45 protein-coding genes and 2 other RNA genes (1 of these 47 only partly in view) are annotated in these 57,671 nt (G+C 37.8%); 31 read left to right on the top strand and 16 right to left on the bottom strand.

All coding sequences use genetic code 11. From position 1 onward, the window contains the following. Positions 1–1,038 precede the first annotated feature (1,038 nt). A complete protein-coding gene (locus AYT27_RS09280) occupies positions 1,039–1,221 on the top strand; it encodes a hypothetical protein (protein ID WP_075320623.1) in 183 nt (60 codons plus the stop codon). Here AYT27_RS09280 and AYT27_RS05840 read toward each other — a convergent pair. Further along, entirely contained in the window at positions 1,145–1,459 is a 315-nt protein-coding gene (locus tag AYT27_RS05840) for a helix-turn-helix domain-containing protein (protein WP_011180992.1), read from the bottom strand. The two genes, AYT27_RS09280 and AYT27_RS05840, sit on opposite strands and share 77 nt — an antisense overlap. A gap of 675 nt (positions 1,460–2,134) precedes the next feature. Between AYT27_RS05840 and AYT27_RS09275 the strand changes: the two genes are divergently transcribed. Then, on the top strand, positions 2,135–2,590 hold the full coding sequence (locus AYT27_RS09275; RefSeq protein WP_223396386.1) for a hypothetical protein: 456 nt from the start codon (positions 2,135–2,137) through the stop codon (positions 2,588–2,590). A 225-nt stretch (positions 2,591–2,815) separates the two neighbouring features. Continuing rightward, positions 2,816–3,130: a hypothetical protein gene (locus AYT27_RS05830; RefSeq protein WP_011180990.1), complete on the top strand. Its 315-nt coding sequence runs from the start codon at positions 2,816–2,818 to the stop codon at positions 3,128–3,130. A 2,729-nt stretch (positions 3,131–5,859) separates the two neighbouring features. Here AYT27_RS05830 and AYT27_RS05825 read toward each other — a convergent pair. Beyond that, positions 5,860–6,039: a YegP family protein gene (locus AYT27_RS05825; protein WP_011180989.1), complete on the bottom strand. Its 180-nt coding sequence runs from the start codon at positions 6,037–6,039 to the stop codon at positions 5,860–5,862. A gap of 416 nt (positions 6,040–6,455) precedes the next feature. Beyond that, a complete protein-coding gene (locus tag AYT27_RS05820) occupies positions 6,456–6,995 on the bottom strand; it encodes a helix-turn-helix domain-containing protein (RefSeq protein WP_011180988.1) in 540 nt (179 codons plus the stop codon). Positions 6,996–7,356: 361 nt separating this feature from the next. On the opposite strand from AYT27_RS05820, the gene AYT27_RS05815 reads away from it, so the two are divergent. Next, positions 7,357–8,415 (top strand): DUF475 domain-containing protein, encoded by a 1,059-nt coding sequence (locus tag AYT27_RS05815; RefSeq protein WP_011180987.1) that lies wholly within the window; start codon positions 7,357–7,359, stop codon positions 8,413–8,415. Between the two features lie 47 nt (positions 8,416–8,462). On the opposite strand, the gene pncA is transcribed toward AYT27_RS05815, so the two are convergent. Both pncA and AYT27_RS05805 read right to left on the bottom strand, forming a co-directional pair. Beyond that, the gene (gene pncA / locus AYT27_RS05810) at positions 8,463–9,071 is read right to left on the bottom strand and encodes a bifunctional nicotinamidase/pyrazinamidase (protein WP_011180986.1); all 609 of its coding nucleotides are present in this window, start codon (positions 9,069–9,071) and stop codon (positions 8,463–8,465) included. Between the two features lie 48 nt (positions 9,072–9,119). Then, positions 9,120–9,650, bottom strand: a complete 531-nt coding sequence (locus tag AYT27_RS05805) for a hypothetical protein (RefSeq protein ID WP_011180985.1) — start codon at positions 9,648–9,650, stop codon at positions 9,120–9,122. 155 nt (positions 9,651–9,805) lie between these two features. Here AYT27_RS05805 and ettA point away from each other — a divergent pair, with 155 nt between their 5' ends. The 24 genes from ettA to ligA all read left to right on the top strand — a co-directional run bounded on the left by ettA (position 9,806) and on the right by ligA (position 41,330). Then, on the top strand, positions 9,806–11,455 hold the full coding sequence (gene ettA / locus AYT27_RS05800) for an energy-dependent translational throttle protein EttA (RefSeq protein ID WP_011180984.1): 1,650 nt from the start codon (positions 9,806–9,808) through the stop codon (positions 11,453–11,455). A 443-nt stretch (positions 11,456–11,898) separates the two neighbouring features. Beyond that, positions 11,899–12,837 (top strand): ArsR/SmtB family transcription factor, encoded by a 939-nt coding sequence (locus AYT27_RS05795; protein WP_011180983.1) that lies wholly within the window; start codon positions 11,899–11,901, stop codon positions 12,835–12,837. Positions 12,838–14,183: 1,346 nt separating this feature from the next. After that, the gene (locus AYT27_RS05785; RefSeq protein ID WP_011180982.1) at positions 14,184–14,558 is read left to right on the top strand and encodes a hypothetical protein; all 375 of its coding nucleotides are present in this window, start codon (positions 14,184–14,186) and stop codon (positions 14,556–14,558) included. Positions 14,559–15,488: 930 nt separating this feature from the next. Continuing rightward, positions 15,489–15,998 carry a lytic transglycosylase domain-containing protein gene (locus tag AYT27_RS05780; protein WP_011180981.1) on the top strand — a complete coding sequence of 170 codons (510 nt, stop codon included), beginning with the start codon at positions 15,489–15,491 and terminating at the stop codon, positions 15,996–15,998. Positions 15,999–16,092: 94 nt separating this feature from the next. Then, an RNA gene (gene rnpB, locus AYT27_RS05775) (RNase P RNA component class A) lies at positions 16,093–16,482 on the top strand. A gap of 281 nt (positions 16,483–16,763) precedes the next feature. Beyond that, positions 16,764–17,762, top strand: a complete 999-nt coding sequence (gene rsmH, locus AYT27_RS05770; RefSeq protein ID WP_034448158.1) for a 16S rRNA (cytosine(1402)-N(4))-methyltransferase RsmH — start codon at positions 16,764–16,766, stop codon at positions 17,760–17,762. Then, positions 17,759–18,163 (top strand): cell division protein FtsL, encoded by a 405-nt coding sequence (gene ftsL, locus AYT27_RS05765; protein WP_011180979.1) that lies wholly within the window; start codon positions 17,759–17,761, stop codon positions 18,161–18,163. Before rsmH ends, ftsL begins: the two co-directional genes overlap by 4 nt. Then, on the top strand, positions 18,163–19,905 hold the full coding sequence (locus AYT27_RS05760) for a peptidoglycan D,D-transpeptidase FtsI family protein (RefSeq protein WP_011180978.1): 1,743 nt from the start codon (positions 18,163–18,165) through the stop codon (positions 19,903–19,905). Before ftsL ends, AYT27_RS05760 begins: the two co-directional genes overlap by 1 nt. A gap of 23 nt (positions 19,906–19,928) precedes the next feature. Further along, positions 19,929–21,380: a UDP-N-acetylmuramoyl-L-alanyl-D-glutamate--2,6-diaminopimelate ligase gene (locus AYT27_RS05755; protein WP_011180977.1), complete on the top strand. Its 1,452-nt coding sequence runs from the start codon at positions 19,929–19,931 to the stop codon at positions 21,378–21,380. Further along, complete coding sequence (locus tag AYT27_RS05750; RefSeq protein WP_011180976.1) at positions 21,377–22,798, top strand: UDP-N-acetylmuramoylalanyl-D-glutamyl-2,6-diaminopimelate--D-alanyl-D-alanine ligase; 1,422 nt, start codon at positions 21,377–21,379, stop codon at positions 22,796–22,798. Before AYT27_RS05755 ends, AYT27_RS05750 begins: the two co-directional genes overlap by 4 nt. Positions 22,799–22,818: 20 nt before the next feature. Continuing rightward, positions 22,819–23,889 carry a phospho-N-acetylmuramoyl-pentapeptide-transferase gene (mraY, locus tag AYT27_RS05745; protein WP_011180975.1) on the top strand — a complete coding sequence of 357 codons (1,071 nt, stop codon included), beginning with the start codon at positions 22,819–22,821 and terminating at the stop codon, positions 23,887–23,889. A 4-nt stretch (positions 23,890–23,893) separates the two neighbouring features. Continuing rightward, positions 23,894–25,294 carry a UDP-N-acetylmuramoyl-L-alanine--D-glutamate ligase gene (murD, locus tag AYT27_RS05740; protein WP_011180974.1) on the top strand — a complete coding sequence of 467 codons (1,401 nt, stop codon included), beginning with the start codon at positions 23,894–23,896 and terminating at the stop codon, positions 25,292–25,294. Between the two features lie 131 nt (positions 25,295–25,425). After that, entirely contained in the window at positions 25,426–26,580 is a 1,155-nt protein-coding gene (locus AYT27_RS05735) for an FtsW/RodA/SpoVE family cell cycle protein (protein WP_011180973.1), read from the top strand. After that, complete coding sequence (gene murG, locus AYT27_RS05730) at positions 26,573–27,709, top strand: undecaprenyldiphospho-muramoylpentapeptide beta-N-acetylglucosaminyltransferase (RefSeq protein ID WP_011180972.1); 1,137 nt, start codon at positions 26,573–26,575, stop codon at positions 27,707–27,709. The genes AYT27_RS05735 and murG overlap by 8 nt, the downstream gene beginning before the upstream one ends. After that, positions 27,693–29,120 carry a UDP-N-acetylmuramate--L-alanine ligase gene (gene murC, locus AYT27_RS05725; RefSeq protein ID WP_011180971.1) on the top strand — a complete coding sequence of 476 codons (1,428 nt, stop codon included), beginning with the start codon at positions 27,693–27,695 and terminating at the stop codon, positions 29,118–29,120. The genes murG and murC overlap by 17 nt, the downstream gene beginning before the upstream one ends. Next, entirely contained in the window at positions 29,098–30,075 is a 978-nt protein-coding gene (gene murB / locus AYT27_RS05720) for a UDP-N-acetylmuramate dehydrogenase (RefSeq protein WP_038525224.1), read from the top strand. The genes murC and murB overlap by 23 nt, the downstream gene beginning before the upstream one ends. A gap of 226 nt (positions 30,076–30,301) precedes the next feature. Next, positions 30,302–31,222: a D-alanine--D-alanine ligase gene (locus tag AYT27_RS05715; protein ID WP_011180969.1), complete on the top strand. Its 921-nt coding sequence runs from the start codon at positions 30,302–30,304 to the stop codon at positions 31,220–31,222. Then, the gene (locus tag AYT27_RS05710; protein ID WP_038525222.1) at positions 31,210–32,121 is read left to right on the top strand and encodes a cell division protein FtsQ/DivIB; all 912 of its coding nucleotides are present in this window, start codon (positions 31,210–31,212) and stop codon (positions 32,119–32,121) included. The genes AYT27_RS05715 and AYT27_RS05710 overlap by 13 nt, the downstream gene beginning before the upstream one ends. Continuing rightward, positions 32,118–33,419 carry a cell division protein FtsA gene (gene ftsA / locus AYT27_RS05705; protein ID WP_034447933.1) on the top strand — a complete coding sequence of 434 codons (1,302 nt, stop codon included), beginning with the start codon at positions 32,118–32,120 and terminating at the stop codon, positions 33,417–33,419. Before AYT27_RS05710 ends, ftsA begins: the two co-directional genes overlap by 4 nt. Positions 33,420–33,488: 69 nt before the next feature. Further along, a complete protein-coding gene (gene ftsZ, locus AYT27_RS05700) occupies positions 33,489–35,234 on the top strand; it encodes a cell division protein FtsZ (protein WP_011180966.1) in 1,746 nt (581 codons plus the stop codon). Between the two features lie 205 nt (positions 35,235–35,439). Next, positions 35,440–36,315, top strand: a complete 876-nt coding sequence (gene lpxC / locus AYT27_RS05695) for a UDP-3-O-acyl-N-acetylglucosamine deacetylase (protein ID WP_011180965.1) — start codon at positions 35,440–35,442, stop codon at positions 36,313–36,315. Between the two features lie 171 nt (positions 36,316–36,486). Continuing rightward, complete coding sequence (locus AYT27_RS05690; protein WP_011180964.1) at positions 36,487–37,380, top strand: outer membrane protein assembly factor BamD; 894 nt, start codon at positions 36,487–36,489, stop codon at positions 37,378–37,380. 6 nt (positions 37,381–37,386) lie between these two features. Then, complete coding sequence (gene recN, locus AYT27_RS05685; protein WP_011180963.1) at positions 37,387–39,048, top strand: DNA repair protein RecN; 1,662 nt, start codon at positions 37,387–37,389, stop codon at positions 39,046–39,048. Between the two features lie 131 nt (positions 39,049–39,179). Next, positions 39,180–41,330, top strand: a complete 2,151-nt coding sequence (gene ligA / locus AYT27_RS05680; protein WP_011180962.1) for an NAD-dependent DNA ligase LigA — start codon at positions 39,180–39,182, stop codon at positions 41,328–41,330. A 1,932-nt stretch (positions 41,331–43,262) separates the two neighbouring features. On the opposite strand, the gene AYT27_RS05670 is transcribed toward ligA, so the two are convergent. From AYT27_RS05670 to AYT27_RS05660, 3 genes are read right to left on the bottom strand one after another with little or no spacing between them, the layout of a single operon-like run. Then, complete coding sequence (locus AYT27_RS05670; protein ID WP_011180961.1) at positions 43,263–45,089, bottom strand: aminopeptidase P family protein; 1,827 nt, start codon at positions 45,087–45,089, stop codon at positions 43,263–43,265. A 17-nt stretch (positions 45,090–45,106) separates the two neighbouring features. Continuing rightward, complete coding sequence (locus AYT27_RS05665; protein WP_011180960.1) at positions 45,107–45,976, bottom strand: 50S ribosomal protein L11 methyltransferase; 870 nt, start codon at positions 45,974–45,976, stop codon at positions 45,107–45,109. A 32-nt stretch (positions 45,977–46,008) separates the two neighbouring features. After that, the gene (locus AYT27_RS05660; protein ID WP_011180959.1) at positions 46,009–46,590 is read right to left on the bottom strand and encodes an SCO family protein; all 582 of its coding nucleotides are present in this window, start codon (positions 46,588–46,590) and stop codon (positions 46,009–46,011) included. 137 nt (positions 46,591–46,727) lie between these two features. Here AYT27_RS05660 and AYT27_RS05655 point away from each other — a divergent pair, with 137 nt between their 5' ends. Beyond that, positions 46,728–47,357, top strand: a complete 630-nt coding sequence (locus AYT27_RS05655) for a DapH/DapD/GlmU-related protein (RefSeq protein WP_011180958.1) — start codon at positions 46,728–46,730, stop codon at positions 47,355–47,357. 61 nt (positions 47,358–47,418) lie between these two features. On the opposite strand, the gene AYT27_RS05650 is transcribed toward AYT27_RS05655, so the two are convergent. The 5 genes from AYT27_RS05650 to ssrA all read right to left on the bottom strand — a co-directional run bounded on the left by AYT27_RS05650 (position 47,419) and on the right by ssrA (position 51,407). Next, a complete protein-coding gene (locus tag AYT27_RS05650) occupies positions 47,419–49,755 on the bottom strand; it encodes an ATP-dependent helicase (protein WP_011180957.1) in 2,337 nt (778 codons plus the stop codon). 120 nt (positions 49,756–49,875) lie between these two features. After that, a complete protein-coding gene (locus AYT27_RS05645; protein WP_011180956.1) occupies positions 49,876–50,127 on the bottom strand; it encodes a ribbon-helix-helix domain-containing protein in 252 nt (83 codons plus the stop codon). Positions 50,128–50,133: 6 nt separating this feature from the next. After that, positions 50,134–50,322, bottom strand: a complete 189-nt coding sequence (locus AYT27_RS05640; RefSeq protein WP_011180955.1) for a DUF4169 family protein — start codon at positions 50,320–50,322, stop codon at positions 50,134–50,136. Positions 50,323–50,334: 12 nt separating this feature from the next. Beyond that, positions 50,335–50,880 (bottom strand): SspB family protein, encoded by a 546-nt coding sequence (locus AYT27_RS05635; RefSeq protein ID WP_011180954.1) that lies wholly within the window; start codon positions 50,878–50,880, stop codon positions 50,335–50,337. 171 nt (positions 50,881–51,051) lie between these two features. Continuing rightward, positions 51,052–51,407: a transfer-messenger RNA gene (gene ssrA, locus AYT27_RS05630) on the bottom strand. A 94-nt stretch (positions 51,408–51,501) separates the two neighbouring features. On the opposite strand from ssrA, the gene AYT27_RS05625 reads away from it, so the two are divergent. Further along, on the top strand, positions 51,502–51,807 hold the full coding sequence (locus tag AYT27_RS05625) for a DUF2853 family protein (RefSeq protein ID WP_011180953.1): 306 nt from the start codon (positions 51,502–51,504) through the stop codon (positions 51,805–51,807). 77 nt (positions 51,808–51,884) lie between these two features. On the opposite strand, the gene AYT27_RS05620 is transcribed toward AYT27_RS05625, so the two are convergent. From AYT27_RS05620 to AYT27_RS05610, 3 genes are all read right to left on the bottom strand, one after another. Then, on the bottom strand, positions 51,885–53,192 hold the full coding sequence (locus AYT27_RS05620) for an MFS family transporter (RefSeq protein ID WP_011180952.1): 1,308 nt from the start codon (positions 53,190–53,192) through the stop codon (positions 51,885–51,887). 544 nt (positions 53,193–53,736) lie between these two features. Beyond that, complete coding sequence (locus tag AYT27_RS05615; RefSeq protein ID WP_011180951.1) at positions 53,737–55,044, bottom strand: MFS family transporter; 1,308 nt, start codon at positions 55,042–55,044, stop codon at positions 53,737–53,739. Positions 55,045–56,033: 989 nt separating this feature from the next. Further along, the gene (locus AYT27_RS05610; RefSeq protein WP_011180950.1) at positions 56,034–57,341 is read right to left on the bottom strand and encodes an MFS family transporter; all 1,308 of its coding nucleotides are present in this window, start codon (positions 57,339–57,341) and stop codon (positions 56,034–56,036) included. Between the two features lie 225 nt (positions 57,342–57,566). On the opposite strand from AYT27_RS05610, the gene AYT27_RS05605 reads away from it, so the two are divergent. After that, positions 57,567–57,671, top strand: partial view of a thymidylate synthase gene (locus AYT27_RS05605; protein WP_011180949.1) — the beginning only. 690 nt of this gene lie beyond the right edge of the window; the window shows 105 of its 795 coding nt (coding positions 1–105); it begins with the start codon at positions 57,567–57,569; the stop codon falls past the right edge of the window.

The following is a 57,671-nucleotide window of genomic DNA, read 5'->3' as shown; positions in this document are numbered from 1 at the left end:
GAATATTGATTGTTTTATTAGTAAATTAGTATTTTTATTCCATTATAGTGCCTTTTAAATGCATTGTTTTATCTTTGGAATTCTTGTGAAAGGAAGAAGGATGCTTTTTATTATGATTTTTGTTGGAAGAATGACTTTTTCTATTTCATTAGTGGTTTGAGTTGTCATAAAAAGGCAATCTATGAGTTTTTTTTATTTTATTCTTATAAGGTAATAAGTGCCTTTTTGAATATGCCGCTAACCAAAATTTTTTCCCTATGTTGATTGTAAAGAGCTCTTTATCTTTGTCATAAGCTTCCTCTTTATACAAATCTGTTTGTCAGTTTTTTTATTTTTTCGAAAGTAAAATTCACATCTTCTTTTAGTTTATATCTTTCAAGATAACAATTGATTTATGCTAAAAGATCTTCTTTTGATAAAGGTTTGTGTAATTTATATTGCAGATATCGTTAGCACTTGATCCGTTGTCTCTTTTTTAAGTATTGTCGTTTCTGTTTATGACAGATCTCTATGTCAGTACTTTAAGGGCACTTGCAGGGGAGAGAGAGGTTCTTTTGAAAAGCAGGGTCACAAAGTTGTTGTAGGCAGCATTGCTGTTTATAAGAACCATCCATATCGCATCGTTATATTTTTGCTTCGCAATGTTGTTTAAAAAACATAAGTAGTATTGTGTAGAATAGAATCGTGATATATTACTTTTTTTAAGTAAGCCTGTTCTCATTCTCTCACGTAGAATTCAGTAAAATATTCACAGATATTTTTACATCGGTTAATTATTGGTTCGACTCACAAGATCTGAACAGCATTATCAACGTTGTTGATAAGAGTGATGATGTCAATTGTTTTATAAAGAAGTCTGGACCGTGTGATGTTTTTTGTCTCACCATGGTACATAACCAATAAAATTCCATCTGATTTTATAAAAACCAGTTTGTTTACACAGCTGATTCCATACTGCCTATTGCAATTAGTTTTTTCTCAGGTATGGGGGTATGTGTGAACGCTTTAGCGTTATTTAATTCTATATTGGAGACAAATATGAAGAATGAAGAAAACTTTGAGAAAGTTTTACCGCGTATTATTGTGAAATGGGAGGCTTTGTCTAAAACTCAAAAGCAAGAGATATTGGAAAGAGTAGAAAATGTTACTGCTTCTTCTCAGTCAACAGAAGACTTAAAGCTTCAATCTTCTTTTTATCTCCAGACGAAATCAAAGCTATGAGTTTTAAATCTTCATCGGAGATGTTAAAACCTGTGATTACATATATGGCGCTAGCATTTCCGAGTGTATTAAGAAGAGCCATGAGTTTATCTACGGAGGGTCTTTTTCCTCCTTTTATCATTTGTTGTACGTAGTTTTGTCCACAGCCTGCTGCTTTGCTTATTTCAATCATCGTTCGTCCATCACTTTTTATTAGTTTAATTAAACGTTGGAACCAATCTTTTTCAGTCTTTGTCATTTTTAGACCTTTACACATTGACGCTATAGCGTTATTATCCGTGTTGCAAATTTAGAATATATGATAAAGGAGCGTGAAAATATCCATGCGGAACTCTTCGCTTATGAAGGATACAGAGTTTTTTTTTAATTAGTAACAAAATGCCCCCATACACTTTCGGATTTGAATCAATAAAAATGGTTGCTTAATTCTACGATTGTTATAGGGTGGACACGTATGACCAGAAATGGAAATACGCATTCGTGCGTTCATAAAGTACTATCCTGATAGTATACGCAGTGGCATTATAAATCAAGATATACTCCAACATTGATATTTGTAAGAAGTTTGCGCGTTAAGGTGGTGTGCGAACACAGCTAAGTTTTGCAGTCTTAAGGAAAAGAATTATGGCTGTAGAAACACAAATTCATAGGTAAAAAATGCTGTTTTTCCTTTTGTTTTAATAAATGGGTTCATCGTTAGATGGTGTATCGCATGCGTGTGTTAAGAGATTTCGTAAGCTTCAAGAAAAGTGATTTTGATGATTTTAGAGATCAAGGTAATTGTTGGTTAGAATGTGATATAAGGAGTAGATATTTTATCGAAGATCGATGTGTTTTTAGGGATCCCAAATTCTATAATGATTCTTATATTTGCGATAGAATCTATATTTATGATAATGGGCAAATATATTGTATGTCGTTTGTTTCTAGTGTCACTGTTGGTTATGGTAAGGCACAAGCATATGGACCTATAGAGATTTGCAGAAGTGCGTATGTTTCCAATAAGATAAAGATTATCCTTCATTCCAAAGGGAGTGGTAATGCATATATTTATGGTGATGCAAAAGTTTATGACTATGTCTGTATCACAAATTCTTTTGAAGTTTATTGTAAGGCGCGTATTTACAATATTCAAGTTTATGATTCTGCTCAATTTTTCGCAAACTCTCAGATTTATAACAACGCTTTAGTTTGCGGTTATGTAAAGATTCGTAAAAAGACAAAAATTTATTGTAATGCCGAGGTTGGTAATTGTGAAGATTTGCGTAATGACGAAGAGACTTACATATTTTTCTGTATTCTCCATGGTGCAAAAGAGGCAAATACGAACAATGGGAGTAAGGCATGTGTTGAGTATCTTCCACCGTGAGTGTTGTTTAAAATCAATTATGTTCTTGCGTTTGGTGTGAATAAATCCAAAGGGCGTGAGGGTATGGAGTAGAGCTGCTTTACGTCATTTATTAGCGTGTTTTGGTAGAGGAAATAAGGATGTCAAGAGTGATTTATCACACTTGGCAGATATGCCTTTTTGCATTCTTTTTTTGATAGAGAGCGAAACAAAACACATCTTTTGCTGTAATTTAAGGAGATCAAAATGAATATAAACGAAATTGTATGGGTAGTAGTGGTTGTTGTTTTGCTTTTCAGTGGTATCATATTGCGGTTTGCTTTGTATTATCGGGATCAGGCTAAAGCTTTTCAAGAGGAAGCAAGAAAGATAAAGCATGAGTTCTTAAGGGATTCTATGAAGATAACTGAAGAACGAGATAGGGCGATTAGAGAGCAAAATATGGTGATTAAAAGACGCGATCAAGTGATTGCAAAGCTAAAACAACAACTTAAACAGTACGAAGAAGCTATGCAGCAACATCAGGAAGAGATTAAATCTCAGGATGAAGCGAAAAATTGATTATATCCGTATTATATATTCTAAAAGACCTTGGAAATGTTGAGAAGAGCTGATTTAGGAGGCTTGATAACGAGAGAGGTAAGTCTTATTTATGAAGGCGGCTTTTGAGTTGTTGGTGAAGTTGCAGTTTTTGCTAATGCTCACATCTATGGAAAAGTAGTCATTGATGACAATACCAATCTTTGTGGTGATGCGTATATTACTCAAACAATTTTGGAGAGGGCGTCAATTGGAAATGAGGTCTCTAGATGAAATATCTTCAAAGAATAAGCATCTAAATGGTCTGGTGTTAGAAAGAAAGTTTTATGAGATGAGGAAAATCAATTGGTCATAATGGTCCGACAGAAAAGTAGGGACAATAAGATGATTGCAGAGAACATTTATTCTTTAGCAGAGCAATCATATTCATAATTGGTCATTTATATCATTTTATCATGTTTCTTATTTTTATGAAAAGATATAAGATTTGCGAAATGAGATAGAGAAAAGTAATATTGGATCTAAAAAATTCATGATGCACTTGTTAGGAATGTGATCGGGCCGTGAAGTTTTAAAAAATAGGAGGAGAATTTTTCTATGAATGCAATTTAGTAGGGATGATAAAAAGGATAGAAATATACAATTGTCATTCTTTAATTTGGAGTATTTTGCACGTTGTTTTGGATAGGAAGATTTGGAGTGATAAATATTGTGGCTTTAAGGCTTAAATGCAAAAAGACAACTCTAACACTTCATTAAAACTAAATGAATGATCTTTTTGGGGCAAAACAAAGTTAAGGTATTGCTCTATTGAAAGTGATTGCTGGTTTCTTTTGCATTTTTCTTAAGATATTTTTTTGGTAAAAGTCAAATAGCCTTTCTTCGAGTATGTTGGTGCTTTGTATTTAAATTGCTTTTTCGATAGTATTTTTCATAAATCATAATACTTCAATTGTTGGAAGGTTGGGTTGATCACTGAATACGCGTGCATTTGTATTTAAAATAATAATTTCCAGTTTTGTCCTAAAGTCCGACTTTTGTTTTTCTGCGGATTCCACTTGCTTTTCTAATATTTCCTTCTGACTTTTTGAGACTTCTTCATTATTTTTCTAAATTTTTTATATTTTTTTCTTGAGTTTTTTAGTTTTGTTTGGATTTTTTTTAGTCAAAAAACTTAACGATCACTGAAACTCCTTTATAATTAGTATAGCTTAAGCTCATTTTTATGATGCCAACTATTGCTCTAGCATATTTCACATGTCTTTTTCCTCTTCTTCTTTTGGAGGAAAATGGGAGTTAAAGAACACGAAAATATCTTTCATGGGATTACGAAATGGTTTCATATGATTCTCTATTTGATCTAGATATGAGAATAAGTGGAGTGATTTGTGGTGTGGATGGCTTGATAATCAATAAAATAGTCAATGTTCAAATATGCTTCTGTGAAGGTGCTATGATTCACTTTGTGCATTTATAGCCTACAGAAGAAATCATGATAATAATGAAGTGAATGGATGCTGTCGTTTTGAAGCGGAGCGTTGTTACGTTTTTACAGATATTGTTCATGCTTATGGTGCTTATAAACTCTCTTAACAGTGTGGTGTGCACATTATCAGATACCTTAAGGTATCTTTGTTAGGATGGATAAAAAGCGTGGCAGGTGAATGCGTCAAAAGAAGAGAAGAGGAAGGCAGTATATTCTATAACGATTTTGTATTGAATTAAAGAGTAGAAGATCAGGCGTATCATTCCAGTTGACTTGGATTAGGTTTTTTGCAGAAATGTGACTTCTTGATTTTGTTTGTTACCGTGTACGCAAAAATTATGTAAATTTTATCCTTTTTCATTAAGCTTCTCTATTGATTTCTTTCTTTTTTGAACTCTGTTTCAGCAAATTTGATAAGAGTTGAGTCAGACTCTTAATCTCTTAAGGTTGAGGGAGCAGAATGCACTGTTTATTGTTTTAAAGTGAGAACAGTATTTCTGTTGTAGTTGTAATATAAGCCGCAATGAGACACATATCCTTCAAAACGAAGTGCACTATTTTTAGCTTTATATCCACACTGATAAAAGTTTTGTTTTTGGCATCTTAATGTTCGGTAATAACAAATTTCGACTGTACAGTGCAGTGTTGTATTTTCATTATCGTTGAAGTTCAAAAAACTTCGATTTTTAAAAGTACGTGGTAAATGACGATTTTTTAACGTTTTTTTCTATAAAGCTTTCAAGATAACTTGTCTTGAAACATTGGAACAGCTGTGTTGTAAGTTTGGCAAAAAATCTTCTCTGATATTGTTTATTGTATATGTCATCTTTGCATGTTTATACTTTGTCTTATTGAGAAATATTAGCAATCTTTTTGTTTATAACTGAAATGCCATAGGATACGTGGCAAATGTTTTACCGAAATCTAACACAAACTCAGCTTTTATATACTTTTGTGATTTGATAGATAATTTATAGCTTTTCTGGTTTTTTTAGAATATTGCCGAGAATTGTACCTCAAGAAAAGCCTATATCACTTGCCCGAAAAGCAAAAACATTGCTTCTTGATATATTCAAGATTCATTTAATTTTTAGTTTGGAAGACAGGTACAGCACCTACGAAAAGCTTTATTGAGAGTTACTTGCTAGTATGAGAAACAATATAAAAAACTACCTTTCTTTCCCCTTATTGGAAAATCAGTTTTTTGTTCATTACCAAAGTGTAAAATATACAGAGTAAAATTTTATTTCAATGGTAAGGAACGTTAGGGTTGGAGCTCTCTAATAAGGGCTTTATGTGTAATTTCTTTTATCTGCTCAATATTTATGAGAATATCTTGTTTTGTTGGATAGCCCTTACTCGAAAAAGCAATTTTTTGTTCATCTCCTGAGATTAGACGCCAGTACCATTGCTTGTGAACCCCTTGAAACACCTCAAAATACATGCTTCCTACCTCATAAAATAGTCGATAATTTACAGAATAAATATCTAACCCCTCTGACTATAAAAATTAAAGTATGTCTCTGCAGTAAGGAGTCAATATATTTTCTTTAATTTTTTTCTCAAACAAATAATTTCTATGAGAACTCTATTTTGTAACAAGAAAATATTTATTGTCAATAATGTTTAAATAGGTATTTGATACTAAAAAACATATTTATTTAAATTTAATAGCGCTTTATTCCTCTTTAGATTAGTAAAAAAATCTATTCACTGTTTCTATATTTAAATATTCAATTATTTTTACAACAAAAAAATAAATAAAATATCAAAATTAATCAGCATGGGAAAAACTATTCTTATTTTTTCTCATGCTGATAAAGTTTTTCTTTGTTTTGTTGTCTCTTTTATTATGAACGTTTATTGATTAGCGACAACTTCTTTTTGCGATATGCTTCGAATGAGTAAATCAATGAATAAGCTAAGGGCATAGGAATTAGCCATTTTTGCTTTCATATCGATCAGAGAGGTTGCAGCTTTGGGGGTGTATCTATTAGTTGAACCTTGTCTTGACAAATATTGTTGCAACTTCTCATAAGAGCTTTCGATTTTTTCTTGATTTAGTTTTTCACTACGATCGCTATTGGAAAGGATCTCTTCAAGTCCCTCAATTTTTTTTATAAAATAGTTCCAGTCAAAGTCACCTTTAGTATATTCAGTATCAAACATTTTCCCTTGTCCAGTTAAAAGCCAATTAATATTGACACCGTACAATGTGCGATATGTTTGTAAGACACTAAGATTGGGTTCCCTTTCTCCGCGCTCATAAAAAGCAATAGAGTTTTTTGTCATGCTAAAACTTTTAGCCAATGCTTCACGTGATGGATCCCCCAAAGCAAGACGTACATAACGTAAGCGTTTTCCAAATATAGTTTTTGATTCAGTTTCAGGACGTGCCACGAATTATCTCCCTCAGTAAATCATCATGGTACAATTTTTGCCCAATAAAGGCACAATATGTATTAATACATCATGATGTAATGTCAATATTTATAGCTTTCATTTTTTATATTTTTTAATTTTAATATATAAAAAGTTATTTTGATAGTGCATAAAAAATGATTTTTGACTTTTTATATTATTTAACATTTCTTTTCAGTTCCAATAAAAGATGTTTTTACTGATTTTTCTCTTGTTTTTTTGGAGGAAAATTCCACATAAATTCCCCATGGTATTTTATCTCTTTTTGCATTAAAAGATACAATCCTTCGATTTGCCTAGCAGATGAATTTAAAAAAATGAACTTTTAAGGAAATAGATCATGGTTCTAGTAGGCTATTTGGGATGGCCTTTTTTTTTCACAATTATTGGCGTTTTTTTAGGGGGGGCTATTGGTTGGTTTGAAACGGGAAGTGTTATTGGTTTTCTTAAATATTTTTTTATTTGCTGTGTTTTAGGCGTTTTAGAAATTTCTTTATCTTTTGATAATTCTATTATCAATGCACGTGTTCTTGAAAGAATGGATCCGCTTTGGCGCCGTCGTTTCCTGGTATGGGGCATTTTAATAGCGGTGTTTGGAATGCGGCTTGTTTTTCCGTTGTTGGTAGTTGCTATTGCTGTTGGCATTAATCCAATTGCTGCAGTAAAATTAGCAATATGGGAACCACATCACTATGCCGCAGTCTTAACAGATGTTCATCTGGCAATTGCGGCTTTTGGAGGTACTTTCCTCATGATGGTTGGTTTGAAATATTTTTTTGATCCTGAAAAAGAAGTACATTGGCTCGTTTTTATAGAGAGGCCAGCTCAAAAGCTTGGGGCGCTTGTTGGAATTGATATTGCAATCGTTTTGGTTTTGATATTATTCTTTTCAGGACAGGTCGTAACAGAAGATAAAATGGTTTTTTTACTTGCTTCTCTTTATGGACTTTTGATATTTATAGCTGTCGAAGCGGTCAGTTCACTCTTGGATGCTCCAAAAACAGCTTTAACTACGGTTGCCAAGGGGGGGGCAGGCGCGTTTTTTTATCTAGAAATTTTAGATGCTAGTTTTTCTTTTGATGGTGTGGTTGGTGCTTTTGCCTTTTCCCATAACCTTTTTATTATCGCAATTGGTCTCAGTATAGGTGCATTTTACGTTCGTTCTATGACGATTATGTTGGTTGAATCGGGGATATTGTTGCATTATCGTTATTTGGAACATGGGGCTTTTTATGCAATTTTAGTTCTCGCAGTGATTATGTATCTGCAAACTCTTCTATCGATTCCTGAAGTCTTAACAGGGCTGGTAGGGGTTTGTATTATTGGAATGGCATTTTATTCTTCTCTTCGCTTTAAGCGCCATCATCTCAATAAACAGGGTGTGTCTAAATCTGAGTAAATTGAAAATTTTTCATACGTTGCAAGAACAGGACGAAATAAGGTACTTTAGGAGGCCATTAGGAGTTCTATGCCAGCTTCGTTCATGGTTTTTAGCATTGTGTTCAGTGATCCATTTACATCAATACCAGCACAGGCATTTAATGAAACACTCACTTTAAAACCGCATTGTATGGCGTGAAGTGCAGAGAAACTAACACAAAAATCCGTTGCTAAGCCGCACATAGCGAGCTTTGTAAAACCATGTTCTTTCAGATAAACTTGTAAGCCTGTTGGTGTTTTTTGATCATTTTCAAAAAAGGCGGAATAACTATCAATTTTTTGATTATAGCCTTTTCTGAGGATGAGTTGTGCTTTATCAACTTTAAGAGAGGTATGAAAGTCTGCTCCTTTTGTTCCTTGTACGCAATGATCTGGCCACAGTATTTGCGGACCATAGTCAAGATTAACGCTATCATAAGGCTTTTTATCAGGGTAGGAAGAGGCGAAGCTGCAATGGTTTTTAGGGTGCCAGTCTTGGGTTAAAATAACATGATCAAAATGCTCTATGAGATTATTGACAGCCGGTAAAATGATATCACTTTGTGGTACTGCCAATGCTCCACCTGGTAAAAAGTCATTTTGAATATCAATAACAATTAAAGCTTTTTTTTCCATAAACACATTCCTGTAGGAGGTTTACTTTTGTGATACCCTTTACAAAGACTATATTTCGTCTTGAAGTTTTGAGATAATTTGGTGGATGTTGGTATTATAATTATCAAGATAAAAAAAGGGAGTAGATAAGTTTTTACAATTCTTTTTATAGTTTTTTACCAATTGCAACCACCTACCAATGGGCAGAGCACTGTATTCACTCATCGCTACATATTGGTGGAGAGCTTTCATGATTATCAGGCTTGGGACGTCAGATCCTAGAAAACGGCGTTCATTTTGTAAACGTAATTTGAGCCACATCAAAGCAAAGGGTGAAGTCCATTGTCTTCCGTGACATAAAATTGATGAAAAAAGAGTAGGATTTTTTACTGCGAAATGTAAAGCCCATAAAGCGAAAAAAGAGGGGGCATAGAGAATAGGTTTTCTCTGTAGTATCCTATTGCATTGATAGGTTGGCTTAATACGATAAAAACACACTGTTGTATTCGCTATGGAAAAGAGAGGTGATGTTTGATAACAGGTTTCGGGTACAGCTAAAAAGAGCTGTTTTTTGCTTTTATAAGGGCTGTTTTTTTGCATTTAAAACCTTAGGAGGGCTTGTGAGATTAGAAAAAATATATCAATATAAAGTAGAAAGCTTTTAATGCAACGCAAGCTTTATCTTTTGCAGAGTTTAAGAAAAGCAATTTTTTCAAAATCCTAACCTCTCAACACGCAATATTAAAGAGAAATTTATGGCACGTCAATTTATCTATCATATGGCTGGGCTTAGTAAGACTTACGGCAATAAGAAAATTTTGGAAAATATTCATCTCTCTTTTTATCCAGATGCAAAAATCGGTATTTTGGGACCGAATGGTGCAGGTAAATCAACCATTTTACGTATTATGGCTGGGATAGATAAGGAGTATACCGGAGAAGCATGGCTTTCTGAAGGGGTGCGTTGTGGCTACCTTCCGCAAGAGCCATTTCTTGATGCAAGTAAAGATGTGCGTGATAATGTGATGGAAGGTGTGGCCGATAAGCAGGCAATTGTCGAGCGTTATAATGAATTAATGATGAATTACAGTGAAGAAACGGCTGATGAAAGTGCCAGGCTGCAAGATATCATCGACGGTCAAAATCTTTGGGATTTAGAAAGTCAAGTAGAAATGGCTATGGCTGCTCTTGGTTGTCCACCAGCAAATGGGGATGTGACAAAGCTTTCAGGAGGTGAGAGGCGGCGTGTTGCACTTTGTAAATTACTTTTGTCAAAACCGGATTTATTACTTTTGGATGAACCAACAAATCATTTAGATGCTGAAACTACAGCTTGGCTTGAAAGGTATCTGCGTGAATATTCCGGCGCGGTACTTTTGGTGACGCATGACCGTTATTTTCTCGACAATGTAACGGGTTGGATTTTAGAATTAGATCGCGGTAAAGGTATCCCTTATGAGGGGAATTATTCTGCTTATTTGGCGGCTAAAGCCAAACGTTTAGCGCAGGAAGGACGTGAAGAGGCTGCTCGTCAACGTGCGTTATCACGCGAACAAGAATGGATAGCTTCTAGCCCAAAGGGACGGCAAGCAAAGTCCAAAGCACGAATTAAAGCCTATGATGAGTTGGTTCAAGCTTCACGTGAACGCCGTCCTGGGGAAGCACAAATTATTATTCCTATTGGCGAAAGATTGGGGCAGGTTGTCATTGAAGTTGATAATCTCTCTAAAGCATATGGAGAACGTGTCTTGATTGATGATCTTTCTTTTAAGCTTCCTGCTGGCGGAATTGTTGGAGTCATTGGTGCCAATGGTATGGGAAAATCTACCTTGTTTAAAATGTTGACGGGGCAGGAACAGCCAGATTCAGGTCAAATCCGTATCGGGGAAACAGCTCACATGAGTTATGTCGATCAGAGTCGCGATTCATTGGTTGGTGATAAAACCGTTTGGGAGGAAATTTCTGGCGGTAATGACGTCATTAAATTAGGTAAATATGAGATGAACAGTCGCGCTTATTGCGGGGCGTTTAATTTTAAGGGTGCAGATCAGCAGCAGAAAGTAGCAAATTTATCAGGAGGTCAGCGTAATCGCGTGCATTTGGCTAAGCTTTTAAAAGAGGGAGGAAATGTTCTTCTTCTTGATGAACCGACAAATGATCTTGATACTGAAACGTTGGGTGCATTAGAAGATGCACTGGAGAATTTCGCTGGTTGCGCAGTTATCATATCGCATGATCGTATGTTTCTTGATCGGTTGGCAACCCATATTTTAGCGTTTGAAGGCGATGGTCATGTGGAATGGTTTGAAGGTAATTTTGCCGAATATGAGGCTGATAAAGTTCGTCGTTTCGGTGCAGATTCTCTTAATCTTAAGCGTGTGAATTATAAGCCGCTGACACGCTAACATTGCTTGTTTTATTTGATTTTGATTGAAAAAATGCTGATGGTGGCTGATATTTCTTTGTTTTTCGAAAGAGAGTGTGAGTTGCCATAGCGTGAGGTTTTCTTTCGTCGCATCTAAAAGAGAGATGCAGTGTAAAATTCTGATTATATCCTTACAGAATATGTTATCGTGTTTGATATGCTGATAACGTAGAAGGATGTTTATTCCTCATCAAGTTATAATGGAGACTTGTAAGTTTTCATATATAATTTTTCCGATTACAATACCAGTTTATTCATTTCCATCGGCGGGAATAGCGAGGAGGGGGATTGCTAGTTTTTTTAGCAATTGTTTGTTTTTCATTATTGTCAAAAAAATATGAACATAAATGATGCAACTCTATGCCTTCTGCTTAATTTTCTATTCATAGGAATAAATGCTTATCTGAGCAGTAAGGAATATTCATGAAAGAGATAATAAACTTAGATGAAATGATTATGTTGTTGAAAACGATAGCAGAATCAAGTCGTTTGCGCCTTCTTGCACTTTTGTACCATGAAGATTTAACGGTATCAGACTTTACACTTGTCCTTGGGCAATCGCAATCGCATGTATTACAGCATTTACATTTATTGTATGAAGCACAATTGGTTGAGCGTTATCAAAAAGGCAGATCGATTTATTTTAAGCTTTATTATGGTCGTTTGGGTAAAGATATTGTGATGGCTGTCGTTTCAGCTTTGTTAGAGCATAATAGGGTGATCGCCCACGATTTAGCACGTTTGAAGGATATAAAAAAACAGTACCGAAAACAAGAGAAAAAGTATTTTTTACAAAATGTGGTGCAGTGGGATACGTTACGGTTGTTCTCTATTGCAGACCTTGGTGTAGAAAACGCTTTACGCGAAATTGTTGGCGATAAACCATTTGAGACAATGCTGGATATTAGTAGAGATACAGGTTCTGTTTTAAAATTGTTTTCAGGTCTTTATACGTATGCCGTTGAAGTTGTCCTCGATAGTGATATTTTACATTTATCTGTTGAGAATACAACTTTTGATTTAGTCATTCTTCATTGGGTTTTATATTTTCTTGAGAGTCCCGAAGTGGCTCTTCATGAGATTGCAGGTGTTTTGCGTCCTCATGGGCGTTTGCTGATTGTGGATTTTGTTCGTCATGAAGTTGAGTCTTCACATTCTTATCTCTCTCATATGCCTTTTGGATTTTCAGATTTACAAATAGAACAATGGCTTAAAAATGTTGGGCTTATTCTAGAGAAAATAATTTGCTTTCCTCCTTTGCAAAATGAAAACAATGAGAGGCTAATGGTTAAGATTTGGCTTGCTCGTGACCCACGTTTACTGGTTGATGATATAAAAGATAAAAAAGTGGAGTTTGCATAATCATGTTGGTTAATGTGCTTTATTTTTTGATTTTTAAAAGTACAAAGAGAGAATTTTAATAAATCGTTGCAGTGTTGTTGTTTTTTATCTTGCATTTTATTTTTGTGCATGAGAGGTGCGTTGGTACCTTAATATTGAGGTCTATATAACAAGGGATTCTTATAAAAGCAAAGACGGTTAAAGACTGCTATTTACTGCTTTTTGAAACAGCATGTGTTAAATTGGTCGAGATATTGATTTATAATGGGTAGTTCATTGTTTTGTATTTTTAAAGCAAGTACGTGAATAGGCAGTATAATAATATGTTGTTCTTCATGAAGGGATAATTTCATTAAAGAATGCGAAAAGTAAAAAATAGATACTGTGTAATTTCTCTAAAGATAATATGGTAGAGTAATTGGGAATACAAAAGTTTGCACTTTTATCATTTTGCAGCATATTCTAAGCAAGAGAGACGGCGAGGAAATGTCTGTAATGATCATTATTGATCATTATCTGTTATGGTAATGCGTTGGAATTTGTAGTTGGTAATAAAAGAGTTTGTCGTCAACTTGAGTGATGATTATGAATGATTTGAAATAAATATGTTCTAAGCTTTGAATTGTTTGTGAAAATTTATTTATTCAAGTTCACAATTGATCTTGTTAGCACAGGGACAATTTTACAATATTTTTTTATGATGATTCTTAAAAAAATGGCATGAAAATAAGGAAGATTTTCTCTTTATTATCTTATTTACACTGTGCTCGTTTATCATTTTGAGTGGAATAATTTATATTCCCGTTACGCCTATGTTTTTAATTTTTTGTACAATTTTAAGGGGTTAAAAGATCTACGCCTTGAGTTTTGTGATAATAGTTGTTGAATAGCTGATACTTGGTTTTATGTGTTTTGTTCTCCATAGTAGGGAAGTTTATACAACTTAAATTTTTTACGGACACAGGATTTTGAGGAAAAATTATTATTAAAATGATGATGGTCATAGATTCTATTAATAACCTTTGATATAAAATTGCTCCAAATTGGATCATTTTGAGTGTTTTTTGCCTAAAATTTTCCATTTTTAGACGGTTTATAATTTTTTTATATTTTTTTGTATGAAAGATAAGAAGAATTTCTTGTTGTTTAGAGCATTTTGTTCCATAGCAAAGATATTGCATCGCCTATTATTGGTTGATGCGAGAGGACGATCGGGGAACCTCCTCCCCCCCCCCGCGTGGATCCCTTAGATTGTCTGGCCTGGCTGAGGAATTCCTCAGTCAGGCGTTTGGAGGGATAATGTTAAAATTTGATTGACAGTGCGTGCGAAAATATGTGTGGCAGTTTGTGGTATATAGGTAGAAGTAATGGAGCCGTTCAGGCATAGGGTTGTTATTATTGTATTTGCTTTTTTATTTTTTGCAGCAATTTTTTTTGTTTCTCGGAATCCTTCTGTTTATCGGTTTTTATTTAATCGATCTTTTTCTTCTAACCAAGTTAGTGTTACAGGAGGAATGCTTATAGAAAGATTGGAAGTTTTTTTTCCAGGTCTTATCAGGGAACTTTCTAAATTGAATCCTCAACAACAAAAGCAATTTATTGAGCGAGTCCGTTGTGATATAGTTACTGCTGCTTCTGCGAATGGTAAAAGTATTGAGCAAGCCTGCCAACTGGGTGAGATAGTTGCTATGGTTTTATCGAGAGCTATTTCCCGGGGTACTGTTTCTGATGCTTATTTTTAGTCATTTTTGTAAGAAATTATGTAGTTTGTGGTTGATCTTATAAGGCTTTTCGCGCTTTTCATGGAGTTTTCAAAAGCCTACAGGAAACGTATAATACCCATTTTTTTGATATCATAGAGCGATAGAGAATGGTAAAGGCTTGAGATTCCTTTTTTGCGGATTTTAGATTTTTATTCCTTTTGTGATTTCTAAAGATTGAGTGCGGGGTTTGGCAAGTTTGATAAAATCATAGTATGCAAAAAATATTTGCACGGGGATAAGTGATATCAATTTCTATTGATGCAGCTTTGAGATTATTTTTACAGTGCCTTATAGGGTTTTTCAAAAAAACAGATGGAAATAATTACTAAACTTTGCTATACGGCCGGAAACCGATCTGTTTGTACCTGTTTATGAACTTCCTCTACATGATGATTGGTTTTGCTGGGTGATTTGTTTGGCGTAGGATTTTTTGCAGCCAGTGTTTATCAGCCATAGGGGATAGTTGATAATGGTTTTTATTCCTGGAGGTATTCTGCGGTATTGAGGGCGTTATGAGAAGTTATTCCAGTTTATGGTGCTTTTTATGATTATGGAGTTGACCTCAATGAGGGCTTAATGATTGTATGTGAAAAATGGTAGAGGTATTTTTAATACTGTTTTTATCTGCACAAAGTTAGGTGTATGATAGATCTTTCAATAGGTAATAGAGTATATTATTTTTTAGCACATTAAAGCTTATGTTATAGTTTCTTTAATTTTTAGTATCCTATGAAATACAGAAATATATAATTCGTTTATTGAATGATTTTCTTCCAATACTAAAATTTATCTTGAAATTGTCTTAATATTTTCATTTTCAAGCCGCTCTTTCGTTTTTTTTCTATGTACAATGCGCCCACCAAGCCGTTGCAGCTAGGATTTAAGAATGTCTTAATGAAGAGAAAGAAAATGCAATTTTTGAAAATTCTTTTAAGTGCAGTATTTGCTATATCTTTTGTGTTTGATATAAGTTTGGCTCATACCGTGTTAAATGTTGCAGGGTCAAGTGAAGGCTCAGAGATTATTGCTTCTAAGATTCCTGTTCGTCCTTATGAGTTTCTTATTCAGAAATTTGCGAATAAGTACAATGTTCCTGTTAATTTGGCACATGCTGTTGTAAGAGTTGAAAGTGATTATAAGGCCTTTATAAAAGGGGCGGCTGGTGAAATAGGTTTGATGCAAATTAAACCTTCTACGGCACGAGGATTGGGTTTTAAGGGATCAGTGCAAGATCTGTATGATCCTGCGACTAATCTTGAATATGGTATGCGTTATTTGGCGCGGGCATATAAACTAAGTGCTGGTGATACGTGTGGCACAATCCTTAAATATAATGCAGGTCATGCTGCAAAAAAAATGAATTCCATTTCAGAAAAATATTGCTCAAAAGTAAAAACTTATCTGGCTTCTTTAAAATGAAGATGTACCATTAAAAGCAATGTTTTTTTTCAGATTTGTAAAATATATTGCAGGACTCTTTTCACTTGACCAAAAATGTTTTATAAATAAAGTATCAGTCGGCTGGGCAGCCGCGCTTGTCAATGCCTAAAGGTGGCAGGTGAGGAAAGTCCGGGCTCCATGGAAAAACGGTGCCGGGTAACACCCGGCGGGGGCGACCCTAGGGAAAGTGCCACAGAAAGTAAACCGCCTATTTTTATAGGTAAGGGTGAAAGGGTGGGGTAAGAGCCCACCGCACATTCAGTAATGAATGTGGCAAGGTAAACCCCACCGGGAGCAAGACCAAATAGAAATGACGCGCAAGGCTTAACTTGCAGCCGGTTTCCGGGCGAGTCATTCGGGTAGGTTGCAAGAGGCGGATGGTAACATCCGTCCCAGATGAATGGTTGCCATGTAAAGTGTACACTTTACCATACAGAACCCGGCTTACAGGCCGACTGATTTTTATGATTGATGCTTATTTTATCATTGACATTGTATACAATTGGTGTTTCGTAGGAGTTTTTTCTATGGAGTGTATGTTTTTTAAAGTTTACACTCAAACAAAGCCTGTTTTTTAAATTATAACATTTCTTTAAGTATAGTGTGTTAGGATGTGTATCCGGTTAACTTTAGCTTCATTTCCTTTCATTATTATACAGAGGAAAGTTGAAGTTTTAGTGATCCTGACATGAGTTGCCATTGATGGCTATTGATTTAAAAAAGCATAAATCAAGACGGATTATTTTGACAAAACAGGGTAAGAGAACTGAGCGCCATATTCCAGTGTTGTTACAGCCAGTTTTAGCTGGGCTTATACCATTGGTTGGGGCAAAAGTGATTGATGGCACCTTTGGTGCTGGTGGTTATACACGTGCTTTGTTAAATGCGGGTGCACAGGTTATTGCTCTTGATCGTGATCCTCACGCTATTCGTGAAGGACAATCGCTTGTTGATGAATTTTTTCCACGACTTCGTTTGGTGCAAGGGAATTTTTCACAGTTGGATTGTGTGGTTGAAGAGAAGGTAGATGCCGTTATTTTGGATATTGGTGTCTCTTCAATGCAGCTTGATGAAGCTGAAAGAGGATTTTCTTTTCAAAAAGATGGTCCATTAGATATGCGAATGGCTCAGACTGGTTTTACTGCTGCTGATGTTGTGAATCGTTTAAAAAGTGATGAGTTAGCGCGAATCTTTAAAATATTAGGAGAAGAACGCTATGCAAGGCGAATTGCACGGATGATTGAAAAGCGCCGCTGTGTTCAACCGTTTTTGCGTACAGGTGATCTTGCTCATGCCATTGAGGTGTTGGTGGGGCGTAAAAGCGGAGAGCGCATTCATCCTGCAACGCGTGTATTTCAGGCTCTTCGCATTTATGTGAACGATGAAATTGGTGAACTTGCGCGTGGCTTATTTGCTGCTGAACGCGTTTTGAAACCAGGAGGTCGTTTGGGCGTCGTGAGTTTTCATTCTCTTGAAGATCGTATGGTTAAAAGATTTTTTTCTGCTCGTTCAGGAGAAAGTGTGAGATCTCGCTATCTTCCTGAAATAGAGATGGCTCCAGCAACATTTTTTCCTTTATTTAAAGGGGGGATAACTGCAAATAAAGAGGAGTTGGAGCGAAATCCTCGTTCACGTTCTGCGAGGTTGCGTATTGGTGTACGTACTGAGGCTGAGTGTCTTTTTGCAGATATGAAATTGTTTGGGTTAGCAAAGATTGCCAGTTTTGAAGGTGGCAAGAAATGACAGTTTTTCGTACATTTGATATGATTTTAGTCATGATTATGATTTGTATGGCAGGTCTTACTTATAAAGTCAAATATGATGTCCAAAAACGAATGAGTGAAGTTCGTCGTCTTGAACAAAAAATTGCTGCAGAAAAAAATACGGTGAGTCTGCTTCATGCTGAGTGGGCTGTAATGATAGAGCCTTCACGCATGCAAAAACTTGCAAAACGTTATCAAAAGGAGCTTGGTTTAGAGAGTATCCAGCCTCGCCAAGTTGTAGAGTTTGAGAGTATTCCAGTACGTGTACATGATCAAATTGAAGAAGTGATTAAACAAAATCTTTTGGAGGAAGGGAAAGATATTTTAGCAAATAATCGTACTTCTCAGGCGAATGGCGTTGTTCGAAAAGGTGTGCGGTGATGAAATCATACTTTCTCTTTTCGCAGAAAAGAAAGCGCTTAAAAAAACAGTTCAATATTGATAATTTTCCTGTTCGTCGCTCATATTCTTCTCGTCGACGCTTATTTTTTTCTTCTTTCTGTTTTCTCATTTTATATGGTGTTATGGGGGCTTGTCTTATTTCTTATGGGTTTGAAGGGGGACAGATTGAAGAAGCAAAAGGACCACGAGTCCTTCAATTGACTGCACGGCCTGATATTCTTGATCGTAATGGTCGTTTATTGGCAACAGATATTAAGACCTATTCGCTTTTTGCTGAACCACGACGTATTATTGATGTCGATGAAACAATAGAATTGCTCTCAACAGTTTTGCCCGATCTCAATTGGCAGGAAACTTATAAACGTCTTAAAAAAAAGTCCAGTTTTTCTTGGATTCAGCGTGGGTTAACGCCACTACAGAAAGCGCAAATTATGGCTCTTGGTATTCCAGGAATTGGTTTTCGTACCGAAATTCGTCGTTTTTATCCCAGTGGACCTGTACTTTCACATATTCTCGGCATGGTTAATGTTGATAATCAGGGAATAGCGGGTATGGAAAAATATATCGATGATGCTGGCTTGAGTGATTTGCGTGCTGCTGGTCTTGCAACGGAAGATTCTTTAAAGCCAGTTCAACTTTCGATTGATGTGCGTGTTCAGACAATTGTCCATGATGAACTTATGAAGGCAATGAAGCGTTATAAGGCGATTGCTGCAGGAGCTGTTATTTTAAATATCCACACAAGTGAAGTTTTGGCTTTGGCATCACTACCAGATTTTGATCCTGGAAATCCTGTTGATGCTTTGAAAAGTGATCGTCTCAATCGGATGACAGCTGGAACTTTTGAAATGGGATCTATCATTAAAAGTTTTACGACCGCGATGGCCCTTGATTCAGATATATTCCATTTAAACAGTATCATTGATGCTTCAAAACCTCTGCAAGCAAGTAGAGGTTTTACTATTCATGATTTTCATGGGAAAAATCGTCCCTTAACGTTATGGGAGGTTTTTATTTATTCTTCTAACATTGGTTCTGCTAAGGAGGCAATGGCGATAGGGATTGATGGACATCGTGCTTTTTTGAAACGACTTGGTTTACTTGATCGAATGACAACAGAATTGCCTGAAGTTGCCCATCCTCTTGTGCCAAATCATTGGAAGGACATCCATTCTATGACAATTTCTTTTGGACATGGTATGGCAACAACGCCCTTGCAAACAGCAGTAGCTGCTGCCGCTTTAATGAATGGTGGTTGGTTAATTGCTCCTACGTTTTTAAAACGCACAAGAGATCAAGCTTTGCAACATGCAAAACAAGTTTTGCAGGCTAAAACGAGTCAAAATATGCGTTATCTTTATAAATTAAATAGTGATATTGGTTCTGGGCGTAATGCAAAAGTAGAAGGTTATCGCGTTGGTGGTAAGACAGGAACAGCCGAAAAAGTTGAAAATGGAAAATATTCTAAAACAAAAAATTTCAATAGTTTTCTCGCTGCTTTTCCCATTGAAGATCCTGATTATGTTGTTTTAACAATTATCGATGAACCTCAGCCTGAAGATGGAAAGTATTCAGCAACAGCAGCAATGAATGCAGGGCCGATACTTGCTAATATTATTCGCCGTTCAGCGAATTTTCTTGGAATAAAACCAGATTTTCAGAAAGAATATGAGCCTATTTTAACCACAGAGAACAGTTTAAGTTTTGTTAAAAAACGGTGAAATTCATATAAAGGTGTGTTGTCATGTTGTTTGGAACAATTTTTACAGAATGTCTTGAAGATGAGAATCTTTCTTCAATGGAAATAACAGGAATCAGTGCAGATTCTCGGCAAATCTTGCCAGGCTATATTTTTGTAGCTCTTCAAGGTCATCAAGACGATGGGAAACACTATATCAATGATGCACTAAAACGTGGTGCACAAGCAATCGTTACAGATTGTAATGTTGTTTTGGAGAATTTATCTGTTCCCCTTTTGCGTGTTTTGGATGCTCGTCATAGCTTAGCGGTAGCAGCTGCTCGTTTTTATGGTTCTCAACCTGAAACTGTCGTTGCTGTGACTGGGACAAGTGGAAAAACATCAGTTGTCTCTTTTCTTCGGCAAATTTGGACAAAGGTTGGATTATGTGCTGCGAGTATAGGAACGCTAGGTGTTGTTTCTCCTAAACGAAATGATTATGGTTCTCTTACAACACCTGACCCGGTCTTCTTGCAGCGTCTTCTTTCTGAAATTGCTAATGAAGGTGTTACACATGCAGCTCTTGAAGCATCTTCGCATGGGCTTGATCAGTGCCGACTTGACGGAGTACGTCTTACTGCTGCTGCCTTTACCAATTTAGGACGTGATCATATGGATTATCACACCAGCGTAGAGGATTATTTGCGTGCTAAAATGAGGTTATTTGATACACTTTTACCTCGAGATGCTTCTGCTTTGATTTTTGCGGATGATATTTATTCGCAAAAGGTTATTGATACCCTCACACAAGCACGTCGTCATGTTTTAACAATTGGGCGTAAAGGGCAATTTATCACTATTAATCGTATTGAACATCAACGTTCGAAACAGTGTGTTGAATGTCGTTTGGAAAACAATATCTACACATTTAATTTACCTTTAGCGGGAGATTTTCAAGTGAATAATGCACTTATGGCGGCGGGACTTGCGATTTCAACAGGTATATCACCTGATAAGGTATTTCGTTCTCTTGAAACTTTGCAGGGAGCACCTGGTCGTTTAGAGTTGGTTGGAAAGACAGAAAATAATGCTTCTGTTTATATTGATTATGCACATAAACCGGAAGCTTTGGAACAAGTGCTGCTTTCTGTTCGTCCCTTCACGCAAGGGCGTTTAATCCTTGTTTTTGGTTGTGGAGGTGATCGCGATCAAGGAAAAAGACCTTTAATGGGAAAAATTGCAGAAAATAAAGCTGATATTGTTATTATAACGGATGATAACCCTCGCACGGAAATGCCAGCGAAAATACGCAAGGATATTTTACAAGCAGCGCCAAAAGCCATCGAAATAGCAGATCGTGGTGAAGCTATTACTTATGCAGTTGGGCTTTTAAAAGCAGGGGATACATTAATCATTGCTGGAAAAGGTCATGAGAATGGTCAAATTATAGGGCAAAAAACATATCCTTTTTCAGATCGTTTGAAAGCGATTGAAGCTTTACAGGAACGGATTAGATGAAAGCTTTATGGGATAAACAAGCACTTATTACAGCAATTGATGGTTATGCAATTGGGGAAATACCGGAAACTTTTTCCGGTATTTCTATTGATAGTCGTACTCTTATAGAAGGCGATATTTTTTTCTGTATCAAAGGACATCATCTTGATGGTCATGATTTTGCGGTGCAAGCTTATGAACGAGGTGCAGCTGTTCTTATTGTTGCGGAAAACCGTTTAGCTGATATGGAAAAAATATCCGCTCCACTTATTGTCGTTTCTGATGTTTTACAAGCTTTAGAAAAACTTGCACAAGCCGCACGCAAGCGCTCAAAGGCTAAAATTATAGCGGTAACAGGATCGGTGGGAAAAACAACGACAAAAGAAGTTCTAAAACAAGTGCTGGCAACTGTTGGGAAGGTTCACGCGAATTCTGCTTCTTTGAATAATCACTGGGGAGTGCCGCTTACCTTGGCGCGAATGCCTGTGGAGAGTAATTATGGTGTCTTTGAAATTGGTATGAATCATAAAGATGAAATTCGCCCTTTGGTTAAGTTGGTCCATCCACATGTTGTTCTCATTACGCATATTTCTGCAGCACATATGGGTTTCTTCAAAAATCTTGAGGAAATAGCAGACGCAAAAGCTGAAATTTTTGAGGGACTGGATGAGGAGGGTATTGCTGTTTTAAATGCGGATGATGATTTTTTTCCTTATTTAGTTCAAAAAGCAAAACAATGTAGTGTGAAAAGGATCTTAAGCTTTGGTGAGACTAAAAATTCCGATTATCAGGCGAAAGATATACGTCTTTTAACAGATTATTCCTCTATGATTGTTAGTATTTCTGGGCAGGATAGGGCAATGAAAATTGGTGCTCCTGGACGACATATTATACAAAATAGTTTGGCTGTTATTGCTGCTTGTGATGCCATTGGTGTTGATTTAGAACCTGTTTTGCTCTCTTTGAGCTATTTTTCTCCTCAAAAGGGGCGCGGTGTTCGTTATCGATTGTCTTTACCAAGTGGAGGCGAATTTTATTTAATTGATGAAAGCTATAATGCAAATCCTGCATCTATGCGTGCGGCTCTTGATCTGCTTGCTATAGGGCCAGTCGGTGTGGAGGGAAGGCGAATTGCTATTTTGGGTGATATGCTGGAATTGGGGGCTTATAGTGAAAAACTCCATCGTGACTTAGTAAAGCCAGTATATCTCTCTGGTGCTAATCCCGTTTTTTTATTTGGTGAGGCAATGAAGTTTTTAGCCACTGATTTGGCTGCATACGTTAAGGTTCATTATGCTGAAAATATTGAAAAAATTTTACCACTTATTTTGGCAGAAATTTCCAATGGGGATCTCCTTATGATTAAATCATCCCATAGTCTTTATTCATCAGATATTGTGAGTGCATTGCTTGATCGCTATAAAGTGGTTTCTCTGTAATTTTAATGGTTTTTTTTATCATGATGCTGTTTTTTTCTTCGCTTAGTGATTGGCTACCAGGTGTGAGTGTGTTTCGTTACATTACGTTTCGCACTATAGCAGCTATGCTCACATCGGGGCTTATTGTCTTTTTGTTTGGTCCTAGCATTATTATCTCTCTTAAATTGCGACAGGGAAAAGGGCAGCCAATTCGCGCTGATGGTCCTCAAACACATTTTAAAAAGGCTGGAACACCTACTATGGGTGGTTTGATGATTTTAAGCGGCATTGTAGTCTCAGCGTTTTTGTGGTGTAATTTATCCAATATTTATTTTTGGGTATCCTTATTTGTTATGCTTTCTTTTGGGATGATTGGTTTTTACGATGATTATCTTAAGGTTACCAAACAAACGGAGAAAGGATTTTCTGGTAAAGCACGATTAAGCTTGGAGTTTTTGGTTGCGGCAATTGCTGCTTTTGTTTTTTTACAAGTTGGCTCGCCTGGGTTAGCTTTGCCCTTTGTGAAAGATTACTTTATCAATTTGAGCTGGTTTTTTATTCCTTTCTCTGCTTTTGTTATTGTCGCTACTGGGAATGCGGTTAATTTGACTGATGGTCTTGATGGGTTGGCTATTGTTCCTGTGATGGTTGCTGCTTTGTCTTTTGCTCTAATTGCTTACCTTTCTGGTAATATCAATTTTGCTGATTATCTCCAAATCCATTATGTATCGGGGACGGGTGAATTAGCTGTTTTATTAGGAGCTGTTGTTGGTGCAGGGCTTGGTTTTTTATGGTTTAATGCACCGCCGGCGGCTATTTTTATGGGGGATACTGGTTCGTTGGCGCTTGGAGGGCTATTGGGTAGTGTTGCTGTAGCAACCAAGCATGAAATTGTTTTGGCTCTTATTGGAGGGCTTTTTGCTCTTGAAGGATTCTCGGTTGTTATCCAGGTTGGTTATTTCAAATTAACAAAAAAGCGTGCGTTCCTTATGGCACCGATACACCATCATTTTGAGAAAAAAGGCTGGACTGAAAGTCAAGTCGTGATACGCTTTTGGATTATTTCGATTGTTCTTGCTCTCATTGGTCTTTCAACACTTAAATTGCGGTGAAATTTTGATTTCTATTGCGTTTTATAAGGGGAAAAAAGTTGCTCTGTTTGGATTAGGAAAATCCGGATTAGCTACTGCACAAGCATTGATAAGTGGTGGTGCAGACGTAGTCGCCTGGGATGATAATCCTTCAGGTGTACAAGCGGCTCATAGAGAAAATATTCCAGCGAGAAATCTGCAATATGAAAATTGGTCAGAATTTGTTGCATTGATTCTTGCTCCGGGCGTTCCTTTAACTTATCCTCAGCCGCATTGGGTTGTTGATAAAGCACGTCAAGCAAATATAGAAATTATCGGTGATATTGAGTTATTCGTGCGTGCACGTAACCATTTTTTACAACAGTATGGTTTTTGTGATGAGGATGTTCCTTTTATCGCTATTACGGGCACGAATGGGAAATCAACAACAACAGCTTTGCTTGCTCACTTGTTGGAACAAATGGGTTATGATGTGCAGATGGGAGGAAATATTGGAACGGCAATATTAACGCTTAAACCATTTGTTAAAAAACGTATTTATGTGATTGAATGTTCGTCGTTTCAAATTGATCTCGCTCCTTCTCTTCAGCCAACTATTGGGCTTTTATTGAATCTAACGCCTGATCATATTGATCGCCATGGGAGTTTTGCTCATTATGTGAACGCTAAAAAGAATTTAGTGACTGGGGCTTCTCAAGCTTTTATTTCAGTTGATGATGCCGCTTGTCAAGTTTTGTATCGACAATTGCTTCATGAAGGTCATCACGTTGAGGCAGTTTCTAAGGAACATTTTGTTGAGAATGGTTTTTACGCTGATGGAACTCAGCTTTTTTCTGTTTGCCAAGGTCGGCGTCATATGCTTGCAGATCTCGCGTCTATGGCTGCATTGCGCGGAAGTCATAATGCGCAAAATGCTCTTATGGCATTAGCAACATTGCAAGCTTTAAAAATAACCGATCCCCATATGAACAAACATTTAGCAAGTTATCAAGGGTTAGCTCATCGTATGCAGCAGGTGCGTAAAATGGGATCAGTTTTGTTTATCAATGATAGCAAGGCTACCAATGCAGAGGCATCAGCTCCTGCACTTGCTGCTTTTAATAATATTTTTTGGATTGTTGGAGGACAGGCGAAAGAAGCAGGAATTGTTTCTCTTAGAGGATTTTTTCATAAAATTCGCAAAGCTTATTTGATTGGAGCTGCGGCAGAAGAATTTGCTGGTGTTATTGGATCTTCTTTTCCTTTTTCGATGAGTTTAACTTTGGAAAATGCGGTGCATGAAGCCGCTGTTGATGCAATGCGTTGTAAAGCGAAAGAAGTTGTGGTTCTCTTTTCACCTGCTTGTGCAAGTTATGATCAATTTAAAAACTATGAAGTGCGTGGCGAAGCATTTATTTCTTTTGTTATGCAGTTAAAAGAAACGTAAATTATAAAAAATGTTTTTACGTTAATATTCCGGAATCTTTTCTCATGTAATTCAGTTTTTGAAGTGTTTGCTAAAAAAGTGGGGAACCATGTCACTTTGAGTAGAATTATGAAAAGGATAAGGTGAATATAATGTTTACACGTGCAGATAGAGATCCAATTGCGAATTGGTGGTGGACAATTGATCGCTCTATCTTTGCAGCGTGTTTGATTTTAATGGGGGTTGGCATTATGCTATCTTTTGCTGCGAGCCCCGCTATTGCAAAAAAAATCGGAATAGCAGATAGTTTTTATTTTGTTCGCTGGCATATTATTTTTAGTATTCCAGCATTTTTTACGATGGTTACGGTTTCTTTTTTTTCGCTGCGTAATATTCGCCGTTTATGCGCTCTTGTGTTAATTACAACGGTTGTTCTTATGATTGCAACCTTATTCTTTGGCCCAGAAGTGAAGGGAGCGCGGCGGTGGATTCCTCTCTTTGGTTTTTCTGTACAAGCTTCAGAGTTTATGAAACCAGCTTTTGTGGTTATGTCCGCTTGGCTTTTTTCGGAACAAATAAGGCGTAGAGGGATTCCTGGTTATACGTTAGCTACTTTACTTTATGGTTTTTGTTGTGTGCTTCTCGTTTTGCAGCCTGATATTGGTCAAACGTTTTTAATAAGTGCAACATGGGGCGGTTTGTTTTTTGTTGCTGGTGTATCCCTTAGCATTATTTTCTTATTTATCATTTTAGGGCTTGTAGGAATTGTTTTGGCGTATCTTTTTCTTCATCATGTACGCGAACGTATTAATGGTTTTTTGACAGGTGAAGGCGATACCTTTCAAGTGGATGTGGGACGTGAAGCTATTTTGAATGGTGGTTGGTTTGGGCAAGGACCGGGAGAGGGAACGGTGAAACGTATCATTCCTGATAGCCATACAGATTTTGTATTTTCCGTTGCTGCTGAAGAATATGGTATTATACTCTGTTTGTTCATTATGATGCTTTTTGGCTTTATTGTTATGCGCTCATTTTATATAGCATCGAATACACGTGATTCCTTTATACGTCTTGGTATCACTGGTATAGCGATGATGATTGGCTTTCAATCAGCGATTAATATGGCAGTTAATCTTCATTTAATCCCTCCAAAAGGTATGACATTGCCGTTTATTTCTTATGGTGGTTCATCTATGGTGGCGATTGCACTTTCAATGGGCATTTTGCTTAGTTTAACACGCCGCTGGCCAGAAGCGCGTCTTTCAGCTTTTTCCTCTCCTGTTGTCTTGGATACAATTTATGACTGATAAAAAAGTTATTGTTTTAGCGGCTGGTGGTACAGGTGGGCATCTTTTTCCTGCGGAAGCTGTTGCTGTTGAATTAAGGCAGCGTGGATATGATGTTCATTTAGTGACGGATGAAAGGGCACAGCGTTTTGTACGCTGCTTTGATGAAGAGCATATACATATCATTTCATCGGCAACATTTACACGACGTCACCCTTTTTCCCTTATAAAAACATTTTGGATGTTGTTAAAAGGAATGGGACAATCTTTAGCGCTTTTTTATAAACTGTGTCCTGTTCTTGTTGGTGGATTTGGGGGATATCCTACCTTTCCTCCTCTTATTGTTGCTGCTTTCATGAGGCGTGTAACATTTATTCATGAGCAAAATGCTGTTATGGGGCGTGCCAATCGGGTATTGGCAGTTTTTGTGTCTGCAATAGCAGGTGGTTTGTTGTCGCAAAATAATCGTTACGCTCATAAAACAGTTTTGACTGGCAATCCTGTGCGTGATGTTGTTCTCAATGCAGCAGAAATTCCTTATTATCCCTCAGAGGGTGAGAAGCCGTTTCATTTCTTGATTTTTGGTGGGAGTCAGGGAGCCTCTTTTTTTTCACGAATTGTCCCTGAAGCAATTGCTTTGCTTGATGATAATATACGTCAACGTTTACGGATTGTTCAGCAAGTTCGTGGTGATACGGAAGAGTTGATAAAAATCTATCGCCAGATGGATGTGCAAGCAGAAGTTGCTCCTTTTTTTGATGATATGGCTGAACGTATGGCACGGTCTCAATTTATTTTGTCACGTGCTGGTGCTTCGTCTGTTTGTGAAATCGCCGTGATTGGTCGACCTGCTCTGCTTATTCCCTATCCTCATGCTTTAGATCACGATCAGGCAGCGAATGCGGCACTGCTTGCTCGTGTGGGAGGTGCTCAAATTATATCAGAAAAAGATTTGAACGCACAAAGACTTGCTTCCCTCTTAACAGAAGCCTTTTGTGCACCGCACTTATTGGAAAAACAAGCGCTTGCTGCAAAAAAAGTGGGGCAACCTTATGCAACTCGTCGTCTTGCTGATATGGCTGAAGCGTTGATTGTGGGGCGGTCGCTGTCAGATGTAAAGGAGGAGTTTTTTGATGAAAATGCCGCTTAATATAGGCCTTATCCATTTTGTCGGAATCGGTGGAATTGGTATGAGTGGAATTGCTGAAGTTTTTCATAATCTTGGTTATAAAGTTCAAGGATCTGATCAAATTGATAACGCTAATGTTAAACGTTTACAGGATAAAGGAATTCAAGTTCATGTAGGGCATCATGCTGAAAATTTAGGAGATGCAGAATTTGTTGTCCTTTCTACTGCTATTAAAAAAACAAATCCTGAATATATTGCTGCAAAAGAGAGGCATTTACCACTTGTAAAGCGTGCCGAAATGTTGGCAGAGCTGATGCGTTTTCGTCGGGCAATTGCTGTGGGTGGTACTCATGGGAAAACAACAACGACATCAATGATTGCAGCGCTTCTTGATGCCGGGAGTTTTGATCCGATGGTAATTAATGGTGGTATTATCAATGCTTATGGTACGAATGCTCGTATGGGGGAGGGTGATTGGATGGTGGTTGAGGCTGATGAAAGTGATGGTACTTTTTTAAAATTACCTGCTGATATTGCTGTTGTGACCAATATCGATCGTGAGCATTTAGACCATTATGGGAGTTTTGCTGCTGTGCGTGATGCTTTTCGCCAATTTGTAGAGAATGTTCCTTTTTATGGTTTTGCTGTTTTGTGTATTGATCATCCAGAGGTTCAGTCATTGGCTAGTCGTATTGATGATCGTTGGGTGATTACTTATGGTGCAAATCCACAAGCGGATATTCGTTTTCTTAATCTTTCTATGGATGGTCAAAAAACGTATTTTGATGTCTTTATGCGCTCGCGGAAAACGGGTAGAGAGACTGAATTGAAAAATTTGGTTTTGCCAATGTCTGGGCAGCACAATGTTTCTAATGCAACTGCGGCGATTGCCATTGCTCATGAACTTGGCATTTCAAATGAATCTATCAAAAAGGGCTTAGCAGGATTTGGTGGAGTAAAACGGCGTTTTACGCAAATAGGAAGTTGGCGAGGCGTTGAAATATTCGATGATTATGGACATCATCCTGTCGAAATAAAAGCTGTTTTATGTGCAGCGCGTGAGAGTGCAAAAGGGCGCGTGATAGCTATTGCACAACCCCATCGTTATTCACGTTTGTATCATTTATTTGATGATTTTGCGGCTTGTTTTAATGATGCAGATATAGTGTTGATTGCTCCGGTTTATGCAGCCGGTGAAGAGCCAATTACTGGTTTTGGTGCTAGGGAATTGGTAGAACATATTCAAATGGCTGGTCATCGTGATGTGCGTTTGATTGATTGTTTGGAAGATGTTGTTTCGATTGTCTCTACTTTTTCTAAATCTGGTGATTATGTTGTTTTTCTTGGTGCTGGCAATATCACACAATGGGCTTGTGCTTTGCCTAACCAATTGGCGGTATTTGATAACAATGATAAATTTTCAGCTGATTGATGGTGAGGCGCTGTTAGCGCGTTTACAACCGACGTTAGGTGGTATAAAGGGAAAACTTACGCCTAATATGGATATGCAGAAGGTGACGTGGTTTCGCACTGGTGGTTTGGCTGAACTTTTTTATCAGCCTGCTGATGAGGTAGATTTAGCTTTTTTTCTGCAAAATTTGCCTGAATCTATTCCTGTAACAATTGTGGGGATTGGTTCTAATCTTCTGGTACGAGATGGTGGGATTCCTGGAGTTGTTATTCGTCTTTCGGCCAAAGGTTTTGGGCAAGTCCAGCAGGTTTCTCCAACGGGCTTTTTGGTTGGTGCTGCTACGGCAGATAAACATTTAGCAGCGGCCGCTTTAGAGGCAGAGATTGCAGGTTTTCATTTTTATCATGGTATTCCTGGAGGTCTTGGAGGAGCACTCAAAATGAATGCAGGGGCTAATGGTGTTGAGACAGCTGCACGTGTTGTTGAGGTTTATGCACTTGATCGTAGAGGACAGTGTCATACCTTAAGTTTGGCAGATATGCATTATTCTTATCGTCATTGTGCTGTTCCTGAAGATTTCATTTTTACGGCTGCTTTATTAGAAGGAAAGCCAGGAAATAAAGGTGATATTCGTGCTGCTATGGATGAAGTTGCTCTTCATCGGGAAAGCGTGCAGCCTGTGCGAGAAAAAACAGGAGGCTCAACTTTTCGAAATCCTAAAGATATTTCTGCGTGGCGTGTTATTGATGAAGCAGGGTGCCGTGGTCTACAGATTGGTGGCGCTCAAATGAGTGAAATGCATTGTAATTTTATGATTAATACAGGGCAAGCAACAGCCTATGATCTTGAAGCATTGGGCGAAACAGTGCGTGCCCGTGTTTTTGCTTATTCTTCCCATCTCTTACAGTGGGAAATACAGCGTATTGGTCAATTTGAACAAGGCCGTATCGTCTCTTCTTTTGACCCATTTAATTGATTTGTTCAGTGTCATAAAAAATTGAGTCATTTCAAAGAGATAATAAAAAAATCTATTAAGAATCAATAAATTAACAAAGAAACTCTTGCGTCATGCGTCTCAGTCTGATTCATTATGCAAAATGCTAGGTTATTGATTCGCAAGGGTAAATCTTGGTCTTTCCTGTATATGGTGTTAGTGATTTCTGTGTTGTCTATATATAGTATACGAAGGAGAATAAGTTGTTATGAAAGATGAGCATATAGCTGTGCTGATGGGGGGATTCTCTTCTGAACGGTCTGTAAGTTTGTCTTCAGGTACTGCTTGTGCTGATGTTCTTGAAGCGCAGGGGTATCGTGTGAGTCGTGTGGATGTTGATGGTCATATCGCTTCTGTTCTTGAACAGTTGCAGCCTGATATTGCTTTTAATGCGTTACATGGTCCATTTGGTGAAGATGGTCGTATTCAGGGTGTTCTTGAATATTTAAAAATTCCTTATACGCATTCTGGCGTGATGGCATCAGCACTGGCAATGGATAAAGGGCGTGCAAAAATTGTTGTTGCAAGCGTTGGGGTTTCTATTGCTCCTTCTTGTGTCATGAGTCGCTTTGCTGTTGGGAAAGAGCATCCTATGGAGCCTCCTTACGTGATTAAGCCTGTCTGTGAAGGGTCAAGTTTGGGTGTGATTATTGTAAAAGAAAATGAATCTGTGCCATCGCTTAATGTTGTGGGATCTGAATGGGTTTATGCAGATACAGTAATTGTTGAAAAATATATTCCTGGTCGTGAGCTTACTTGTGCTGTTATGGGAAACAAAGCTCTGGATGTTTGTGAAATTCTTCCTGAAAAGCACTTTCAATTCTACGATTATGACTCAAAATATAAATCTGGTGGCTCTCTTCATGTTTGTCCTGCACAACTTTCATCAAATATTTACCAAAATGTGCAAAGAATGTCTTTAGCAGCACATCAGGCGATAGGTTGTCGTGGTGTTAGCCGTTCTGATTTTCGTTTTGATGAGGAAACAGGAGAGTTGGTTTGGCTTGAAATTAATACACAACCCGGTATGACGCCAACATCTCTTTTCCCTGATATTGCAAAAGCGAGTGGTCGTACTTACGGCGATATTGTTCAGTGGATGGTGGAGGACGCGTCATGTATGCGTTGAATGTTGATAAAACAAATATCCCCATGGTGGTACTTTCAGTGCCAGTTTTGCCACGTCTTTATCGTCGCTTTCTCCGGTTTATGTTTGAGTTTGTATTTGTCCGTATACATGTGCCTCGCCATTTTGGTTCTTTTGCGGTTTTGTTTTTTTTCTCTCTCACGTTGCTTTATGGCTTTTCATTGAGTGGTCGTGTAGAGATGATTGTGAAGACTGCACTCTCGGATATTGGTTTTGTGGTTACCGATGTTGATATGAGCGGCAATAAACGTGTGGTTAAACAGGAAATTTTGAAAATTTTAGGGCTTGATACTGCTCCATCCATATTCACTTTTAATGTTGATCGGGCGCGTTCTCTTTTAGAACAGAAGGCTTGGATTCAATCAGCTAATGTTCAAAAGATTTATCCCAACCGAGTTCGTATTTCAGTTGTGGAGCGTAAGCCATATGCAATTTGGCAGCATGATGGCATGATGGATATTGTTGATAGTACAGGTCGTGTTATTGCGCCCTTTCAAACAGGGATAGTTCAAAATTTGCCTCTTGTAGTTGGCCAAGGTGCGCAAAATGCTGCCAAAGGCTTTCTTCAAGCGCTGTCAGTATATCCTAAAGTGTATGATCATGTTCGTGCTTATGTTCGTGTAGGTGATCGGCGTTGGGATCTTATTTTGGATAATGGGGTGCGCGTTTTGTTGCCTGAAAATGGTGCCTTTGAAAGACTTGATTCTCTTATTGAGTCAGCTACAGTGCAAAATCTTTTTTCTCGTGATGTCTTACGTGTTGATTTACGTCTTCCTGATCGTATTACAGTGGCTTTATCTGATGAGGTGTTAGAACGTCATCGTGCTTTTGTAGCAGAAGAACAACGCGTTTTGAAGGCGCGAAAGGCAGGAAAACTATGATGTTACTCAAATCACATCATAGCGGGGGACGCAAAACTCGTTTTTTGACGGTTCTTGATGTCGGATCAAGTAAAATTGTGTGTCTTATTGCTTGTTTGCGTCCTTTGAAGCATGCACATTATTTACATGGTCGTACACATTCTATGGAAATTTTAGGATTTGGAGTGCAGCGTTCACGCGGTATCAAATCCGGTGTTGTGATGGATATATTTGCAGCAGAGCAATCGATACGTTTGGCTGTTGATGCGGCAGAAAAAATGGCTGGTTTGGTGGTGGATTCGGTAATTGTGAACTTTTCCTCAAGCCGATTACAAAGTGCTCTTATCAATGGCGTGGTAAGTTTGAATGGTCGTGAAGTCACCAAGCGTGATATACGTGTGGCATTTGCAGATGTTTCACGCAAAGCTTTTAATGCTGAGCGCCATGTCGTACATTCAGTTCCGGTTTCTTATGTCTTAGATGGAGATAAAGGAATTTCTGATCCTGTTGGAATGATCGGAGATTTTTTTGGAGTAGATGTGCATGTGGTAACAGCGGAAACAGCGGCTTTGCGTAATTTAGAAACTTGCATTAATCGTGCGCATTTGAGTGTCGAAGCGATGGTTGTAACTCCCTTTGCCAGTGGTCTTGCTGTTTTGATGAATGATGAGGCGCATTTAGGAGCGGCATGTATTGACTTTGGCGGTGGAACAACAACATTTTCAGTGTTTTCTGAAGGAAAATTTGTCCATGCCAATGCACTTGCCGTTGGGGGACATCATGTGACTCTTGATGTTGCGCGTGGATTCTCTATGTCACTTCCAGAGGCAGAACGTTTAAAGGTTGTCTATGGTTCTGCGCTTGTTACAAGTGCTGATGAACGCCATATGGTTAATGTGACAGAGATTGGCAATGAGCACCGTGAAATCCAATATCCACGTGCTGTTCTTGGGCGTATCATTCGTGCGCGTGTTGAAGAAATTTTAGAGATGGTGCGTGATTGTTTAAATCGCTCTGGTTTTGGTCATATCATTGGTAAGCGTGTTATTTTGACTGGGGGAGCAAGCCAGTTAACAGGGTTGCCAGAAATGGCACGTACTATATTGGGAAGAAATGTTCGTATAGGACGGCCTTTAGGTATTTCGAGGCTTCCTTCTCTTGCAAAAGGGGCGGCGTTTACATCTGCTGTTGGATTGTTAATTTATCCGCAATTGGTGGGGTTTGAAGAAAAAACAATGCAAGTTGCAGTAAATCATTTATCGACCGGCACACGTGGATATTTTCAGCGTGTTGGTCAGTGGTTGCGTGAGAGTTTTTAAGTAAGTCTATTGAGATAAAGTTAAATTTCATCGCTTTGACTTGCGATGTCTTATGAGAAGGAAAAGGAAATGACGATTAATCTGCATCGGCCAGATATCGCGGAATTGAAGCCACGTATTACCGTTTTTGGTGTTGGTGGTGGTGGCGGGAATGCTGTGAATAATATGATTAATGCTGGTCTTCAAGGAGTTGATTTTGTTGTTGCTAATACAGATGCGCAGGCTTTGGCTATGTCAAAGGCTGAACGTGTTATCCAGCTTGGTGCAGCAGTTACAGAAGGTTTAGGTGCTGGTGCTTTACCGGAAGTTGGACAAGCGGCTGCAGAGGAATGTATTGATGAAATTATCGACCATCTCGCAGATTCCCATATGATTTTCATTACTGCTGGTATGGGAGGAGGTACGGGAACAGGAGCAGCACCTGTTGTTGCACGTGCTGCTCGTGAAAAAGGTATTTTGACCGTTGGTGTTGTGACAAAGCCATTTCAGTTTGAAGGCGCTCGCCGTATGAAAACGGCAGAGGCTGGTATTGAAGAATTACAAAAATCTGTTGATACATTGATTGTTATACCTAATCAGAATCTTTTCCGTATTGCAGATGAAAAAACAACCTTTGCTGATGCTTTTGCTATGGCTGACCAAGTGCTTTACTCTGGTGTTGCTTCCATTACAGATCTCATGATTAAAGAAGGGCTCATTAACCTTGATTTTGCTGATGTTCGTTCTGTTATGCATGAAATGGGCCGTGCGATGATGGGAACCGGCGAGGCATCTGGTGAAGGGCGTGCTTTGGCTGCTGCTGAAGCAGCTATTGCTAATCCGTTGTTGGATGATACTTCTATGCGTGGTGCTCGCGGTCTTTTGATTTCTATTACTGGTGGTCGTGATATGACTTTATTTGAAGTCGATGAAGCTGCTAATCGTATTCGCGAAGAAGTGGATGCAGATGCTAATGTTATCTTTGGTGCTATTGATGATGAGTCACTAGAGGGTGTTATTCGTGTCTCTGTGGTTGCAACGGGGATCGATCGTGAGGTTAGTGATTTAGTTCAGCCTTCTCATCCTCAACTTCAAAGACATGCAACTTCAATTCGTAAGAACGATCCTGGAATGCCGCAAAGTTCTTTTCATGTTCAATCACCACCCTTGCGCTCTGAGTCAATGGTAGAAGTGATCGAAGCACTTGAAATAGAAAAGGGCAAAACGGTTGGAGAGCAGTTTCGTCCTAAAAGTCAAATTTTTGCACAGCCTGCAGACACTGTTGCTGCACGAAATGCTGCCGCTGCTTATGGGTCAAGTGCTCATGGGCAGATATCAAATGCGCCACGTGTGCAAGTAAGCCGTAGTTCGCAATCCTCTATGGTTGCACCAGTGAGTATGGAGGCGACGGCGCATGTTCTTGATGAGATGACAGGCGTTGTGCAGCAAAAAGAAAATCAAGTAAAACAAATACAAGCGCGTTCACCTATGCGTATGCCTGAGTTAAAGGATTTTCCTCCTGTTGCTCATGGTCAAGGTGAGAGGTCATCTGCTGACCAAGGACCTCGCAATCTTTGGCAGCGTTTAAAACAAAGTTTGACACATCGTGAAGAGGCTGAGCCAGAAGCTAAGCTAGAGCCCGCTGTAAGATCTTCTCAGCAGCAAGAAGTTCGTGTTCATAATAAAAATTCTCGGGCACTTGTTCAAGATGCTTCTGTTTATGTTCCACGTCGTGCTGGTGAGTTGCATCCCCATGTTTCACAAGATCAGCGTAATTTTGTAAGTGAAGAAGATCAGTTGGAAATACCAGCATTTTTGCGTCGTCAGGCAAATTAATTGGTAAAAAATTAGAGAGAGGAAAGTTATTTCCCTTCTTTTATGATGAGTAAAAGTTTTGTACAGTAAATTTACTGTGTTTGAGGCAAGACTCTGTTGTTTATAAACCCGCTTGTAATAAGCGGGTTTATTATTTGCTATGAATATAATCTTTATCGTTTTATAAATATTTTTAAAGGCCGTAAAAATTATTCAATGAAGTGACATGATAAAGCTGGTACAAAAATATCAGTCCACTCTTAAAAAAGTAGTGACATTTAAGGGCATTGGTGTTCACAGTGGGTGTTTATCTGTGGTGAAAGTTTGTCCAGCTGATGTTGGGTGTGGTATTGTTTTTAAGCGTTTTGCAGTGGATGGGACAGAGCAAATATTTCAAGCACATGCATCACAAACGGGGGCGACTGAATTATCAACAGCGCTTGGACATGGAGGGTTCAGAGTTGAAACAATTGAGCATCTGATGGCTGCGATTGCTGCTTATAATTTGGATAATCTTATTATTGAAGTGTCGAGTCATGAGATTCCGATTTTGGATGGTTCTTCATGGCAGTATTGTCAAGCTTTTGATGAAGTTGGTGTTATACGGCAGAATGTGTTGCGTTCCTATTTCGTTATAAAAAAGCCGCTGCGGGTCGAAAGCACCAATGGTGTTGCAGAGTTTTTACCCTTTGATGGGCGCCGTTTTGATATAACAATCTCTTTTCCTTCTTCTGCTATTGGTAAACAACATTTAACTTTTGATCTTACCCCACAAAGCTTTCGCGATGACTTGTCGCGTGCACGCACTTTTGGTTTTGTCAAAGACGTGGAAAAATTATGGGTTTCTGGAAAAGGGATAGGCGCTTCTTTAGAAAATTCTCTCATTATCGGTCTTAATGACAAAATCATAAATCCAGATGGACCTTATTGGAAGAATGAATATGTTCGGCACAAAACGCTTGATGCAATTGGTGATACTGCTTTGCTTGGAGCCCCTTTTATTGGATTATTTCGCTCTTATTGTAGTGGTCATAGAATGAATTCGCAATTGGTGAAAGCTGTTTTGGCGGATGAATCATGTTATGAAAAAAGTCATTTATAGGAAGAGTGAAAGAAAAATTGAAAAGATTTTGTTGTAGTTTATTTGATTTTTAAGGGGATGATTAATCTTAAGCTATTAAATTGGTTAGTGGCTTTTGACACAATATGGTATAAAAATCTTTAATAAACAATTTTTGCTACAAGGTGACATTCTCTGGAGGCCAGAAAAATTATGATAAAATCTCATGTATCTATTAAAAATGTAGCATACAGGAAATCTAACATCTTACGCAAGGTATTAGGGATGATATTTTTGGGGAGCACCTGCATATTAGCGGGTTGTTTATTTAAAGAAAAAAATACCCTTGATCCATCTGCATATGTTTTAAAAATAGATCCGCCAGATGTTCTCTATAATCAGGCACTTGCTAGTCTTGAGAGTGGGCGGCTTGCGGACGCATCGAAAAAGTTTCTGATAATTGAAAAGCAATATGCTTATACGGATTGGGGTCGTAAATCACTGGTGATGGGTGCTTTTACGAATTACCGACTCGAAAAGTATGATGATTCTATTAGTATGGCTCAGCGCTATATTACTCTTTATCCAGAGGCAGATGATGCTGCTTATGCTTATTATATTATCGGTCTTTCTTCTTTTCGTCGGATTCCTGATGTTACACGGGATCAACGTGATACGAAACGTGCTATTGCTGCTATGCAGCTTCTCATAGAGCGCTATCCGAACTCTGAATATGTTAAGGATGCTAAAGCTAAAATACGGTTTGGGAGAGAACAGTTGGCTGGTAAAGAGATGCAGGTTGGCCGTTATTATGAAGAAGGGCGACGTTATCTTGCTGCAAGTAGAAGATTTCGTAAAGTGGTTGAGGAGTACTCCGATACAAATCAAATTGAAGAGGCGCTTTTTCGTTTGACGGAAGTTAATCTTGCTCTTGGTTTAACTTTGGAAGCCCAGACAGCTGCTGCTATTTTAGGACGTAATTATCCCAAAAGTGAATGGTATAAATTTTCTTATAATCTCTTGCAAAAGAATAGCATATCACCACGGGAGCATAAATCTTCTTGGATCTCACAGGCTTTAGGTGGTGATAAAAGTAAGGCACGTTGATTCTCTATGTTGATACAGCTTTCGATTCATAATATTGTCTTGATCGAAACGCTCGATATTCATTTTAGAGCGGGTTTGTCTGTTTTAACTGGAGAAACGGGCGCGGGGAAGTCTATTTTACTTGATGCTTTGTCACTGGCTCTTGGGGGACGGGGTGATGCTTCTCTTGTACGTCATGGTGTTGACCGCGGGCAGGTGACAGCTGTTTTTGATGTGCCTGTTTCGCATTCTGTGCGTCAGCTTATCCGTGAGAATGGTTTTGATGATGAAGGCGATATTATTTTACGGCGTGTGCAATTAAGTGATGGTCGTAGTCGTGTTTTTATCAATGATCAGGTAGCTAGTGTTGCATTGATGCGTCATGTTGGACGTCAGTTGGTTGAAATTCACGGACAGCATGATAATCGCGCACTTGTTGATGTTGATACGCATCGCCAATTACTAGATGCTTTTGGTGGACTTGAGGATGAGACAGAAAATTTGCGTCAGTGTTATCGGATATGGCGTGAATTTGAAAAGCGTTTGCAGCAACAGCGTTTGAAAGTAGAGAATGCTTTACGTGAGGCTGATTATCTTCGTGCGTGCGTTCAAGAACTTGAAAAGCTCGATTTTCAAGTTGGTGAAGAGGATGCCCTTTCTCTTCGTCGTGCAGATATGCTTAAATTAGAAAAAATAGCGACGGATATTAAGGAAGCTGATGATCTTTTAACTGGTCCAAAATCGCCAATTCCAGTTCTTTCTAATTTGGTAAGACGTTTGGAACGCAAAATTCCCGAGGCGCAAGAGCTTATTGCACCTGTCGTTAACTCGATTGATGAGGCACTTCATGCACTTGCAACAGCACAAGAAGGTATTGAAGCAGCAATGCGGGCATTGGATTTTGAACCTGGTGAATTGGAACAGATAGAGGAGCGCCTTTTTGCTCTTCGGGGCTTTGCTCGTAAGTACCAAGTTTCTGCGGATGAATTAATACAGTTACGTGATAAAATGGATGCAGAACTTGCTGATTTTGAGCAGGATCAGAACACATTGGTGCATCTCGAGGATGAAGTAGAGCAGGCACAAAAGAACTATGATACATTAGCACAAGCACTTTCAATAAAGCGTCGAGAAGTAGCAAAGCACTTGTCTGAAAGTGTTATGGCTGAGTTACCAGCATTGAAATTGGAAAAGGCAGAGTTTATTGTTGAAATGCAAAGTGATGTTGAAAGACGCAGTGCAGAAGGGATAGATCGTGTTGAATATTGGGTTCGGACAAATCCTGGGACCCGTGCAGGACCAATGCTCAGTGTAGCTTCTGGTGGTGAACTGTCTCGTTTTTTATTGGCATTAAAGGTTGTTTTGTCTGATCGTGGATCAGCTCCTACGCTAATCTTTGATGAAATTGATACAGGCGTTGGTGGAGCTGTTGCTGCTGCTATTGGGCAAAGGTTGCGGCGTTTATCAGAAAATATTCAGGTTTTTGCTATTACGCATGCGCCTCAGGTAGCATCTAAAGCACACAGCCATTTTCTTATTTCAAAGGAGGAGAGTGATGATAAAGGCCGCTTTGTTACAGCTGTCCATAAAATGGAAGAGCGTGAGCGTGCAGAAGAAATTGCCCGTATGTTAGCAGGAGAGCAGATTACTAAAGAGGCGCGTGCAGCTGCTCAAAAACTTTTGGCATAGAGATGATTGATTAAATGGTAAAAATGTTGCTTATGAATTATATCACTGGCGAGCATGTCTTCATTTGGATTCTGTGCGTGATAAAGAATTGAGATTATTATGTCCGTGGCCCATAATTTGGAATAAGTTTTATGCACAAAGACGAAATTCAAAACCTGACTGCTCTTGAAGCAGCAAGTGAATTAGAGTGGTTGGCAAAAGAGATTACTCGTCATGATGTGCTTTATAATCGTAATGACCAACCTGAAATCTCTGATGCAGAATATGATGCTCTTCGCCGGCGTAATGCGGAAATTGAAGCTCTCTTTCCTGAACTTATTCGTCCAGATTCTCCCTCACATAAAATTGGAGCACCGATTTCTGAAAAGTTTGAAAAATCTGTTCATTCCCAGCCGATGCTTTCACTTGATAATGCCTTTAGCTCTGAAGATGTTAGTGAATTTATGGAGCGTGTTCGGCGTTTTTTACGACTGCCAGAAACACAAATGTTGGAAATAACAGCAGAGCCGAAGATTGATGGTTTATCTTTATCTTTGCGCTATGAACAAGGAAGGCTTGTCTGTGCTGCAACGCGTGGTGATGGATATGTCGGTGAAAATGTAACTGCGAATGCACGAACAATTTCTGATATTCCGCAAGTTTTACAAGGCAAATTCCCTGATATAATTGAAGTTCGCGGTGAAGTTTATATGCGGCGGGCGGATTTCCAAGCACTTAATGTGAATCAACAAGAAAAGGGCAAATTAGCTTTTGCTAATCCTAGAAATGCAGCGGCTGGTTCTTTACGTCAACTGGATTCAAGAATAACTGCTAGCAGAAAGCTGCAATTTTTTGCTTATGCTTGTGGTGAAGTGAGTGAAATATTTGCAGAAAGCCAAATGGGGATGATGGAAAAGCTAAAAGAATATGGCTTTGTTATCAATCCATTAATTAAAAAAATTAAATCATTAGAAGAGCTTATTTCCTATTATCACGATATCGAAGAACGTCGTCATGCCTTAAGCTATGATATTGATGGGATTGTTTATAAGGTTAATGATTTGATGCTGCAAATGCGTTTGGGTTTTGTTTCTCGTTCGCCACGTTGGGCAATAGCGCATAAATTTCCAGCAGAAAAAGCTATGACAGTTTTGGAAGGTATTGATATTCAAGTCGGTCGTACGGGAGCATTAACTCCTGTTGCCCGGCTTGCACCTATTACTGTTGGTGGTGTGGTGATTACCAATGCAAGTTTGCATAATGAGGATTATATCAAGGGAATTGGTTCTAAAGGGGAGCCAATTCGTGAGGGAAATGATATTCGTGTAGGCGATACAGTGATTGTACAGCGTGCTGGTGATGTAATCCCTCAAATTATTGATATTGTTGCTGAAAAGCGTTCAAAGGATGCTTCTGCTTTTGTTTTTCCTTATCTGTGTCCAGCTTGTGGAAGTTATGCTGTTCGTGAAATAGGAGAAGCTGTGCGTCGATGCACGGGTGGGCTTATTTGTCCCGCACAAGCGATTGAGCGTATTCGTCATTTTGTTTCGCGCAATGCCTTTGATATTGAGGGGCTTGGTAAAAAACAGGTGGAATTTTTTTTTCAGATTCAAGATGAAACGCTTTGTATTCATACGCCAGCTGATATTTTTACGTTACAACGTCGCCAAGAAAAATCTCTGGTCCATTTGGAAAATATGGAGGGGTTTGGTACTGTTTCAGTGCGTAAACTTTATGATGCTATTAATGCGCGCCGAAAAATTCCTTTAAGTCGTTTTTTATTTGCACTAGGAATTCGCTATGTTGGAGAGGTTAATGCCCGCCGTCTTGCACGTGCTTATCAAAATTATACAGCTTTTGAAACTGCGGCAATGGCAGCTACTATGCCTGACGATAAGGTGGGTAAAGAAGGCAATGAGGCTTGGATGGAGCTTACCAATATTGAAGGGATTGGACCACAGGTAGGTGAAGCAATTATTGATTTTTATAAGGAAGTGCATAACCGCGAGGTTTTGTCTGGTTTGCTTTGCGAAGTTACACCTCTGGATGAGGAGTCTGTCATGACTGCTTCTTCGCCAATAGCAGGAAAGATCATCGTTTTTACAGGAACTTTGACGCGTATGTCACGTGATGAAGCAAAAGCACTTGCTGAACGGTTAGGTGCTAAAACGTCTGGTTCTCTTTCTAAAAAAACGAATCTTCTTGTTGCAGGAGTTGGGGGTGGATCGAAATTGACCAAAGCACAAGAGTTAGGTGTTGAAGTTATCGATGAAGAGGCCTGGCTGCAGTTGATCGAGGGATAATATTTAGGAAAAGGCTTTTTCTAGAATTAGAGTGCCTGTTCGTATCACTATTTCTCTCTTATGGGGCATATTGTTGTGGGATTTGTGGGTAGATCGAAATTGATTAAAGCACAAGAGTTAGATGTTGAATTTATCGATGAAGAGACTCAATTATAGTTGATTGTGGGGCATTATATTTAGGGTCAACCTTCGTCAAGCATAGCGAATTCACCAGTCTTTGTCTTTCTTCATTAGGCGCGATTTATTGATATTAAAAAGTTAATATGTAATCTTAAGAAATTTTTATAATTATCTTGATTGCCATGAAATATTGTCCTTCAACTGTAATATCATGGAAAGGTTTTTTGTCCTTATTCATAAAAGAGAAAGATTCTGCTTTTGGTATTTAACTTCCTAATTTTGAGGGACTTTTTTCTGCTGCGGATAAAGAAGAAAATCTCATCATAAATTGCAATTGAAGCACTTCAACTTTATTGCGAAGAAATGGATATATTGTATACAGTTTTATTTGAAGAAGTGATAGAACTGGAAAGGTTATCAAAGCAACCTTGTTAGAAGGTTTTTTTAATACAAGTGGTGCCTTTTATTGAAAATGATTCCGAGGTTATACATATGAATGTATTATCGATGGGGTGAGGAATTTTATGTGCACTTGATGATTAGACAAAAAAAGAAGTATAACAAGGTTTGTTTTTTTGGCAAAAGCAGTGCGCCATGAGCTTCATATTATACTTCAGTTTCTCTTATCAAGAATATACAAATTTCATTATCAAAAAAAGTATAGATTATCATTATAAGGCAAACTGAAAAGGTAAAATGTGAACAAATATACAAAAATTTTGAGTCCAAAACGCCACAATAAGCTGATTATAGTAGACAGGATGGAGATTATGTTGAGGATTATAGTGAATAAGTAAAAGTTTTCATATAAGGAAAATAAAGGGATATAATCGTATGGCAGCGGTGGAGGATAATCGTCAAGGTAAGCATTATCCACTTTCAAGGGTACTCTATTGACTTGTAAAAATAATTTATAGTTTTTCAATTTCAATGAAATTCCAAATATTGTAAGTTTTTCTCACCTCAAATTCTCTTATAGTGAAACAATCGAAATCTTTTCTTGTATGTCACAAGTGGGATTGGTGTGTAGATAACAACTCTGCAAGAAAGGAATAAAGAACCGTCTCAATGCGAGGGGGGGATTGCAACACTTTGAAGCTGGTAAAGAGAATAACAGTGCCAGATTGCTCTTTCATAAATGTAAAGAGGGCGTGGTCCAATGGCTTTATCATTATATCTTTCACGGACAGCGTTATGAAATAGACTTGGGTGCGCTGACGGATGCCTCTTTAAAACAAGCGTGTGAATGGTGTAACATAATGGCGTTCTGTTTCGCATTGAGGGACGTGACCTCTATTAAAAACGTGAGAAACAAACGCATGAGGCAATGTGTACTTCTCTATTATTGAAAAAATATTGCTCCTCACTGTTTTTGAAAGTCGTAAAGTCGAATTTAAAGAGTGATGCTAAAACTGGAACTGGTTTCTATCTTTACAACTTTATATTCTCTCTAAGTTAGGCTCTCTCTGTTTCAGAGATGACTAAAACAGATATATGCAATACGCTTGTTCCAATCTGGCATACAAAAGCTGTGACAACAGAGGAAGCCCTTATCCGTCTTAATCTTTGTCTCAAATATGTTGCTGACTAGGTTTAGATGTTGATTTACAGGCAAACGCAAAAGCGTATGCTTTATTAGTGCATCCCACTTTGTTACACCAAGGTTATCGTTTATCATACCAGTAAAAAAACTTTAAATATCTACAATGGAGTGTTTTTTGTGTTTCTTGATAGAAAACGCATATTTTCCTCTTAAAAAGAGAAGACACGGTATTCTTAAAGAAGAATTAGAAAATGTTCATGCTTCTTCACTTAAAGAGGCAGTGTTGCTTCTTTTGCCCATCTTTTATCTTCTTCACTCAAGTAAGGTGCATTAACCTGATAAACATGCGTATGGTAATCATTAAGCCATTGTTGTTCCTGTTCTGTTAAAAGCTCTGGGAGGATTAATCGTCGATCGATGGGACAATTGGTAAGTGTTTCAAACGATAGCATTTCTCTATCTCCACCGTTAATTTTTTGTGCTGGCTTCACAATGAGCAGATTTTCAATACGGATGCCAAAAGCACCTTCACGATAATATCCAGGTTCATTAGAAACAATCATTCCAGGGATCAATTCTTGACACCCGTTACGCGAAAGATTTTGTGGTCCTTCATGAACAGAGAGATAAGAGCCAACTCCATGACCGGTGCCATGGGCGTAATCAAAACCAGCTTTCCATAAGGCAATGCGTGCAAGAACATCAATATCTTGTCCACGTGTTCCTTTTGGAAAGTGTGCGGTTGAAAGAGCAATCATACCTTTGAGAACAAGAGTAAAACAGCGTTTTTCTTCTTCTCCAACATTCCCAATTGCAACTGTGCGTGTGACATCTGTTGTGCCATCACGGTATTGTCCACCTGAATCAACCAGATAAAGTTCACCAGCATTGAGTTGTTTATTTGTTTCATTCGTTACACGATAATGAACAATGGCACCATTCGCGCCTGCTGCTGAGATCGTATCAAAAGAGAGATCTTCAAGTTTTTCTCCCATTTCTTTTGCTGTATTTATGCGAAATTCTTCTAATTTTTGAGCAGCAGAAATTTCATGTATGGATCCTGGTGTTTGTTTATCTAGCCAAGAAAAAAAACGGGTCAGTGCTACGCCGTCGCGCAGATGTGCTTGGCGCGTACCGTTTAGTTCTGTGCTATTTTTAATGGCTCGTGGTAGAGCAGCGGGATCAGTAAGTGTCGTGAAAGAGCCTCCTTGTTCTTCAATAATGATGTGTATTTTTTCGCAGGTTATCCGTGGATCTAAGGCAAAAATCATTCCTTTTTTAACATAATCTTTGAGCATTGGGATAAGCTGTTCTGGTTCATATAGTTTTGCATAACGTTCCAGATATTGTTTCTGTTCTATACCCAATTTTTTGCTATTAATGAACAAGATGGGACTTTCTTTGATGGGAATGAAAGCAAAACAAAGAGAAAAAGGTGTGTTGGAAACATCATTTCCACGTATATTGAATGTCCATGCAATAGAGGAGGGGTCTGTGAAAATAAAAGCATCTGCATCGGCTTGTTGGATATTTTTTCGAATTAATGTCAGCTTTTCATCGGTTTTACATCCTGCATATTTGAGAGGATGAATTGATAAGGCGGATTGAGGGGGGTGTGGTTGATCATGCCAGATAAAATCAATGGGATTGGATTGAACTGCTACAAGCTTTCCACTTGATTTCAGTTCTAATGCTTTTCTTAGTGTATCAGTTGCAGCAATAGTGTGGAGCCATGGATCAAATCCAATAGAAAGTTTTTGTCCATTCTTTTCAAGCCATTGTGAGGGTGGGCAAATTACAAGATCTTCATATTCAAAAATATGAGGATCAGTTTGTTGGCGCACTTGGAGTTTATAACGCCCGTCTGTGAAGAGGATGGCTTTGTTTTTTAAGATGAGTGCAATACCAGATGAGCCAGTAAAACCGGTGAGCCAGCTAAGACGTTGAGCATGTGGAGGCACATATTCTCCTTGATGTTCATCAGAACGCGGGACAAGAAAACCATCGAGTTCGAGGCGATTGAGTTCTTGGCGAAGAGAGGAAATACGCTCTGCAGCATAAGCTGGATTTGTTATCGCCTCAAAGGATTGATACATAGTAACGTCCTTTTCTTTTATTTCAGATGTATAGTAACCCATCCTTGACAGTGGTATGTTTCAATATGTTTTAATCCCTGTTTGACATAAGCCTCCAAAACATGGTCATGTTGTTCTTTAAGAATTCCAGATAAAATGAGAGATCCCCCTTTTTGGAGTGCCTTTACCATTTCTTGTGCAAGTTCAATGAGAGGATTGGCAAGGATATTGGCAACAATAAGATCAAAGGGCGCACGTGATGCAATCTCATCATGGTTAAAACCTGTTGCGGTAACAGTTGTAATATATTTTTTTACGCCATTGAGCTGGATATTGTGTTGGGCAACTTGGATAGCTACCGGATCAATATCGGAGGCAAGTACAGAAATAGGTTTAAGCATTGCGATTCCTATGGCTAATATTCCACTTCCAGTACCAAGATCAAGGGCATTTTGTGGATTTTCATTTTGCAATATTTTTGCAATTATTTTCAAACAACCGGCTGTTGTTTCATGATGCCCTGTTCCAAAGGCCTGATTTGCTTCAATTTCAATAGGCAAAACATCTGGTGGAATGTCATTTCGGTGATGGCTTCCATGAAGAAAAAAAGGACCTGCATGCACAGGCTTTAGCTCTTCAAGACTCTTCTGTACCCAGTCAATATTGGGTAAAATTTCATTGTTAATTTTATCAGGATCTATAGAAAGGATATGTGCAAAACGTTTTGAAGCATTCTCTTGGTTTTCTTTATTTATATAAAGTGAAAGCTCATAGATGGCATTTTTTTCATCTATTTCTACAAGAGCAAGAGGATATCCTTCTTCCTCAAAGGCTGTCTCCATAAGAATATACCACTCTTCTGCTTCATTTTTGGAAGCAGTACAATACAGGCGAATTTGCTGCGACATGCTGTTCTTTCTTTTAAAGTGGCTCTGAAAATTTAGTTTAAGACAAGTTGTTTGAGCTTTTCAATGGCAATATTATCTCTTAATTCTTCATTGTTTTTTTCAATTTTATAAGGAATAACACCAGCTAATTTCCCACCTTTTTTTAGTAAAAAAATTGCTGCTGTGTGGTTATAGGTATAATTTCCATCTGTTCCAGGTACTTTCTCAGCAACAATGTTGAATGAATCTACCATTTTGTGAACTTTTTCAGGTTCTCCGCTTATGCCAACAATTTTATGGTTAAAATTACTGAGATAATCATGGAGGACTTCTGGTGTATCACGTTCGGGGTCAACTGTAACAAACCATACTCCTAATTTGTCAGCATCTGCGCCAAGACTTGTCAGCCATCGATCAAGATTGGTTAGCGTAGTAGGGCAGCTCTCAGGGCACATGGTGAAGCCAAAGAAAATAATTGAAGGCTTGCTTCGAATATCAGCTTCGGTGATAGTATTGCCATTAGAATCAGTAAGTGTAAAATTATCACCTAAAGGCTTATTCTTGAACGTGTCATAAATGAAAATGCCTGCAAGAAATATGATTGTTAGCCCCAAGATGCGTATTACATTTTTCATAATTTGTCTCTCTTAAATTACTAGGAAATTCTAACACTGGCAGGTTAGTTTTGCAATCTCATGTTTCATGATTGATTGTGTTTATCAGGTGATTTGTTTTTTCATGTTATTGAGAAAAAATAATTGGTGAAAGATAAATGAATACTAAGAAAGATCTTCGATTCCGTGAGAGTCAGCCTCGTATCAATACAACAGCACGGCTGCATGGTTGTAAATTGGGGCGCTATGTAGAAATCAACGAGCGGGTGGTTTTACGTGATGTAACGGTTGGAGATTTTTCCTATTTTGAGCATAACAGTGAAGCTATTTATAGCGATATTGGGCGTTTTTGTTCTATTGCATCTCATGTCTGTGTGAATGCACTAGAACATCCCATGGAACGCCTTTCAACACATAAAATAACATATCGTCCAAATGAATATTTCCGCTATATGTCCTTAGATCGTTCCTTTCGTGAAAGGCGTTGTGAAAAGCGTGTTACCGTTGGTCATGATGTATGGATTGGACATGGTGCGGTTATTATGCCTGGGGTGGCAATTGGACATGGCGCTATCATTGGTACTAACGCTGTTATAACAAAAGATATTTTACCTTATACGATTGTTGCTGGTGTTCCTGCAAAACCGTTGCGGATGCGCTTTCCCGATAATGTGATTCAGACACTTTTGGAGATGGCTTGGTGGAATTGGCCACTTGATAAAATTTATAATGCGTTGTCTGATATGCAAAACTTACCCATCGAGGTTTTTATTCACAAATGGAAGTAATATTAAAATAAAATGAAAAAATGTTTTTATAATTTAGAAAGGGAGTTTCTGTATGTATATGCTAAGCTTTGCTTACAAAATTATCGAGCACTCGTTTTTCTCCTGCTTTCTCAAATACAATGGTTAATTTATGACCATCTATTGCTGAGATATGACCATAACCGAACTTTATGTGAAAAATTCGATCATTGATGGAAAAATCTGATGGAGTTTCAGAGATTGATCGAGCGATGACTTTTCCTTCAATGTTTTTTTGTACGCGCTTTTGTTTTGATGTCGAATACTCATGATAAAAAGGATTATGATGTTTAAAGCGCGACTTCCCATAACCACCATAAGATGTTTCCATTTCTACGACTTCTATATGTTCTTCTGGTAATTCATTAAGAAAACGAGAAGGAAGGGTAGATTGCCAAAATCCATGAATTCTTCGATTGGATACAAACCATATATGCAAATGTTTTTTTGCTCTTGTTAGTCCTACATAAGCTAATCGTCGTTCTTCTTCTAATCCTGAACGTCCACCTTCATCTAATGAACGCTGATGAGGAAAGAGCCCTTCTTCCCAACCAGGAAGAAAGACGGTTTCAAATTCAAGCCCTTTTGCTGAATGAAGTGTCATAATGTTGACTGCATCGGTATTTTCATCGTTTTCAGCATCCATAACCAGTGCAACATGTTCTAAAAAGCTAGGGAGGCTTTCGAATTGTTCCATAGAGCGAACCATTTCTTTGAGATTTTCTAGTCGTGTTGGTGCTTCCGGTGAGCGATCTTCTAGCCACATACTTGTGTAGCCTGAATCATCCAGAATTATTTCGGCAAGCTCTCTATGGGGTGTGTTTTGGAGCATATTTTGCCAGCGACGGAAGTTTTCAACAACGCTTCGCAAAGCGCTGCGTGCTTTGGGTTTTAACTCATCTGTTTCAATGATTTCGGCGGCGGCAAAAAAGAGAGGAATAGCGCGTGTTCTTGCGCTCTCATAAAGAATGCGCAGAGTAGCATCTCCTAAACCGCGTTTTGGTGTGTTAATAATACGTTCAAAAGCTAAGTCATCTGCTGGTTGAACCACAACGCGCAAATATGCCATTGCATCACGTATTTCCATTCGTTCATAAAAGCGTGGACCACCAATGACACGGTAATTGAGACCAAGTGTTACAAAGCGATCTTCAAATTCACGCATTTGGAATGATGCGCGCACCAATATAGCTATATGATTTAATGAATGATCGGCTTGTTGTGCGCGTTCAATTTCTTCTCCGATGGCGCGAGCTTCTTCCTCCGAATCCCAGGCAGCATGAATTTTTACTTTTTCTTCTTCGGTATTTACTTGATCAGAAAAAAGAGTTTTTCCAAGCCTTCCTTGATTATGAGAAATCAGATGAGAAGCGGTTTTGAGAATATGGGATGTTGAGCGATAATTGCGTTCTAAACGAATAATTTTTGCAGGAGGAAAATCTTTTTCAAAACGCAATATGTTATCAACTTGAGCACCACGCCATCCATAAATGGATTGGTCATCATCACCAACACAACAAAGGTTAATATGTTGCCCCTTGGGTTGTTGTGCCAAAAGGCGGAGCCAAAGATATTGTGCTGTATTCGTATCTTGATATTCATCTACAAGAATATAGCGGAATTTAGAATGATAATCGCGAAGAATGTCTGGGTTATGTTGGAAGATAGAGATAGAATGAAGAAGAAGATCACCAAAATCACAAGCATTGAGGCTTTTTAATCGATGCTGATAATTGTGGTAAAGTTCACGTCCCATGCCGTTACCAAAGGAATGGGCATCACTTTCTGAAATATGTTCTGGTGAAAGTCCTTGATTTTTCCAAGAATCAATCATAATGGCAAGGTTTCGTGCGGGCCAACGCTTATCGTCCAACCCTTCAGCTTGAATAAGCTGTTTTAAAAGCCGAGTAACATCATCACTATCAAGAATTGTAAAGTTACTTTTTAAGTTCACAAGTTCTGCATGGCGGCGTAAAATCTTCGCACCGATAGAATGAAAAGTTCCAAGCCAAGGCATGCCTTCAACAATTTCACCAATAAGTTCACCAATACGCATTTTCATTTCACGTGCTGCTTTGTTGGTGAAAGTTACAGCGAGTATTTGTTGAGGTGAAGCAAGCCCAGAGTGCAAAATATGAGAAATACGCGTTGTCAGAACGCGCGTTTTTCCAGTACCAGCACCTGCAAGAACTAAAAGAGGGCCTTCTGTATTCATAACGGCCTGTTGTTGTTCGGGATTGAGTTTTTCTAAATAATCAGCACTATATTGTGTTTTTTCTTTTACTGTTACATTCTGGTTGGTTAACCCAGAGTTATTTTCATGCTTATGGGGAGGGGAGTCATCTTCAAAGAATGGTATGTGATTAGAAAAATTATTCATTATAGCTTTTGTGTAGTCTTTTTTTTATCTGAGCGCTAGGTCTAAAAAACTTTTCTTTAAAAGAAACAACATCTTCAGCTAAATAAAAAAGACAGAGATCGTGAAAAATAAAAACGGACATTAAAGGCGTTGGATGAGAACACTTTGAAGTGCATAAATGCGTAAGGAAGAGGAAAGATTCACTTGTTGCGGCCTTTTACTGTCAATATCAGTGATAATAAAGGCTAAAGATTGTCCTTTTTTACGTGCTATGGTTTTCAGAATATCCAGAAATGGCTGCTCTAGAGATACACTTGTTGCATGTCCCTCAATGCGAACAGATATTTTTTGCAAAGTCATTTTTGACCAATCAATAGAATCACTTACGTCCATACTTTTTTACTTTTCTTTACTGGGCCATAAACGATTTTGATCAAGAAATTTTTGCGTTTTTAAGGATTCTTTTTGTTCAAAAATTTTTTCAGCTTTTGTTCGTCCAAAACGGTAACGATTCTCTTCTGCATGAATGGCTTGTTCTGCACGTTTTTTTTGCTTTCGAAATTGGCGAAGGTTAATTGGTTTTGTCATAAGAAAAATTATTTATTTTTTTCGAAAAGAATCTAAAGAAACAACGTCAGCGCTTTGTTTGGTATCATTGTTTGAAGAGTCTTTATTTGTTTTAGAAATTTGTTCTTTTGGGAATTTCTTTTCTTTTTTTTGTGTGTCCGATAAAATGACAGGTGTAGACGCGATATTTTCTAAATTTTCACCTTCTTTAGAGTTAAGATTTGAAGGTAAATCAAATGCTGCTTCAAATGCTGCTACAGGGTCATAAAATACTTGGATAGAATGAAAAGGGATTACCAATTTTTCGCTGACTTCTCTAAAAGAGAGAGTTACTTCGAAAGCAGTTTCCGATACATTTAAATCTCTAAATTGATGTTGTAATACAATTGTCATTTGTTCTGGATAACGACTTTTAAGTCGAGTAGAAATCTTTACTCCCGGTGCATTTGTCAAAAAAGTAATAAAAAAATGGTGACTACCTGGAAGACCTGCTTTGGCAACCTCCGATAAAACCTTACGTATAACCCCACGCAGTGCATCCTGAACGAGAATATCGTAACGGATTTGATCTTGAACCATCGAAATTTATTCCTTTTTATTTTACACAGCAGTTGAACATGAACGATATCGTGCAATAAAATGTTTCTTTAAGTTAGCAATATTTTATCTATGATGCATCTTATTAATTGCAAAAAATGCGAAATTTTATGATAAATAGTGTTTGAAAGCTCAATCAGTTATACTTACAAAAGTGAAGGCTTCTGTTGCCAGGTGCCTTCGAACCCCGCTTAAACCTGCGACGGTTTAAGACTTAGTTTGAAGCATTCACACCACCTCAGGCAGCGAGACGTGCTTCCGCATAGTTGTCATTTGCAACTACTCATTTAGTCCGATAACGGTGGTACTATACCGAGTAAAAGAGCAATCTTTACACTTTTGTCGATCCTGTTTCGCCCCCACTAAAATATAAAAAAACAAATTATATTTTGGTGGAGGCGCCGGGTACCGCCCCCGGGTCCAATAAGCTTATTTCATTGTCCATTTATTACCATAGCTGGCAAGCCAGCTCTTTAAGTATAGATGAAGAACAGCTTTTGGAAAAGGGGGGTTGTTAATATTTTAAATCCTCTAATTATTTAGAAGCTATATGATGCGGTTGTAAAATACAGCCGCTAATTCTTGGAGAGGAGATGGTGTAGAATGACAAATGATCTAGCAGATATTAAATTATATGACCAAAATCCCGATGAAGCTGCAATAGAACGGCTTCATCATCGTTTAGCTTTAGTGATGAAAAATCAGGATGCCTCGCTTGTTGCTACATCGGATCCAAAAGAGTTAGAGCGTGTTGAAAAATGGGTTCAGGATGTTTTAGGCGCTGATGAGCAGAGTGCTAAGAGGGGTGTTTCAAAAGTTGCAGACATGATGTCTGGAGATCGTAGAAAAAGTCGTATGACTTTTTATTATTTGGTAGCCAAACAATTAAATGCACTTCATAAAATTTAAATACTATCACAACTAGATTTTATACAATCATTACAAAAAAGCCCAAGTTATTGGGCTTTTCGTTTAATGGAGAACGTTTACGGAGTTTTATCATTTTGGAGGTATCCTCCTTTATTCATATTCGGTACAAAGAGAAGCGCGATGAATGCAATGATCATCACACCGGTTATGTAAAAATAAAAGAGTGATTCATGTCCCATATTTTTTAATCCAAGTGCTACATATTCGGCAGAGCCACCAAATAATGCATTCCCAATAGCGTGAGAAAGACCCACTCCTAGTGCTCGTACTGAAGCAGGGAACATTGCTGATTTTACGACGCCAGAGATCGATGTATACATACTCATAATACACAGCATGCCAATAATAACTGATAGAGCCACCCATGGACTGTTTGTGTTGCCGATTATGCTAAGTCCGGGAAATGTAAAGAGTGCAGAAAGTACACTCCAAATGATGAGTAAAGTTTTTGTTCCAATTTTATCGGCTAAGGTACCAGCTAGGGGTTGGAAAAGTATGAAAATAAACAATGCGACAGTCATTATCGTGGTGGCAGTATGTTTATCAAATCCGGTAGTTGTGATTAGATATTTCTGCATATAAGTCGTACAGGTGTAAAAGGTGAGAGAGCCTCCTGATGCAAAGAGAGCAATCACAATGAAGGCTTTGCTGTGTTTGGTAAAAAGTTCTTTAAGACTACCAGTGCTTCTTTCAGAGCGGCTTTCTTTTGTAGTCGTTTCATGAAGTGAACGACGCAGATAAATCGCAACTACTGCTCCACATCCACCAATTACAAAGGGAATACGCCAACCCCATGCTTTTAACTGATCTTCGTTAAGGTAAAGCGCTAAAATAAATATAATAAAGCTAGCAAGAAGTTGTCCGGTAATAAGTGTGCCAGATTGAAAAGAAGCAAAAAATCCACGATGTTTTTTTAGGGCAACTTCACTCATATATGTTGCTGCTGTACCATATTCACCACCCGCTGAAAGTCCTTGCATCATTCGTATTAAAAGCAGAAGGATTGCTGCTGTTATTCCAATAGTTTCGTAGGTGGGAAGTATGGCAATGAGGAAAGAGCCACCACACATCATAAAAATAGAAATGAGCATTGAGCGTTTTCGTCCATAACGGTCAGCAATGAAGCCGAACAGCCATGCTCCAATAGGGCGCATAAGAAAACCAATAAAAAAGACTCCTGCGCTTTTTAGCAGTTGTGTAACAACGTTACCACCTGAAGGAAAGAATTGTGATGCGAAGTAAATTGATGTAAATGAATAAATGTAAAAGTCATACCATTCTACTAGATTTCCTGATGCGCTGGATATGATAGCAAAAACGCGTTTTTTTCTATCATCTGTTGCTAAAGTTGTTTCACTTGTCATGAAATGTCCCCCTTTTAGATTTATAATTTATTTTTTTAAATTAAGCTTGATTATAATTTGTATCATGAAAATTCAATTGTATAATAATAATTTTTTATGAAAATTATTGGAGACGGTTTATTTGGATTATATTTCTTTACGGTTTGAAAGCTTTATTTTTGTAGTAGGATAAAAGTTATCACATCCAATCTAAAGGGGAAGAGTACGTTGAAAATTAGACTCAAGAGGGATGAAATATTGGTAAAGAGAGCGCTTAAAGGGCTGTTTCAAAAGTTGCTTATATGCTGTGTCTAGCAGGTTCTAAGAAAAGTTGTGTAACCTTTTATTATTTCGTCACTCAACAATTAAAGATATTTGATAAATTCTAAAAAAATATAGATTTTTTATACGCATACCCTTCAACTCGTAAAGGAGTATCATATTTCTTCCTATAATGTAAGATTCAAGGAGTAAATTATTTTATGTTCTTTGTTTCTTTATTAAATTTTTATATCATTTATTATAAAAAGCCCAATTTTTTGGGCTTTTTATTGTTTGTAGAAATTTAATAGACTTCATTGTCTTGAAGATATCCTCCTTTATCTATATTTGGCATCAAGAGAATTGAGATGAGTGCAATGACCATCATACCAATTATGTAAAAAGAGAAAATAGTTTCATGTCCCATATTTTTTAATCCAAGTGCTACATATTCAGCAGAACCGCCAAACAGCGCATTCCCAATGGCATAAGAAAATCCAACTCCGATTGCCCGGATTGAAGTAGGGAACAGTTCTGCTTTTATGATACCAGCAATGGATGTATAAAAACTCATAATACAGAGCATCCCAATAACGATTAATAGTGCAACCCATACATTATTAGCATTCTCAATCATTTTAAGCCCAGGAATTGTACAGAAGATGGATAGGGTACTCCAAATGATGAGGGAGGCTTTTTTTCCAATTTTATCGGCTAGGATACCAAAGAGTGGTTGAAGTAACATAAAAATGAAAAGTGCGGCAGTCATTATTGTTGTTGCTGTGTGTTTATCAAAACCGGTAGTCATGATCAGATATTTTTGCATATAAGTGGTGTAGGTATAAAATGTGAGCGATCCTCCAGCTGTAAAGCCAACAACCAAAAAGAAAGCCTTTCTATGTTTGGTGAAAAGTTCTTTAAGACTACCAGTGTTTTGTTCAGAGCGACTTTCTTCTGTGGTTGTTTCATGGAGTAAACTACGCAGATAAATCGCAATCATTGCTCCCAAGCCACCAATTAAAAAAGGAATACGCCAGCCCCATGATTTTAACTGATCTTCTGTAAGATAAAGCGCTAAAATAAATATAATAAAACTGGCAAGAAGTTGACCGGTAATAAGTGTGGCGTATTGGAAAGAAGCAAAGAGTCCTTGATGTTTTTTGAGAGAAACTTCGCTCATATAAGTTGCTACTGTACCATATTCACCGCCAACTGAAAGTCCTTGAAATATACGGACTACAAGTAGAAGGAAGGCTGCTGTTATTCCTAGAGTTTCGTAGGTAGGAAGTATGGCAATAAGAAAAGAGCCAGAACACATCATAAAGATAGAAATAAGCATTGAACGTTTACGTCCATAATTGTCAGCAATAAAACCGAAAAGCCATGCTCCAATAGGCCGCATAAGAAAGCCAATAAAAAAAATTCCTGCTGTTTTTAACAGTTGTGTAATGACATCTTCATCTGCAGGAAAGAATTGCGAAGCAAAATAAATCGACGCAAAAGAATAAACATAAAAATCATACCATTCTACCAGGTTACCTGATGCACTGGATATGATAGCCAAAATACGTTTTTTTGTATCATGTGGTGCTAAACTTGTTTCGTTTGTCATGAAGTATTCCCCTTTTAGATTTATATTAATTTTTTAGTAAAAATAATTTACAATCTACCCTACAGAATTCAATTGAAGAAGAGTAGTTTTTTAGTAAAACTTTTTGATATAGCTTATTTAAGTTATATTTTATGCGTTTTGCAGTTTTCATTTTTCTAGTAAGATATTCATATAAAAATGTATTTTGATTTTTTATTAAATTTTAAAAAAATAATACAATGAACTTGAGCATTCAAATTGAAAGGGCATTGAGAGAGAATGGCTTTTTGATAGCAGATGCATGTTTAATTTTCATTGTTAAAAAATAAGGTAATTCTGTTTTTATGATTTCTTAGAGGGGCTACAAATTTTATGTGTTGAAAAGAACAAGATTGCCTTCTTAAAAATAAATGTTTTGATAGTAAAGGGAATGTTTTTTCTGAGTGACCAGTTGTATTTTGGCACAGTTTTTGAGGGATGTTATATTGATTAAATCGCATTATTTTAACTATGTTTAAGAAAAACAGAGTTTCTTTTCTTCATTATACATTTGCATTTAGATACATATACGGCATCTGTAAAAGTCTAATATTTTCCGATTTTTATCATTTTTGTTATTTTGTAAAATGGTGCTCTTAGGTGTGTTTGTCCACTGCTTCGTATTTATTGATAGATTTGTTGTTGTAAAAAAGAGGGTAGTGGGGCAAGTGCGTTTTTTGTTAAAGGAATAAGTAGTTCTCAAAAAAGGTTGAGTATTCTTGCTAAGGCTTGTTTATGGAAGCTAAAAGTTTTTTTCTTTTAAGTGTGTTGAGGGTTGGAAGAAACAAATGGCATTTGTGATAAGATGAAGTGAAGTGATTTATTTTTTATAGCCGTGTATTTCAGGGGGGAATATTTCTTCTTTACGGTATCAGAAAGGAGGGATGGAAGTTTTAAAACACTTGATTTTATTTTTTATTTGATACACACAAAAAAGCTCAGAGTACTGAGCTTTTTTGTATAGTATAAAGTTAATTAATATTGTCGCCTTGCAGATATCCTTTTTTACGAGCATCTGGCATAAAAACAATTGCTATAAATGCAATGATCATCATACCGGTTATGTAAAAATGGAATACAGATTCATATCCGATCTTTTTAAATTCGAGTGCTACAGTTTCAGCTGAACCACCAAATATCGCGTTTGCAATGGCATAAGAGAGCCCAACTCCCATTGCGCGTACTGAAGCAGGAAACATTTCCGCTTTTACGATACCAGAAACGGATGTATAAAAACTCATAATACAGAACATCCCAATCATGACGAATAATGCAACCCACGTATCATTAGTATTACCAATTATTTTAAGTGCAGGAATTACAAAGATGATGGATAAAACACTCCAAATAAGCAATGAGGCTTTTGTACCAATTTTATCTGCTAAAGAACCAAATATAGGTTGGAGTAACATGAAAATGAAGAGTGCAGCTGTCATTATCGTTGTAGCAGTATGTTTCTCAAATCCGGTAGTTGTGATCAGATACTTTTGCATGTAAGTTGTGCAGGTATAAAATATGAGCGATCCTCCAGCTGTAAAACCGATAACGAGAAAAAAGGCTTTTCTATGATTGCAGAGAAGTTCTTTAAGACTGCCAGCTTGTTTTTTAGAGCGACTTTCTTCTGTGGTTGTTTCATGAAGCGAACGACGCAGATAAATTGCAACAATTGCTCCTAATCCACCAATTGCAAAAGGAATACGCCATCCCCATGCTTTTAATTGATCTTCTGTTAAATATAGGGCTAGAGTAAACATAACCAGACTAGCGAGAAGTTGACCACCAATAAGTGTGGCATATTGGAAAGAACTAAAGAAACCACGACGATTTTTGAGTGCAACTTCGCTCATATAAGTTGCTGTTGTGCCATATTCACCACCAACTGAAAGTCCTTGAAGCATACGCAGTAAAATAAGGAGAACCGCTGCTGTTGCTCCAATCGTTTCATAGGTTGGAAGGAGGGCAATGAGAAAAGAGCCACCACACATCATAAAAACAGAAATAAGCAAGGAACGTTTACGTCCATAGCGATCAGCAATAAACCCAAACAGCCAGCCACCAATTGGGCGCATGAGGAAGCCGATAAAAAAAACAACAGAAGACTTTAAAAGTTCGGTAACAACATCTCCATCAGAGGGAAAAAACTGTGATGCAAAATAGATGGACGTAAAAGAATAAACATAAAAATCATACCATTCTACCAGATTACCTGATGCACTAGATACGATAGAGAGAACACGTTTTCTTGTATCATTCGGTGTTAGAGTTTTTTCATTCTCCATAAGTCTATCCCTTTGTTTACATTCATATGGTATGTATTGTATTTATCATCCCTGTATTTATTCCCCTAGGAGATGTCTACAGTATTTTATCTTTTGCGTCAAAAATTGCATCAAATCATGGTAATTTCTTGTGCAAGAAATTTGAGGAAAGAGATTTAAACTATATTTTATAAATTTTACAGTTTCTATTTTCTATAATCAATAGAATCGGTCATACTGCTTTATATGAAAACCTATCTTGATCTTTTATCTCATGTTTTAAATAAAGGCATTGATCGTACTGACAGAACTGGTGTAGGAACACGATCGGTTTTTGGCTATCAGATGCGG

The organism is Bartonella henselae str. Houston-1, from assembly GCF_000046705.1.
Taxonomy (GTDB): Bacteria; Pseudomonadota; Alphaproteobacteria; order Rhizobiales; family Rhizobiaceae; genus Bartonella; species Bartonella henselae.
This window is presented reverse-complemented; position numbering and strand designations above follow the sequence as displayed.

Bases quoted from the DNA above. Each gene is read 5' to 3' on its own strand.
- AYT27_RS09280 (WP_075320623.1), top strand. From the start codon at position 1,039: ATGAAGAATGAAGAAAACTTTGAGAAAGTTTTACCGCGTATTATTGTG.
- AYT27_RS05840 (WP_011180992.1), bottom strand. From the start codon at position 1,459: ATGACAAAGACTGAAAAAGATTGGTTCCAACGTTTAATTAAACTAATA.
- AYT27_RS09275 (WP_223396386.1), top strand. From the start codon at position 2,135: ATGTCGTTTGTTTCTAGTGTCACTGTTGGTTATGGTAAGGCACAAGCA.
- AYT27_RS05830 (WP_011180990.1), top strand. From the start codon at position 2,816: ATGAATATAAACGAAATTGTATGGGTAGTAGTGGTTGTTGTTTTGCTT.
- AYT27_RS05825 (WP_011180989.1), bottom strand. From the start codon at position 6,039: ATGTATTTTGAGGTGTTTCAAGGGGTTCACAAGCAATGGTACTGGCGT.
- AYT27_RS05815 (WP_011180987.1), top strand. From the start codon at position 7,357: ATGGTTCTAGTAGGCTATTTGGGATGGCCTTTTTTTTTCACAATTATT.
- pncA (WP_011180986.1), bottom strand. From the start codon at position 9,071: ATGGAAAAAAAAGCTTTAATTGTTATTGATATTCAAAATGACTTTTTA.
- AYT27_RS05805 (WP_011180985.1), bottom strand. From the start codon at position 9,650: ATGCAAAAAAACAGCCCTTATAAAAGCAAAAAACAGCTCTTTTTAGCT.
- ettA (WP_011180984.1), top strand. From the start codon at position 9,806: ATGGCACGTCAATTTATCTATCATATGGCTGGGCTTAGTAAGACTTAC.
- AYT27_RS05795 (WP_011180983.1), top strand. From the start codon at position 11,899: ATGAAAGAGATAATAAACTTAGATGAAATGATTATGTTGTTGAAAACG.
- AYT27_RS05785 (WP_011180982.1), top strand. From the start codon at position 14,184: ATGGAGCCGTTCAGGCATAGGGTTGTTATTATTGTATTTGCTTTTTTA.
- AYT27_RS05780 (WP_011180981.1), top strand. From the start codon at position 15,489: ATGCAATTTTTGAAAATTCTTTTAAGTGCAGTATTTGCTATATCTTTT.
- ftsL (WP_011180979.1), top strand. From the start codon at position 17,759: ATGACAGTTTTTCGTACATTTGATATGATTTTAGTCATGATTATGATT.
- AYT27_RS05760 (WP_011180978.1), top strand. From the start codon at position 18,163: ATGAAATCATACTTTCTCTTTTCGCAGAAAAGAAAGCGCTTAAAAAAA.
- AYT27_RS05755 (WP_011180977.1), top strand. From the start codon at position 19,929: ATGTTGTTTGGAACAATTTTTACAGAATGTCTTGAAGATGAGAATCTT.
- AYT27_RS05750 (WP_011180976.1), top strand. From the start codon at position 21,377: ATGAAAGCTTTATGGGATAAACAAGCACTTATTACAGCAATTGATGGT.
- mraY (WP_011180975.1), top strand. From the start codon at position 22,819: ATGATGCTGTTTTTTTCTTCGCTTAGTGATTGGCTACCAGGTGTGAGT.
- AYT27_RS05735 (WP_011180973.1), top strand. From the start codon at position 25,426: ATGTTTACACGTGCAGATAGAGATCCAATTGCGAATTGGTGGTGGACA.
- murG (WP_011180972.1), top strand. From the start codon at position 26,573: ATGACTGATAAAAAAGTTATTGTTTTAGCGGCTGGTGGTACAGGTGGG.
- murC (WP_011180971.1), top strand. From the start codon at position 27,693: ATGAAAATGCCGCTTAATATAGGCCTTATCCATTTTGTCGGAATCGGT.
- murB (WP_038525224.1), top strand. From the start codon at position 29,098: ATGATAAATTTTCAGCTGATTGATGGTGAGGCGCTGTTAGCGCGTTTA.
- AYT27_RS05715 (WP_011180969.1), top strand. From the start codon at position 30,302: ATGAAAGATGAGCATATAGCTGTGCTGATGGGGGGATTCTCTTCTGAA.
- AYT27_RS05710 (WP_038525222.1), top strand. From the start codon at position 31,210: ATGTATGCGTTGAATGTTGATAAAACAAATATCCCCATGGTGGTACTT.
- ftsA (WP_034447933.1), top strand. From the start codon at position 32,118: ATGATGTTACTCAAATCACATCATAGCGGGGGACGCAAAACTCGTTTT.
- ftsZ (WP_011180966.1), top strand. From the start codon at position 33,489: ATGACGATTAATCTGCATCGGCCAGATATCGCGGAATTGAAGCCACGT.
- lpxC (WP_011180965.1), top strand. From the start codon at position 35,440: ATGATAAAGCTGGTACAAAAATATCAGTCCACTCTTAAAAAAGTAGTG.
- AYT27_RS05690 (WP_011180964.1), top strand. From the start codon at position 36,487: ATGATAAAATCTCATGTATCTATTAAAAATGTAGCATACAGGAAATCT.
- recN (WP_011180963.1), top strand. From the start codon at position 37,387: ATGTTGATACAGCTTTCGATTCATAATATTGTCTTGATCGAAACGCTC.
- ligA (WP_011180962.1), top strand. From the start codon at position 39,180: ATGCACAAAGACGAAATTCAAAACCTGACTGCTCTTGAAGCAGCAAGT.
- AYT27_RS05670 (WP_011180961.1), bottom strand. From the start codon at position 45,089: ATGTATCAATCCTTTGAGGCGATAACAAATCCAGCTTATGCTGCAGAG.
- AYT27_RS05665 (WP_011180960.1), bottom strand. From the start codon at position 45,976: ATGTCGCAGCAAATTCGCCTGTATTGTACTGCTTCCAAAAATGAAGCA.
- AYT27_RS05660 (WP_011180959.1), bottom strand. From the start codon at position 46,590: ATGAAAAATGTAATACGCATCTTGGGGCTAACAATCATATTTCTTGCA.
- AYT27_RS05655 (WP_011180958.1), top strand. From the start codon at position 46,728: ATGAATACTAAGAAAGATCTTCGATTCCGTGAGAGTCAGCCTCGTATC.
- AYT27_RS05650 (WP_011180957.1), bottom strand. From the start codon at position 49,755: ATGAATAATTTTTCTAATCACATACCATTCTTTGAAGATGACTCCCCT.
- AYT27_RS05645 (WP_011180956.1), bottom strand. From the start codon at position 50,127: ATGGACGTAAGTGATTCTATTGATTGGTCAAAAATGACTTTGCAAAAA.
- AYT27_RS05640 (WP_011180955.1), bottom strand. From the start codon at position 50,322: ATGACAAAACCAATTAACCTTCGCCAATTTCGAAAGCAAAAAAAACGT.
- AYT27_RS05635 (WP_011180954.1), bottom strand. From the start codon at position 50,880: ATGGTTCAAGATCAAATCCGTTACGATATTCTCGTTCAGGATGCACTG.
- AYT27_RS05625 (WP_011180953.1), top strand. From the start codon at position 51,502: ATGACAAATGATCTAGCAGATATTAAATTATATGACCAAAATCCCGAT.
- AYT27_RS05620 (WP_011180952.1), bottom strand. From the start codon at position 53,192: ATGACAAGTGAAACAACTTTAGCAACAGATGATAGAAAAAAACGCGTT.
- AYT27_RS05615 (WP_011180951.1), bottom strand. From the start codon at position 55,044: ATGACAAACGAAACAAGTTTAGCACCACATGATACAAAAAAACGTATT.
- AYT27_RS05610 (WP_011180950.1), bottom strand. From the start codon at position 57,341: ATGGAGAATGAAAAAACTCTAACACCGAATGATACAAGAAAACGTGTT.